This window comes from Paenibacillus wuxiensis, from assembly GCF_040195695.1.
Lineage (GTDB): Bacteria > Bacillota > Bacilli > Paenibacillales > Paenibacillaceae > Paenibacillus_B > Paenibacillus_B suaedae.
In genome coordinates this window covers 346,029-403,699 of the sequence record NZ_JBEFZI010000002.1, presented here as the reverse complement: position 1 = coordinate 403,699, position 57,671 = coordinate 346,029, and the positions used below count along the sequence as shown (strand labels likewise).

At 46.5% G+C, this 57,671-nt stretch carries 36 protein-coding genes (1 of these 36 only partly in view); 29 read left to right on the top strand and 7 right to left on the bottom strand.

The genetic code is table 11. The features are described from left to right. Positions 1 to 59: 59 nt before the first annotated feature. From ABN764_RS05120 to ABN764_RS05090, 7 genes are all read left to right on the top strand, one after another. Entirely contained in the window at positions 60 to 1,022 is a 963-nt protein-coding gene (locus ABN764_RS05120; protein ID WP_446671156.1) for a hypothetical protein, read from the top strand. A gap of 356 nt (positions 1,023 to 1,378) precedes the next feature. Continuing rightward, on the top strand, positions 1,379 to 1,885 hold the full coding sequence (gene sigV, locus ABN764_RS05115) for an RNA polymerase sigma factor SigV (protein ID WP_174809537.1): 507 nt from the start codon (positions 1,379 to 1,381) through the stop codon (positions 1,883 to 1,885). After that, positions 1,882 to 2,751, top strand: a complete 870-nt coding sequence (rsiV, locus tag ABN764_RS05110; RefSeq protein ID WP_446671155.1) for an anti-sigma-V factor RsiV — start codon at positions 1,882 to 1,884, stop codon at positions 2,749 to 2,751. The genes sigV and rsiV overlap by 4 nt, the downstream gene beginning before the upstream one ends. A gap of 327 nt (positions 2,752 to 3,078) precedes the next feature. Next, a complete protein-coding gene (locus ABN764_RS05105) occupies positions 3,079 to 5,463 on the top strand; it encodes a polyprenyl synthetase family protein (protein ID WP_446671154.1) in 2,385 nt (794 codons plus the stop codon). A gap of 232 nt (positions 5,464 to 5,695) precedes the next feature. Continuing rightward, a complete protein-coding gene (locus ABN764_RS05100; protein ID WP_446671153.1) occupies positions 5,696 to 7,876 on the top strand; it encodes an MMPL family transporter in 2,181 nt (726 codons plus the stop codon). Between the two features lie 457 nt (positions 7,877 to 8,333). Continuing rightward, positions 8,334 to 9,269: a sensor histidine kinase gene (locus ABN764_RS05095; protein ID WP_446671152.1), complete on the top strand. Its 936-nt coding sequence runs from the start codon at positions 8,334 to 8,336 to the stop codon at positions 9,267 to 9,269. Then, positions 9,266 to 9,916, top strand: coding sequence for a response regulator (locus ABN764_RS05090; protein WP_072729487.1), 651 nt, complete (start codon positions 9,266 to 9,268; stop codon positions 9,914 to 9,916). The genes ABN764_RS05095 and ABN764_RS05090 overlap by 4 nt, the downstream gene beginning before the upstream one ends. Positions 9,917 to 10,145: 229 nt before the next feature. Here ABN764_RS05090 and ABN764_RS05085 read toward each other — a convergent pair whose 3' ends face one another. Together ABN764_RS05085 and ABN764_RS05080 are read right to left on the bottom strand one after the other, a co-directional pair. After that, a complete protein-coding gene (locus ABN764_RS05085) occupies positions 10,146 to 11,378 on the bottom strand; it encodes a cytochrome P450 (protein WP_446671151.1) in 1,233 nt (410 codons plus the stop codon). Between the two features lie 153 nt (positions 11,379 to 11,531). Beyond that, positions 11,532 to 13,016: a DHA2 family efflux MFS transporter permease subunit gene (locus ABN764_RS05080; RefSeq protein ID WP_446671338.1), complete on the bottom strand. Its 1,485-nt coding sequence runs from the start codon at positions 13,014 to 13,016 to the stop codon at positions 11,532 to 11,534. A gap of 240 nt (positions 13,017 to 13,256) precedes the next feature. On the opposite strand from ABN764_RS05080, the gene ABN764_RS05075 reads away from it, so the two are divergent. From ABN764_RS05075 to ABN764_RS05050, 6 genes are all read left to right on the top strand, one after another. Then, positions 13,257 to 13,847, top strand: a complete 591-nt coding sequence (locus tag ABN764_RS05075; RefSeq protein WP_315745997.1) for a TetR/AcrR family transcriptional regulator — start codon at positions 13,257 to 13,259, stop codon at positions 13,845 to 13,847. A 390-nt stretch (positions 13,848 to 14,237) separates the two neighbouring features. Next, the gene (locus ABN764_RS29540; protein WP_512699552.1) at positions 14,238 to 14,504 is read left to right on the top strand and encodes a hypothetical protein; all 267 of its coding nucleotides are present in this window, start codon (positions 14,238 to 14,240) and stop codon (positions 14,502 to 14,504) included. Positions 14,505 to 14,695: 191 nt separating this feature from the next. Continuing rightward, on the top strand, positions 14,696 to 16,651 hold the full coding sequence (locus tag ABN764_RS05065) for a putative thiazole-containing bacteriocin maturation protein (RefSeq protein ID WP_446671150.1): 1,956 nt from the start codon (positions 14,696 to 14,698) through the stop codon (positions 16,649 to 16,651). Next, complete coding sequence (locus ABN764_RS05060; RefSeq protein ID WP_446671149.1) at positions 16,648 to 18,597, top strand: TOMM precursor leader peptide-binding protein; 1,950 nt, start codon at positions 16,648 to 16,650, stop codon at positions 18,595 to 18,597. The genes ABN764_RS05065 and ABN764_RS05060 overlap by 4 nt, the downstream gene beginning before the upstream one ends. 43 nt (positions 18,598 to 18,640) lie before the next feature. Then, entirely contained in the window at positions 18,641 to 20,233 is a 1,593-nt protein-coding gene (locus tag ABN764_RS05055) for a SagB family peptide dehydrogenase (RefSeq protein ID WP_446671148.1), read from the top strand. A gap of 338 nt (positions 20,234 to 20,571) precedes the next feature. Continuing rightward, the gene (locus ABN764_RS05050) at positions 20,572 to 20,718 is read left to right on the top strand and encodes a hypothetical protein (protein WP_174808331.1); all 147 of its coding nucleotides are present in this window, start codon (positions 20,572 to 20,574) and stop codon (positions 20,716 to 20,718) included. Positions 20,719 to 21,324: 606 nt separating this feature from the next. Here the strand turns inward: ABN764_RS05050 and ABN764_RS05045 are convergent. Further along, positions 21,325 to 23,241 (bottom strand): N-acetylmuramoyl-L-alanine amidase, encoded by a 1,917-nt coding sequence (locus ABN764_RS05045; RefSeq protein ID WP_446671147.1) that lies wholly within the window; start codon positions 23,239 to 23,241, stop codon positions 21,325 to 21,327. A gap of 414 nt (positions 23,242 to 23,655) precedes the next feature. On the opposite strand from ABN764_RS05045, the gene ABN764_RS05040 reads away from it, so the two are divergent. The 11 genes from ABN764_RS05040 to ABN764_RS04990 all read left to right on the top strand — a co-directional run bounded on the left by ABN764_RS05040 (position 23,656) and on the right by ABN764_RS04990 (position 32,444). Further along, positions 23,656 to 24,078: a GntR family transcriptional regulator gene (locus ABN764_RS05040; RefSeq protein WP_446671146.1), complete on the top strand. Its 423-nt coding sequence runs from the start codon at positions 23,656 to 23,658 to the stop codon at positions 24,076 to 24,078. Beyond that, complete coding sequence (locus ABN764_RS05035) at positions 24,071 to 24,760, top strand: ABC transporter ATP-binding protein (RefSeq protein WP_446671145.1); 690 nt, start codon at positions 24,071 to 24,073, stop codon at positions 24,758 to 24,760. Before ABN764_RS05040 ends, ABN764_RS05035 begins: the two co-directional genes overlap by 8 nt. Further along, a complete protein-coding gene (locus tag ABN764_RS05030; RefSeq protein WP_446671144.1) occupies positions 24,757 to 25,575 on the top strand; it encodes a hypothetical protein in 819 nt (272 codons plus the stop codon). The genes ABN764_RS05035 and ABN764_RS05030 overlap by 4 nt, the downstream gene beginning before the upstream one ends. Positions 25,576 to 25,588: 13 nt before the next feature. Beyond that, positions 25,589 to 26,824: a hypothetical protein gene (locus ABN764_RS05025; RefSeq protein WP_446671143.1), complete on the top strand. Its 1,236-nt coding sequence runs from the start codon at positions 25,589 to 25,591 to the stop codon at positions 26,822 to 26,824. 17 nt (positions 26,825 to 26,841) lie between these two features. Further along, complete coding sequence (locus ABN764_RS05020; RefSeq protein ID WP_446671142.1) at positions 26,842 to 27,108, top strand: hypothetical protein; 267 nt, start codon at positions 26,842 to 26,844, stop codon at positions 27,106 to 27,108. Positions 27,109 to 27,324: 216 nt separating this feature from the next. Next, positions 27,325 to 28,899 carry a sigma-70 family RNA polymerase sigma factor gene (locus ABN764_RS05015; protein WP_446671141.1) on the top strand — a complete coding sequence of 525 codons (1,575 nt, stop codon included), beginning with the start codon at positions 27,325 to 27,327 and terminating at the stop codon, positions 28,897 to 28,899. Between the two features lie 392 nt (positions 28,900 to 29,291). Further along, on the top strand, positions 29,292 to 29,675 hold the full coding sequence (locus ABN764_RS05010; RefSeq protein ID WP_072729469.1) for a GntR family transcriptional regulator: 384 nt from the start codon (positions 29,292 to 29,294) through the stop codon (positions 29,673 to 29,675). Beyond that, entirely contained in the window at positions 29,672 to 30,538 is an 867-nt protein-coding gene (locus ABN764_RS05005) for an ABC transporter ATP-binding protein (protein ID WP_174811235.1), read from the top strand. The genes ABN764_RS05010 and ABN764_RS05005 overlap by 4 nt, the downstream gene beginning before the upstream one ends. Continuing rightward, positions 30,531 to 31,157 (top strand): ABC-2 transporter permease, encoded by a 627-nt coding sequence (locus tag ABN764_RS05000; protein WP_174811236.1) that lies wholly within the window; start codon positions 30,531 to 30,533, stop codon positions 31,155 to 31,157. Before ABN764_RS05005 ends, ABN764_RS05000 begins: the two co-directional genes overlap by 8 nt. Positions 31,158 to 31,211: 54 nt before the next feature. Beyond that, on the top strand, positions 31,212 to 31,502 hold the full coding sequence (locus ABN764_RS04995; protein WP_419149782.1) for a YfzA family protein: 291 nt from the start codon (positions 31,212 to 31,214) through the stop codon (positions 31,500 to 31,502). 60 nt (positions 31,503 to 31,562) lie between these two features. Continuing rightward, positions 31,563 to 32,444, top strand: coding sequence for a CPBP family intramembrane glutamic endopeptidase (locus ABN764_RS04990; protein ID WP_446671140.1), 882 nt, complete (start codon positions 31,563 to 31,565; stop codon positions 32,442 to 32,444). A gap of 112 nt (positions 32,445 to 32,556) precedes the next feature. Here ABN764_RS04990 and ABN764_RS04985 read toward each other — a convergent pair whose 3' ends face one another. The 3 genes from ABN764_RS04985 to ABN764_RS04975 all read right to left on the bottom strand — a co-directional run bounded on the left by ABN764_RS04985 (position 32,557) and on the right by ABN764_RS04975 (position 49,380). Then, positions 32,557 to 33,696 carry a hypothetical protein gene (locus tag ABN764_RS04985; RefSeq protein WP_446671139.1) on the bottom strand — a complete coding sequence of 380 codons (1,140 nt, stop codon included), beginning with the start codon at positions 33,694 to 33,696 and terminating at the stop codon, positions 32,557 to 32,559. Positions 33,697 to 33,991: 295 nt separating this feature from the next. Beyond that, a complete protein-coding gene (locus tag ABN764_RS04980) occupies positions 33,992 to 39,433 on the bottom strand; it encodes a non-ribosomal peptide synthetase (protein ID WP_446671138.1) in 5,442 nt (1,813 codons plus the stop codon). Then, a complete protein-coding gene (locus ABN764_RS04975; protein WP_446671137.1) occupies positions 39,430 to 49,380 on the bottom strand; it encodes a non-ribosomal peptide synthetase in 9,951 nt (3,316 codons plus the stop codon). The genes ABN764_RS04980 and ABN764_RS04975 overlap by 4 nt, the downstream gene beginning before the upstream one ends. Before the next feature lie 315 nt (positions 49,381 to 49,695). Between ABN764_RS04975 and ABN764_RS04970 the strand changes: the two genes are divergently transcribed. From ABN764_RS04970 to ABN764_RS04955, 4 genes are all read left to right on the top strand, one after another. After that, a complete protein-coding gene (locus tag ABN764_RS04970; RefSeq protein ID WP_174810809.1) occupies positions 49,696 to 50,379 on the top strand; it encodes a response regulator transcription factor in 684 nt (227 codons plus the stop codon). Further along, entirely contained in the window at positions 50,380 to 51,381 is a 1,002-nt protein-coding gene (locus tag ABN764_RS04965) for a sensor histidine kinase (protein ID WP_446671136.1), read from the top strand. It begins immediately after the preceding gene. 94 nt (positions 51,382 to 51,475) lie between these two features. After that, positions 51,476 to 52,159 (top strand): ABC transporter ATP-binding protein, encoded by a 684-nt coding sequence (locus ABN764_RS04960; RefSeq protein WP_446671135.1) that lies wholly within the window; start codon positions 51,476 to 51,478, stop codon positions 52,157 to 52,159. Then, the gene (locus ABN764_RS04955) at positions 52,156 to 54,747 is read left to right on the top strand and encodes an ABC transporter permease (RefSeq protein WP_446671134.1); all 2,592 of its coding nucleotides are present in this window, start codon (positions 52,156 to 52,158) and stop codon (positions 54,745 to 54,747) included. The genes ABN764_RS04960 and ABN764_RS04955 overlap by 4 nt, the downstream gene beginning before the upstream one ends. An 87-nt stretch (positions 54,748 to 54,834) precedes the next feature. Here the strand turns inward: ABN764_RS04955 and ABN764_RS04950 are convergent, their stop codons facing one another. Beyond that, positions 54,835 to 56,175: a lytic polysaccharide monooxygenase gene (locus ABN764_RS04950; RefSeq protein WP_446671133.1), complete on the bottom strand. Its 1,341-nt coding sequence runs from the start codon at positions 56,173 to 56,175 to the stop codon at positions 54,835 to 54,837. 870 nt (positions 56,176 to 57,045) lie between these two features. Between ABN764_RS04950 and ABN764_RS04945 the strand changes: the two genes are divergently transcribed. After that, positions 57,046 to 57,671: the 5' portion of a lipase family protein gene (locus tag ABN764_RS04945; RefSeq protein ID WP_446671132.1), read on the top strand. It continues 190 nt past the right edge of the window; only the first 626 of its 816 coding nucleotides appear in the window; its start codon is at positions 57,046 to 57,048; its stop codon lies beyond the right edge, outside the window.

Genomic DNA, 57,671 nt, shown 5'->3' with positions numbered 1-57,671 from the left:
TCAGATAGCTTATTCGTCTTTCTTATGTACAGCAAGCAAGAATAAATGGAGGTAACATAATGAAAAACCAACAAGCAAAGAAAATTCCTTTATTAGCGATGGCGGGTCTCATTTGTGCTGTCAGCATCGGAACACCGCAAGTAATATTTGCAAAACAGGCATCCTCAACTCCAAAAGCAGTAACTCAACCGACAAAAAATAATAAGTCATCAAATGTAGAGATTGGCCAAAAATGTAGAATCCCAGAACTAAAACTAAAGGAAAATACGTATGTCCTTGATTATAAGCAATCCGAAATTACTGGGGATAACATTCAAGACAACGTGATATTGGTCGGGACAAAAGAAAAGTTAAATGGAAAACTGGATACTTATGCGAGAGACTTGTCCATTATCATTCAGGACGGAAAAACCAAAAAATACGTGAAATACGATTGGATATTCAAAGGATCGGACGGAAAAATGTATCGAGAAATCGGAAGAGAACCGAATTTGATTATTGGCGACTATACGGGCAATAAAGTGAACGATATTATCGTAACGGCCCCTCAAGGCGGAAATGGCGGATTCGTGGATCATCTTATCTTAACTGGGGAAAACCTTAACCTCAAAGATGTTATGGCGGATAATCAAGCGCTATACGAGAATTCTCAGGCAAAATTCAGCGTTAAACTGCCTGCTTCATGGAATGGACATTACAAGGTAAACCCAATTTCAGGCGCAGAGGCAGATAAAGTCATGCCATTCGCAAAGCATGTCGTGCAGTTCGAATACGTGACGAAAGATAACAAAGATTCGGAAATAATGATGATGATCTCCGTTTTTACCAAGACTGATTGGAGCAGCCTCTCCAATGAAGATGGCCCGCCTGTAGGGAGTGTAATTGCGGAGGCCGACGGTATGGTATATGTATCTACAACGCCACAATCCAATCCATTTGATCCGAAATCCAAAGATGGCAAAATGTTCGATGAACTCTATCAAGATCTAAATTTGAATAAATCTTTCGAGCTGATTAAATAGGTTGTTTAGTTCACACATCTAAGAGATATAGAAAGGTTATCAATACATCTGCAGATTAGAAATAAATATCAATGAACCTGCAGGACACGAAAACTCGATTTTCCTTTTGAAGAGGAGATCGAGTTTTTTTGATTTCATTAACAACGTAAAATGTTGAACGATGATGACAGTACCTATATTTACATCACAGAATGATCTTACTTTTGTGATTAAATAAAAGTTGCCCAATGAGCTCGAAAAAAATGAAAATTTTACATCTACTTTTCACTACTCAAGTACAAACTTTTTGAGTTGCTGTCTTCGTCTTATTCTATAGCAACAAAAAGATATGCGCATATCAAAGGGAGAATCTCTGCATGAATCACAAGTTCGAAAAGTTACTTATTCGTTTCATTACGGAACATAAAGAGGATATATATCGATTGGCTTACAGTTACGTTAAAAATGCTGAAAACGCACTGGATATTATCCAGGATACCATTCATAAAGCACTGTCATCATCAGAATCGTTGAAATCCGAAGGCTCGATAAAGAGCTGGTTTTACAGAATATTAGTCAATACAGCGATCGATTTCCTAAGAAGGCAAAAAAAAATACAGATTGTAGATGATAAGACATTGGAATTACACACCCCAGCAGGAGAAGATGTCTACCACGACATTGATCTCGAAAACGCATTGGATGAATTGCCTCCTGCATACCGGACTGTCATTGTACTTCGATATTTTGAAGATATGAAAATAGAAAAAATTTCAGAAGTCATGAATGAAAACGTCAATACGATAAAAACACGGTTATATCAAGGACTCCGCAAACTCCGAATTAAATTGAGTAATGAATTGTTAGAGGAGGTAAAGAAATGAGCGAGCAACTTGACCATCTAAAAAGAAAATATAAAGATATACCCATCCCTAAAGAATTAGATTCTATTGTAAAGAATGCGATAAAACAAGGGAAAAAGAAACGGAAACGAGTGAACTGGACGAAGAAGCTGATTGGAGCAGGCGCAGCTGCAGCTATTCTGATGATAGCTGGGATCAACACTAGCCCCGCCTTTGCAAAAGCCATATCGAATGTGCCCTTGGTTGGTTCGCTCGTCAATGTGCTCACGTTTACTGAATTTACTGTGAATGAAGAGACCGCCAAAGCCAATATCAAGGTGCCTGCCATCACGAATATGGATAATAAAGCACTAGAAACTGCCATAAACAATAAATATCTCGAAGAAAATAAAAAACTGTACAATGATTTTAAAGATGAAATGGAAGAAGTAAAGAAAAGCGGCGGGGGACATGTAGGTGTAGAAAGCGGCTATGAGGTCAAAACTGACAACAATCAGATACTTGCCATTGGCAGATATGTTGCAAATACGGTCGGTACATCATCTACTACATTTACGTACAATACGATAGACAAACAAAATCAACTATTAATTACTTTACCAAGTTTATTTAAAGATAATAGCTATATACAGCTTATCAGCGAAAATATTAAAGAACAGATGAAACAGCAAATGAAGTCGGATTCCGATAAGACCTATTGGTTAGATGGTGAAATGGGCTTCAAAACCATAACTCATGATCAGAGCTTCTATATAAACAATAATGGAAAACTCGTCATTTCCTTCAATAAATATGATGTCGCACCTGGCTATATGGGCGTGGTTGAATTTATCATACCGACAAAAGTAATTGCAGATGTACTAGTAAGCAATGTTTATGTCAAGTAAGGGATGTTCAAGATGTACTCCAAGCAACATTACGTCTGCTTGTTGTGCTCTCTTTAAGTTTAGGACGTGCTGTATGAGCGCTGTACTATTTGGCTGAACGCGATGATTCGAGAATACATTGCCGTCGTTGTGACTGGCTCGTTAGCAATAACATTCATAAGTTTCCATATAGCTGCCTTCGTCTGGGAAGGCAGCTTCTTCGAGTTAAGAGGTGATTCGCCTAAAATACGTAACCCAAAAAATTCTTGTACGTATAATGATAATAATTGTTGACGAGTTGACGCATGCACAATGAATAATCTTATCGAAGTCGAGGGAAGCCACCTGATGAATGAAGCACTTATCGATCATGCCCATACCGCATACCGGCATGCTGAGCAGCGAGCAGCGCAATATTTTGCAGCGTTGTATGAACAGACAACTAAGAAGACTTACGTGACGAAGTTAACAGAGGATTTTCGATTATGGAAGAAGAGTCATCTTCCTCGTCATTCATGGTTCTCTTTTTTTTCAAAAACTAGGAAAAAGCCATCTACGAAAGAGTACTACAGGTATATTCAATGGCTGAATCAAAGCGGCAAGCTAGATGAATACTTGGATCGAAGCGTATCCTACATGTACATGAGAGATCTGGGCAAGTCCCTAGATTCTCCTGACATACGCGCTCGAGTGAAACGCCTGGCTGCCGATATCAAGCAACAGCTTGTTGCCTCTCAGGAAATAAGGAATCAGAAACAACCTCCAGAATTGATGAGCTTATCGGGATTGTATCGGTGGGCCCAGAAGGAGGGAATTGAAGAGGACGTCATCTGGGTAATCAACAAGCTGAATGCCGTATCCTCTCATATTCCGAAAGAGATGAATGCAGAGCATGCCCAGCGCAAGCTGATTAAGATCATGCTCGGGGTAGTTCTGAATATGAAGGAAGAGATAGATGATAATGCGCCCCCAGCAGAACGTGCCAAGCGGCTCGGTGATGCAATCAGGCTGGGATATAGCTATGGTCTGACCTACCCGTTCATTGACGACCTTCTGGATTCTGGAGCATTAACGGCAGAAGAACAAGTGCAATATTCACATATGATTCGAGAGGCTTTGATTACTGGAATCGTTCCGGAGCTCGGAATGTGGACGGGTAAGCACACCGATATGTTTCACTTTATCCACTCTGAGCTGAGCGAAGCGTTCACCTATATTAAGGGTTACCAAAATCCACGGTCTGAGAACACTTTTTTCGAGCAATCCTATGTGTTTTTTCATTCTCAGGACATTGATCGTGTCAAAGATCTAGCAAATGCAAATTATACGAATGAAGGGCTTTATATCCCAATCATCCTAAAATCATCATCTTCCCGCTTAATCGTCCGTTCGGTTATCCGTGCACCTGAAGATTCCGGGTTCGAACACCGGACATTCTATTACGGAATCTATAATCAGCTGGCGGATGATTTCGCGGATATGTTCGACGATATGCAGGAAGGAGCCGTTACGCCCTATACGTATTATTTGAAGTATCATCAACAACGGCCTGATTTGCTGAATCCGTTCGAGTTGTACTGGTCAGTGATCTCCCATATTATCCATCATGTCCATCATTCTGATGCCGCAACGCGCGAGGTCATATTGGATCGGGCAATCAATGGCTTGAAGCGCTGCAGAGAACGAGTTGGGGAAGCTAAGTATGAAGAAATCATGGATATATTCGACTTCAATGAATCGCCCTTTCTTTCTCTTGTGCAACAGATGGTGCAGAAGGCGGACAACGTGGATTTCTTCGATAAACTGCTTCGCGATCAGCTCGTTATTCAACTCGCGAACAATCGGAAGGAGAAGGAACACTTCCATGATTCGATTGCGACAATTCGACAAGAGATTAACAGCATCCTGCATGTCACCAAGCCTAGCACACTTCCAATTGAAGATTCACTATTTGACGCAGCCAATTACAGTTTGACAGGTGACGGGAAACGATTACGCCCTATATTAACTTGGGTCCTAGGTGTGAATGAATATGGGCTGCAGTCAACTGCCATCGTACCGCTGCTTCGATCATTGGAATATATGCATACAGCATCTTTAATCTTCGACGATCTTCCGTCTCAAGACAATGCCGATACGCGCAGGGGAAAACCTACGCTCCATAATGTATATAATAGCGCCACTGCGGAACTGACAGCTCTATTGCTAATTCAGAGATCGATTCAAGAGCAATCTTCCCTTGATAAGTTCGATGCAGCTACGGTTCTGGACTTAATTCGGTATTCGGCATGCAAGACAGAGGAATTGTGCAGAGGCCAAGCGATGGACTTGCAGGCAAAAGGTATGCCGTTGACGTTAGAGCAATTGAATGCCATCTGCTTCTATAAAACAGGGGCTGCCTTCGAGGCATCCCTGGTTATGCCTGCAATTTTAGCCAAGGCTCCTGAAGCTGAGATAACGATATTGAAGAAGTTCGCCTATCACGCTGGTATTGCCTTTCAAATTAAGGATGATTTGCTTGATCAAGAAGGGAATATGCACGTGCTGGGGAAACCGGTTGGACAAGATAAGGAGAACAATAATTCGAATTTTGTATCTATCCTAGGTGTGAATGAAGCGCGGAAGATGATGTGGGAACACTATTGTCTTGCAACGGAAGCATTGCAGAAATTCCCTCGCAATATTGCATTTTTGAAGCATCTATTGAATTATATCGTTACCCGGGATCGCTAATTCGGACATTGCGTAATCATAATGTATATATAGAAAAAAGGTATAGACATTCTACCGCGTAAACCGCGGTTTTTTTATGCTCTTTTACGCCGTGAGGTTTTCTATTGAGCTTCGATTCACGAATGGGCATGCCCGAAAGTACATTCTGACTCTGCCCGCATGTACGATTTCAAATGTCTGTTTGATCGCTATAATGACAGATATTCATGCTAGTAGAGGATGGTGATTACACATGGCAGCGTTCTTGTATAAGCTTGGTATATCAGCTGCTCGTAACAGAAAGAAAGTCTTGTTTGGAAGTATAGCAGTACTTATCATCGCCGTATCAATTGGTCTTGGAATGGGAATTCATTTAAACGGTGAAATAACCATTCCTGGCACCAAATCCGAGGAAGCAATGAAAGTATTGAAAAAAGAGTTTTCGCAAGGAACTGGCCCTGAAGGCGGTACAATTCAAGTGATTTTCAAAGCCCCAGAAGGTCAAACGCTTGCATCGAAATCCACGCAAAACATAATCGCCAAAACGCTAAAATCTATATCGAAAGACTCCGAGATTGCATCGATCGTCAGCCCATACGAGGCAGGTACGATCAGTTATAAAAAAGAAATCGGATATGCGGTTATTACGTACAAATCTGAGGCTTTGCAAGTCACAGATGCATCTAAAGAGCTCGTATTGAAAAGTGTGGAGCAGGCGCGTAACGAGGGTTTGCAGGCTGAACTCGGCGGAACCGTTGAATTCTCCGAGCTTGAAATTGGCGGGACGTCCGAGATCATTGGCATTATTGCCGCATTTATGATTCTGGCGATTACATTCACATCCTTGCTCGCTGCTGGGTTGCCTATACTGACAGCAATCATTGGTCTCGTGATAGGGGTCATGTCCGTCATTATTGCCTCTAATTTTATTGAAATGGCATCATTTTCTTTGATTCTTGCCATCATGCTTGGATTAGCAGTCGGAATCGACTATGGTTTATTCATTATTTCGAGATTCAGACAAAATCTTGTTGAAGGTAAAGACGTGGAGGAGTCCATTGCGCATGCAAATGCTACCGCAGGCAGCGCTGTTATTTTCGCCGGATTGACAGTTATCATAGCCCTTGCCGGGTTAGCCGTAACGGGTATCCCATTCATTGCGGTCATGGGTGTGGCGGGAGCATTCACGGTACTTGTGGCTGTACTCATTTCCGTCATCGTCGTTCCTGCACTTCTAGGAATGGCAGGTGAGCGGATTCGTCCGAAATCGAAAGCTGCTTCCATTCAGAATCCTTCTAAAGACAACGCGCACTCGAGTCGTTGGGGGCGAATCGTTACGAAATATCCATTACCGATCGCGCTTGCAGGTGTTTTGCTGTTAGGAGCAATAAGCCTGCCTGCACTGCATTTGCAAACCGGTCTACCAGATAAGGGCTCTAAATCGATCGACACAACGGAACGCCGCGGGTATGACTTAATAGCAGAAGGATTTGGGCCAGGTATGAACGGACCGCTCGCTATTATTCTTAATGCAGAGACAACAGACAACTTGCAAGCAACATTCGCGAAGATAGGGAAGGAACTAAGCAAGCTGCCAAATGTGGCAATGGCTATTTTACCTGTTCCGAATGCAACAGGTAAAATAGCCATGGTAACGATTATTCCTGGAACCGAACCGAAAGATGAGAAAACAACTGACTTGGTTCATTTGATCCGCGATAAGGCGGCTGAATTTAAGCAACAGGATCAAGTTGAGGTTATGGTTACAGGTTCAACGGCAGTAAATATTGATATCACCGAAAAATTAAATGAGGCTTTGCCTAAATTTGCTGCTCTGATTGTGGGACTTGCTTTAATTCTTCTCATGATGGTATTCCGATCCATCTTGGTGCCAATTAAAGCCGTGATCGGTTATCTTCTTACGCTTACAGCAACGCTTGGATTCGTCGTATTTGTCGTGCAGGATGGCAATCTGGCTAAGCTGTTCGACATTCCTGTAGCCGGTCCTGTATTGAACTTCCTGCCTATCTTGACTGCAGGGATTTTATTCGGATTAGCTATGGACTATGAAGTATTTCTCGTCAGCCGCATGCGCGAAGAATATAACCATTCAGGAAATGCGAAAAATGCCGTATTGTCCGGTCTTAAAAATAGCGGAAGCGTTGTAACGGCAGCCGGTCTTATCATGATTGCCGTGTTTGCAAGCTTCATCTTCGTTGAAGATACTATGATTAAATCAATGGGCTTAGCTTTAGCGTTCGGCATCTTGTTCGATGCATTTATTGTAAGGCTGACAATCGTACCTGCGGTCATGACACTAATGGGTCGCTCCGCATGGTACCTGCCGAAATGGCTTGGACGCATATTGCCGAATATCGATGTTGAAGGCGAGTCTATTGAGAGAGTATCGGAGCTAAAGAAAGAAATCGTCTAAAAAGATCGAATAGATATATATCTGGTAGTACATCATTGCCCAATCGTACATGAGGGGATCTGCCCTTATGTACGATTTTTTCATGTTTACAATAGGGGTATAATAGAAAATATAATCGAAAATCGGAAAAAGTTGAAATACTGGATAGAACGAAAGGGGAGGACACATGGAAACGGGAAACGAGTTCAAGCAGAGGTCGCACATAAATCGATATAACGAATTACCCGATGCCATGTTTAATGCCAGAGTCCCGAGCTTGACTTGGTTTTTTTTCATTTATTTCATATCTATGTTTGTACAGATATTACACGGTCCCTCGTTTATTTCTTTATCCTTCTTTTCGGGATTGATGCTTCTCCACGCCTCATTAATTTGGCATTTCTCGTCTCTTACGGCAAAATATCCTTGGGTCTACTTCATGATTCAAGGCCTAATTATTATGGGATGTGCGCTTATTATGGATCAGGCCCTTTTTATGGTCTTGCTTGGGATGTATCCCGTGTTGACGGGTCAAAGCGTTGGTGTCTACGATGACAGAAGTAAAATAGTAATGCTGTCTGTTGTGTATTATGTATTATTTCTATCAACTCTCTACATGATGGGGCAATCCGAATCAATGGTTTTAATGACGATCTTGTATGCGATGATGAACGTCATTCTCGTTTCGTTTGCCGATTTATTTTTAGAACAGGTTCATGCTCGGTTCCGTACCCAAGCCTTTCTTGAAGATCTAGAGCGCGCACATCGCAAGGTTGAGGAATTGACACTGGCTAACGAACGTCAACGAATGGCTCGGGATTTGCATGATACGCTGGCCCAAGGTCTTGCGGGTATTATTATGCAGCTGGATGCTGTCGATGCACATTTGACGAAAGGCAACTCCCAAAGAGCACAAGAAATCATTCAACATTCCATGGTTCATGCGAAGAAAACGTTATCGGAAGCCAGGTTGGCGATTGATAATCTTCGTTCCAAAACGTTTGCAACAGTCGACTTCTCGGATGCGATTCACAACGAGGTAGAACGGTTTCAGAATGCCACCGGCATTCAAGTGCTTCTTGATATGAACATAAAGGGAAGCATACCTAAGTTGATGATGGAGCATGGACTTTACATTATAGGCGAATGTTTAACGAACGTTGCCCGGCATGCGGAAGCCAATCATGTGTGGCTATATGTTCGAATAGAGGACGGGAACATGAAGTTGGAAATCAAAGACGACGGGATAGGGATTGCTTTGAGTCAAAAGGATTCCTTAACTGGACATTATGGATTAATCGGCATAAAGGAGCGAGTTCGCATCTTAGGGGGAACACTTGTTATTACGAATAATATTCCTCGCGGAACGCTGATTCGGATAGATACACCTGAGAAAAAAGGAGAGAACTCATGACTTACAACGTACTTATCGTCGACGACCATCTTGTAGTAAGAGAAGGGCTCAAGTTTATGATCGAGACGAACGATAATTTTCAAGTCGTAGGAGAAGCAGCGAACGGAGTGGAGACTCTCCGACTATTGGAATCTCTTACGCCCGATGTCATTTTGATGGACTTAAATATGCCTCAAATGAGCGGATTGGAGACGATGAAGGAACTAAAAGAAAGGAACTTCGATATCCCCGTCGTTATATTGACGACTTATAATGAAGATGAACTGATGATAAGCGGGCTGGAATTGGGGGCAAAAGGATACCTCCTGAAGGATACCGGCAGAGATCATTTATTCCGAACGATCGAATCCGCGGTTCGTGGCGATACGCTTCTGCAGCCTGAAATTATGGAAAGAGTATTCGCGGCAAGGAATAAAGGCAATGATAAGCGAGATACGTCCACAGAACATATGGTACTATCCGAGAAGGAACGAATCGTCCTTCAGGCCATTGCGCGGGGGTATCGCAGCAAAGAAATAGCTAGTGATATGGGTATATCCGAACGTACAGTCAAAGCTCATTTGACGAGCATCTATAACAAGCTAGGAGTGAATTCGCGATCTCAAGCAGTCGCTGTCGCGGTTGAACGGGGCATCGTCCAGTTTTAAGATGCCTGAATAGCCGATTGATGAGCCTCTATAGTAACCCCGCATAACATGTTGAAATTGAGCCGAGCTCGCAGAATCAAAACGCCAATCGATAGGTTCATATCGATTGGCGTTTTTTTGAAATAGGTCTGAAACAATTTAAATTAAGCACTCGCAGTCGAATTCGAGATCAACGGACTGCGCCATTTGGAAGACATCCGATATTCAATCGCTGAATCGGCTAAATAAACTACCAGCGTTTTACACGCATTGGTAAATGAGTCAGCGTCTGCCCGGCAGCAAAAGGCGTCAGATTTTCCTCCAATTTGAATCCGGGAACCGGCTCAATACGTTGGAAATGATCCATAAACAACCTCAGCCCAATGTTTGCCTCCAGCCGTGCGAGTGGAGCTCCAAGGCAGAAGTGAGGGCCGTTTCCAAAGGTTAAATGCTGCTTATTATTGGGACGGTGAATGTTCAGTGTAAACGGATCTGCAAATACCGCCTTGTCCAAATTGGCTGCACTCATCCAGGCGACGACGACATCACCTTTTTTGAGTTCCACGCCAAGCACATCGTTATCCTGTTTCACTGTCCGATCCATCCTGGTAACATGGAAACGGTAGCGAAGCATTTCTTCGACTGTATTCGGAAGAAGTTCGCGATTGGCCTGTACCTCAGCATAGATCTGATCATTATCATACAAAAAGGAATAGAACGTGTTCGCTAGTAAATGCCTTGTCGTTTCAATGCCAGCTCCCAAAATGAACATGGTCATACGTACAATCTCATCATCTGTTAATCGATCGCCGTCGACTTCGGCCCGAATCAAGTCTGAGATGATATCGTCGGTGAGATGAGTTCGTTTGGCAGCTACATGCGGGTAGAGATAGTTGTAATAATTCAGCGCCGCTACTCGCTTCAATTCTTGTACATCCTCAATGTTATCGATCGGGAATGGAAGGAACAGATGATCCACCCATTCCTTGAAGAGGAATCGATCCTCCGATGGGACACCAAGCAAATCTGCAATAACGATCGTCGGAAGCGCGCTCGTAAAGCTCTTGACGATATCAATGATCGGCTCGTCTCCCATATCCTCAATCAGCTTACCGACCACTTGATGGATTCGCGGCTCCCACAAGCTCAAGCTTCTAGGCGTAAATGCCGCGGATAACAGACTACGGCTTTTGCGGTGCAGCGGGGGATCCGAGCTCAAATTGATTCTTTCAGGAGTACTGCCTACCTCATTGTCGGCCCCGACGCTGATTGTCGTCCTGACTCTCTCACTAGAAAAAAACTTGTAATCGCTCAATACTCTTCTGACATCTTCATACCGAAACACGTTCCAAGTATTCGTAGCTTCGTTGTAGTGAATCGGCTCATGTTCCAAATGATGTCTGTACCATTCAAAGGGGCTGAACTCTTCGATAGCTGATCGAAACCGGGTAATTTTAGCTGAAAGGATAATTTCTTTCTGCATGTTACTCCCTCCCAATTTGAATAATAAGGTTTATGTTCAAGTTAATAGAGATTAACTTAACATATAATTGGTAGAAGGCCACGACTAACAGACCTATGCTTTAAGGTTCGCCAGGCAGAAGAGCGATGATGAGCGAGTTATTTAGAATTCTTCTCAGGCCTCTTTTACAACGGCTTTTTTCAAAGCAACTTCAGGAGCATCCTCTTGGGTTCGAGAAGTACGTTTGATAAAGAATGAGAGAATTAAGCCAATAACCCCAATTCCGATTATGACAACGTAAGCATCGTTAATCCCTAAAATAGAGGCTTCTACGATCATATCCTTTTGTGCTGCACCGGTTGTCCCACTTGCGGCCATCATATCCGCAAGATGCGATTTGGTCTGATCCGTCATAACCGTGACGAGAAGAGAAGTCCCTACTGCACCCGCTACTTGTTTAACCGTGTTGGATATTGCGGTACCGTGTGCGTGTAATCTAGAAGGCAGTTGATTCAGACCTGCTGTCTGAATAGGCATCAGCAGCAGCGCCATTCCGATTCTACGGATCGTTGACATCAGAATTAAATAGGTATAACTAGTTGAGTCGGACAACTGGACGAAACCGGAAGTGGCCGCAATCGTTATGATCATCCCCGTTATGGCAAGCCATTTTGCTCCGAATCGATCATATAGCCGCCCAGCAACAGGCATCAGCAGACCCATCGCAAGTGCACCAGGGAGCATGAGCAGACCAGATTCCAGTGCAGAATAACCTCGTGCATTCTGGAGGTACAGCGGAAGCAGCATCATATCTGCGTACATCACCATGGTGATCATGATGTTAATGATGGTTGTGAGCGTGAACATATTGTACTTGAAGGCTCGAAGATCCAGCAGTGGGCTCTGGGAAGTGAGCTGTCTCCATACAAAAAGACCAAGGGTCACGATGCCGACGGCAATAGACAACAGCACCTGGGCACTTTCCCAACCTTGACTTCCTGCAGCACTGAAACCATATAACAGCGTGCCAAATGCAATGGTGGACAGGATAACACTTAGAACATCGATTTTCGTACGGACTTGCTCCGACACATTTTTTAAATAAATATGACCGCAGATGATGACAAGCAAGGCTAGCGGGATCATGCCGTAGAACATTGTTTGCCATTTATAGTTTTGCAAAATATAGCCGGCTAGTGTAGGCCCAATCGCTGGGGCAAATATAATGGCAAGTCCCATCGTTCCCATGGCTGCTCCCCTTTTTTCGGGTGGGAAGAGCACCAAAATAACATTCATAAGCAGCGGCATGATAATGCCAGCACCTGCTGCCTGAATCATCCGCCCCGTTAGGAGAAAGGGAAAGCTTGCTGCAAATGCGGACACAATTGTACCAGCAAGAAAGATTACCATCGAAGCTTGAAACAGCTGCCGAGTAGTAAACCTCAGCATGAGATAAGCCGTAATAGGGATTAGAATTCCGTTTACCAGCATATAGCCGGTTGTCAGCCATTGCGCCGTGGAAGCCGCGATAGTAAAGTCAACCATCAATTCCGGGATGGCTACGCTCATGACTGTCTGATTCAGCGTTGTAAGAAAAGCGCCCAAGATCATGATAAACATAATCGTGCCCTTCTTTATGGAACCGTTGGTTGTTTCCATGCGTTTACTCAACTTACTCCTACCTTTCGTTTCTCTATAGACTTAATTTACAATGTGTAAGATAATTAACATTGTATAAAATAGATTATAGTTATACAGGTTAGGGCGATCAATCAACGCATTTTCACAAAATGTAAATTAGTTATCATTTGGCTTGCAAAGTGTAAAGTAAGCTGGAGATTTACTGCAAATTATTTATAAATTGTTTATTATCTTGTGAATCGGAAAGGAAAGAGCTGAATGCCGGACAATTCCAAATCTCAAACAGACCCAAGAATTCGCCGTACAAGGCAGTTAATAAAGGATGCCTTTGTTGATATGCTGCAGAAGATGGAGATAGAGAAAATGTCCATCAGCGGTATTGCCGAGCGGGCGACCATCAGCCGCGTTACCTTTTATCTTCATTATCGCGATATCCCGGACATGCTGAACAAGATGGCGGACGAGATGATTGAAGATCTTCAGCATGCCATGAATAGCAATCCTGCTCACCCTAATAGTCCTGAAGACAATGATTGGTTGAAGCTAGTAGGGATGCTTGAGCATATTGCTGAAAATGCGCCATTTTATAAGGTTACTTTAGGATCGAGGCGAACGCCTATTTTTACCGATCGGCTATTAAAAATGCTTACTGGGATAATTACGGCAAAGTTCGAGAATAAGGAGACCGACTCTTCGAATAAGCGAACAGCCATTCAAAAGGATATTGCCATTTGGCATGGGTCCTCTGCCTTAATTGGAACCATCGTAGGCTGGCTGCGCAACGACATGCCTTACACGCCAGCTTTCTTAGCAAAACAACTCTACTTACTTCACTCTCAAGATCTATAAGGTTACTAGCAAAAATCACTTTGGCGACGAATAAATTAGCAAAGGCCTAATTTCTCAGTGTTGTAAACGAGAAATTAGGCTATTTTATATGGTTTCCCTTAATCGATGCGAGCGAAGAGGGAATCTAGGAATCACGCCCATTACGAAGAATACGAAGGATTGAAATCCTAAAAGCTCATAGTAGAGTTCGGTTATTAGGGATCTTTACTTAACCCTCTTTCGGTGGGTGGGTGACATAGGAACACTAGCGGAGCCAATTTCATAAATTATCTAGTCGAGATGGATGATGGGCAGCATGCCGGCCGGTTCCAGCTCTGATCATTTTCGTATAACGATTGGACGATTTGTCTCATGTAGGTACAGTGAAATAAATAATAAGGAGGGTATAAAATGAACGATTTTCAGAAGGATCTGCAAAACTTGAATGTCGGGAAGTTCAATTCGACGGGGATGACGTCTGCGTCGGGGCAAAATCAGAACGGAGCAGGGGATTCACGCTTATGTGTTGGCTTTTGCTTTTTTTGTGTAGGGTTTTGTTCATGCAGCAACTGTTTTCGCTGTAGCAACTGCTTCAACTGCGCACGTTGCAGTAACTGCTTCAATTGCGCCCGCTGCAGTAGCTGCGCACGTTGCGGAAGCTGCGCTCGCTGCCGCTGAGTACCAAAAAGCTCCCTTAGCGATACGTAAACGGTATGCCCCTACAGTGTCTCTTCCTGTAGGGGCTGTTCCTTTTTTAGTTTCTGGCATGACGGACAAAATGCTCTACATAACTTATAAATGACGGATAACCGAAGGCCTGCTTACAATGCGGTTTTGCCTCCGGCAAAACCTTAAGGAGGAATAAAAACTTGAATCCTTCTATGCGTCTGAAAGTGAAAGGGGATACGTTCTTTCTTCCAGATTCGAAAGGAGGCGTCTACTTTCGCAACAATACAGGTTCGTTCCGAATGGAAGGCGACATGGTTGATCAGTGGATCGAAAAATTGATGCCCATGTTTAGTGGGGATTATTCCATGTCGGAACTGACGGACGGGCTGCCGGAACCGTACAGGGTACGGGTTTATGAAATCGCGGAAGTACTGCTCAATAACGGCTTTGTCCGAGATTCCAGCCAAGACCTACCGCACGACCTACCCGAAGCGGTAGAACGGAAATATGCCGCACAGATCGAATTTCTGGACAGCTTGGGCGGTTCGGGCGCTCACCGCTTTCAAACCTATCGCCAGGCTAATCCGATTGCGGTCGGTTCCGGTCCGATATTTGTCTCGCTCGTTGCTGCCTTGTTGGAATCCGGATTACCCCGGTTTCGTGTGCTGATCACGAACCAGACGACCACGGATCGGCTGCGGATCTCCGAACTGACGGCGACTGCGCGTCTATCGGACAGTGAGATCGAGGTTGAGGAGATCTTTCCGTCTAATGACGGCTCCCTCGATTGGCAAGAAGTCGTACAGCTGGCGGATTCCGTTCTATATGTCGCTCAGGGTGACGATCCCCGAGAGCTTAGAGCATTGCATGCGGCCTGCAGGGATGCGAAGAAGCCACTGCTGCCCGCCATCTATTTGCCACAGTTGGGCATAGCAGGGCCGTTGGTGCACCCGGATTCGGATGTCTGCTTCGAATCTGCATGGCGCAGGATACACCGAACCGCCCTTGGCGATGCGGATCGGCCGTCCGCCGTCTCTACCACGCCGGAAGCCATGCTAGCGAATGTGCTCGTATTCGAATGGTTTAAGACCGTTACGGGGACGGCTTCGGAATTGAACGGAAAGCTGTTTCTGCTGAATCCGGAAACATTAGTTGGAGAGTGGCATTCGTTACTTCCTCATCCGCTAGTCACAGGTCTTCGTCAGGCCGAGCCAACGGATCCGTTTGACCTTCCAATCGATCCATGTGCGGAGCGGCAGGAATCAGACCGACTCTTCTCCTATTTCTATCGCTTGACTTCGACGGAGACCGGCATTCTTCACCGTTGGGAGGAAGGGGACTCGAAGCAGCTTCCGCTCTCACAGTGTCGCGTCCAGGCAGTCGACCCGCTGTCGGAAGGCCCCGCTGAGCTTCTGCCGCAGATTGTCTGTTCGGGAATGACGCACCATGAAGCAAGGAAGGAAGCAGGCTTGGCAGGCATCGAGGCGTACGTGTCGCGAATGGCCGGTGTTCTGAAGGCTGCCAGTCCTGCCCAGCCGGATTCTGCTAGCCCGCTCGAGTCGCAGTCCCATGAATATGTAGGGGTCGGAGCGGGAGAGACAGTTGCGGAAGCGGTCCTTCGCGGACTGCGGAAGTGTCTATTCGAAGAGCTGAAAAGTCGTTCCGAATCCAGCATACCCTCCGTTAATCCAATCAAGCTAAGCGAGGTTGAAGACGAATATTGCCGCTATTGCTTGCGTGCATTGACTACGATGCAGGACACCCCGGTAATCGGATTGGGACAAGAAGCGGCGGGCTTCCCAGTCTTCTGGGTCGGTACGAACGGTTACTGGTACGGCGGGGTCGGAGTTAACCGCACGATGGCACTGCGAGAAGCGCTCCGACAGGCGCTGATGAAAATACAAAACGATCCGGCGGACATCCAAGGCCAAATCCTAGAACGCTCTTCGGTCATGGTGGAAGATGCCTTGGCGCAGAGTCTGACGATCCCCGGCTTCGATGAATCGGAATACGGCACGATAATGCAGTCCGTACGGCAAATTCTGCACTGGAACCGTAAGCGGATCGCGGTCGTTGATTTGTCGACAGAATCGTTCATGAAAGAAGAACTGGCAGGCGTGTTCGGCGTGTCGTTGCGAGAGGAGGAGACGCATTGAGCGCGATTGTAACGGTCATCGGGGGAGGACAGCTCGCGGATTTGGTAACCAAGCAATTGTCTGCCGATGACCGCTATCGACTAATCCGGCAGAAGAACATAGAGTCTGGAGAAGCAGCAACGGGAGACTTGGCGCTGGTGTTGAACGATGCTTGGGATCCTTCCTCTCATTCTGCGGCAGAAGATCGGTTCAGACAGTCGGGAATGCCTTGGCTGCGCGGATTTGTTGCATTCGGAGAGGGGATTGTCGGTCCACTGGTTCGTCCAGAGGGGCAAGGGTGCTCACAATGTGCGGATACCCGACTCCTGATGGCGGGAAGTGACCGTAGGGAATCGTGGAAACTGCAGCAGAAGCTGGCGTCAAATGGGGGAATCGCCCGGGACGCTTGGGCGTCTCACACGGGATTATTGCAGGTGGCGCGCCTTGTTGCGGCTGAAGCCATGAAGATGCTGATGGGCGGGCAGCCGGAGACGGAAAGCAGGATGTACTTGATCGATATGCGTACGTTGAAAACCTCATTGCACTTCTTCCTGCCCGTTCCGCTATGTCCAATCTGCGGCCGATTGCTGGAAGACGATGAGGAGCTGGCCTGCATTGCGCTGAAGCCAAGCATGAAAATCGGCACCGAAACGTATCGCAGCCGCTCGATGGAGGAACTGAAAGATGTTTTAGCCAAAGAATACTTGGATGCCAGGACCGGATTTTTGAATGGGAAAATGGTGGATCTTGTGTCGCCTTTCGCTGATGCGAGCATCAATTTGCCCTTGTTTGGCGGAGATGAGGCTTGTGCAGGTCGAACCCACTCCTATGCGGTTAGCGAAATGACAGCCATCCTGGAGGGACTGGAGCGTTATTGCGGTCTGTCGCCCCATGGGAAACGATCCGTCGTTCATGACAGTTTCCTCAATGTCCAGCACCATGCGCTCGATCCCTTCCGTGTAGGACTATATGCTAAGGAACAGTATGAACGCTCTGACTTCCCGTTCAAGTCATTCGACCCCGAAAGGCCTATAGATTGGGTATGGGGCTATTCGTTTCTGCAGGAGCGTCCGATTCTCGTACCGGAGCAGCTGGCATATTACAGTTCGGGCTGCGGTCACGGATTCGTCTATGAAACCTCCAATGGCTGCGCGCTGGGCGGAAGTCTGGAGGAAGCGATCTTCTACGGGATGCTGGAAGTGGTGGAGCGCGACTCCTTCCTCATGACTTGGTATGCTCGTCTGCCCCTGCCTCGCCTGGATCTCCGTTCTGTTCAGGATCGGGAATTGAATTGGATGACGGAGCGACTGGAGACAGTGTCGGGCTATGAACTGTATTTGTATAAATCGACAATGGAGCACGGCATACCAAGCGTGTGGGCGCTCGCGAAGAATAAGAAAGAGCAGGGCGTGAACCTCATTTGCGCCGCGGGTGCCCATCCGGATCCGATTCGTGCGGCAAAGAGCGCGATCCACGAGCTGGCAGGCATGCTCCTCACGGTTAGCGAGAAATTCGAGGAAAACCGTGAGCAGTACGAACGGATGCTTCACGATCCGTACCAGGTTGTTCAGATGGAGGATCATTCCATGCTGTACGGGTTGAAACAGGCAGAGGAAAGGCTCGATTTTCTGCTGAATGACGATCGTCCGATGCAAACGTTCGAAGAAGCATTTGAACCGACGAGCTGGAACGCCGATCTGACTGATGATCTGAAGGCCATGCTGCTTGTTTTTCGCCAATTGAATCTTGAAGTGATCGTGGTCGACCAGACGACTCCGGAGACCCTTCGCAACGGACTGCATTGTGTGAAAGTACTCATTCCCGGCATGTTGCCGATGACGTTCGGGCAGCATCTCATCCGGTTGACGGGACTGGATAGAGTGCTCAGGATTCCTGCAGAGCTGTCTTATTCGCCGGAGCCCTTGTCACCCGAGCAGCTTAATCCATATCCGCACCCGTTCCCATAAATACGGCTATGGAACGGCACGGATGAAACCAGGGAGGAAAGCGATGAGTCTAATGAATCTGGACGTTTTTCTTCACCATTTGCAATATGATCCGGATAAGGTCAAGCCCTTGGATTGGGAGACTGATTGGGAGTACGCGCCGCTTCCTTACAAGCTTTATCGTGACTTGCCAATGTTTCCACTATCTAGGGAAGTGCCGATAACGCTCGAAGGAATGGATACACCCGATGTGCCAACCCTTCGCAATATTGGACATTTCCTCTACTATGTATACGGGCTTGCACAATTGACCCAGTCCGTCATGGAACGGGATGCGTCGGAGGAATCGGGAGGCGTCTTGCAGATGTGCCGGCGCTTCGTTCCTTCCGGAGGCGGGCTCTATCCGAGTGAACTGTATCTCTATCTTAAGCTCGATGAGTTGCCTGCAGGCGTATACCATTACGATGCGGCACATCATCGGTTGGCGTTGCTGCGCAAAGGGAATTTCGACGATTATTTGGCGAGGTCGCTCGGTAATCGATGCGACGCGAACGGCTGCTTCGGAGCTGCGTTCGTATCTACGGTATACTGGAAAAATTTTTACAAATACAATAATTTTTCATACCGGCTTCAGGGACTGGACGCCGGTATTTTGATTGGACAGCTGCTCGAAATCGCGAAACGATTCGGATTTTCGTCTGGCGTGCATTTTCAATTTCTCGATCAAGCCATCAATCATCTGCTCGGTCTATCAGAACAAGAGGAGAGCGTGTATGCGGTAATCCCGTTATCGGTGAATCCGGCGATCCGGTGGATGGAAAGTGGGAACGAGGATACGGACATCGTGTCCGCCTCCGAGCTGTGCCGGGAGTTGTCGCCGGTCAATCATGATCACTATATAAAGTCGCGGAGGAGCGCCGATTATCCAATGCTGCTCCGGATGAGCGATGCGTCCCGATTTGATTCGGCGCGATTGTTTCAACAGATCCGGCAGGATGAGCAAGCAATTCCGAATCAAGCGCCCGTACTGCCTCTGCCCCCTGTAGATCGCTTATCATATGATTTGGCGGCGGTTTGCCGCAACCGTTTCTCACCCGAGACGGAATTTATCTGGAAGCCGATCGGTATTTCGCGGTTTGCATCTCTGCTTCGGGAAGCGATGGCTTCCTTCACGTATCGCAACGACCTGGATGACCCGCAGAAGAGGCCGGAACCCCGTGTATGTCTTTATGGCTGCTTCTACGGGGTCGAAGACGTTCCGGATGGCGCTTATCGGTACGATAGCACTGCGCATGCGCTGCAGTCGGTGTGCCTTGGAGATCACCGGCAACGGATGCAGGAGGGAATGTCGCTTCCCAATATCAATTTGTTTCAAGTACCGCTCAGCTTTCATGTGGCAGGGAAGAGGAGTTTCTATCAATCGCAGCTCGGCAAGCGGGGATACCGCATACAGCAAATGGAAGCCGGGATGCTCGTGCACCGATTATTGCTGGCAGCATCCGCCCTCGGGATGGGTGGGCGTCCCCTTCTCGGGTTTGACGCCAATTCCAGCGATGCGCTTTACGGGACGGCTTCCTGGGATGAAACGGGACTGATTTTTATACCAATCGGTCCCTACCGTCAACGATTGCGATTGGTGGGCAGCTTGAGCCGTTAAAAAAAATCATCGCTAATGACATTGACGCGAACGGTCATGTCCTCAGCGATGAAACCACCCTTTCAAGAAAGGGAGACTGGACTTCTCTTAGCAATGATAGTTATCCCACGGATGATGGCAATGCAAGTGGCTATGATCCCATGGATGGAACCAATCATGATGGTAATCGAGCTCGCAACAGTCCCACCCTGAATACTGATAAGGATGAAGGTGGTCATCCATATACGGATTCCATGGATGATGCATGCAGGGATGGATCATCCATGGATAGTGTTCATGCTCCCAGGGGTGAACCATATCGGGGTGCTGCTCATGCTCCAGGGGCTGAAATTTCGTAGGTGAGTGCATATTCTCACAGGGATGAGCCATTACGGCTTGATGCTCGTTACCACAAGGACAACACATCATGGGGTGATATCCGTGATGATAAGGAATATGGCACCAAGGATAGTGTGACGCTTGAAAACCGTCATCGCGAGGTCTAATTTGATTATTAGATTGCTGCTCAAATGCTTGCTCGGACGGATTGGGCACGCCGGCCGGGTTCTGAACGTAAGGTTGATGGTATATCATCGTTTTCCTCCTAATCTTTTGAGGGGCATTGCATCGTGAATCCTCTTCTGGCAAAGCTCGCTTGAAGCTACCGCTAGGCATAATTCACAATATGCTGAGATTGGGGAAAGGGCACTTGCCCCTATAAAATGGGCAGCTACCCAAGAGGAGGAGAAGCAAGGAACGAAATTGGTGTCGAAACGAAGTCCGAGCGTGTGACGGTGATGATAAGGTTGTAGCAAATAAAATTGTGATACCTTGATCCCCAAACTTTCTCAGATGAATCAAGTCATCAGATTATCTATCCGTATTCTGAATAAATGGGTCAGTTTATTTTATGTCCCCAAGTTCTTGTCATTTTTATTTGACAAGAACTTGGGGACGTTCGTTTTTGATAAGAACTTAGAGACATTTTTGAGTAACCTATAATTATACAATATCATTTCAAGCAATATCTGAGAGAAGAGCATTGCACACGTATGGGATATCCTTATCCTTACATGCAATTCAGCCGCCATTCTCTTCTTCGACTACGGATGTTACCGCACCTTCTCGACATCTGAAGCTTTCACAAAGGCGAAGCGGTGATTGAAGAAGATGCGATAGAATGCCTCTTTGCCTTTAATGTGCTTATTCGTCGCATAAGGATCCTTCGTGAATACGGGGGCTTCGTAATAATCGCCATTGACCTTCTCGACGGCAACATACGATTGTCCCTGTGCAATTGTGTACTGCAGCGGTACGAGTTCGTTCGGCTTTACATCGGCAGGGTAAGCTGCCGCTTCTGGATAGGCCGCACCATAAACCGGAATAGAAGCTGTGTCCGCTTTCGGAGTAATGAGCTCTCCTGAACCCGTAACCGCATTGCTTCCTGACGGGTTATAGAACCATGCCTTTTGTCCACCGTACCAGATTGCTGTCCAGTTCCCCAGCTCTCCTGCGAGCGAGAAGGTTTGCCCTGTCGTAGCCTTAGCGCCTATGCTCAGCCCGTCTTTCTTGTTTTGAACGGCAAGGGCAGGGTCATCAATTAAATCCGCATCAAACTGCGGCTCCTTATACAAATATACGAAGTTCGTCGGCTGAAGAGGAGCATCCTGAACTTCAGGTAAATTACTCTTAAAATTAGGCTTGATTGTCACAATGTCTTTGAGGCTATGCATGGTACCAAGTGGCGCTCCAACCAGTTCCATATAATGCTCCCAATCCCAGAATGGACCGGGATCCTGATGCATTGCCGGTGTTCGCTTCGGAGTAAGCCCCGGAATTTCGTTGTGCCCAATGATATGCGCTCGATCCAGTGGAATATCATACTTATCTCCCAAGTACTGAACGAGTGCGGCAGAAGAACGATAAAGCCGTTCGGAGTACCAAGTTGCTCCTTCCATCGCATAGCCCTCATGCTCGATGCCGATGGAGTGCATATTGAAGTAATAGTTGCCTGCATGCCACGGCACGTCTTTGTTGTTGACCATTTGTGTTATATCGCCATCAAATGAGCGAACAACATAGTGAGCGGCCACGCTCTTCTTCGGATTTGCAAAAATACCAATGGTGTCTCGATATGTTTCTTCTGTATCATGAATGACAATAAAACGGATATCTGGCCCGAATTTAGGACGGTCTGCAAGATCATAGTTTGAATAGTCTGACGGGTCATCTCCGTTCTGCTGATAGGCTGCAGGAATAGACCTGCAAGGTAGTAGGGAAGGGCAATCCGCGTTGCTTGATACGGTTGAATGCAGTTGCAGACTCTGTAAAGTGGCTGGGTTTGGCTTTACTTCCTTGGATGCGAGGCGCAGCGCCTGACCTTCCGGAGTTTGCCGTGTGATCCCTTGCTGTATCGTATGGAACACTTGATCGGCGAAATCCTGTGCATAATACAATTCTTGAGATCCGCTATATTTGGCAACAGCACCATACCAATCGGATTCTGATACCGGCAGTTTGCCTGCGATGTCCTTCGCATATTTTGACAGCAGCGCAGCTCCGCCTCGAATGTTCTCTACGGGATCCTTCTTCAGAAAGATGGGATTTACCTTTAGGAGTTGAGATGCTGCAACGAGAGTATAATGGCTCGAATCGTCAAGCGAATCCGATGTGCTGCCTTGGTCAGCGGTTGCATTCTGTTCCTCTGGCTGCTGCTTCGGCATCGGTATGTCGGTCAAATGCATAACGCCGAAGCCACCAGATGTGCTTGGTTCGCCATTATGATGCTCCCACCGTGTCAGGTTGTAGGAGACGGACATCAGAATGTTCACAGGCACTCCGAACTCTTTCGCTGCGGATTCGAAGGCTTGTTGCAGCTGCTTCGAATTCGGCTTGACTTGCTCCGCATAGACAGACGGTACACTGTTGAATGGAGCAGGCAGCGCTGGCGCAAATCCTGCGGCCGCCAATGAGGCGACAGTGAGTGTGAGCGATAGCTTTTTCCATTGGATTGTTTGAAGTCGTTTCAATTATTTCCCTCCCAAAATGATAATCACTAAGACAAGATGACACCGCTTTCAAAACACAATTGGCATCCACATTTGCGCTTCCTTCTTTATCACCACCATTCCATAATATGGGGATTGGTAACTATTATATTATCTTTCGATTAAAATTTTCAATATATTTTTAAAAGACGAAATATTTTTTCAAGTAGAAAAGAACGATTCTCCTATCAATCTTTCAGATGCCATTTATGCAGAAAAAGAGGGGCTCACATTGGGGTAACGAATCGAAAAGGGCGGGGTCGTGCTAACAATTAGGGGAAGGGATAAAATCTAACTATTGACATTCGTTGTGTATTACGGGCATAATACACCCATGAAGTGTATGAACCACATAGTACACACACTTGGCCATAAATGCGAGGGGTGATCATAAAGATGAATGAAGGGTGGACGAGTGTGGTCTTTAATAACCGTGACCCTGTCTATTTGCAAGTCGTAAGGCATTTCAAGGAGCGGATCGCAACAGGCCGATTAAAGGCAGGGCAGGTTATTCCTTCCCGCAGAGAGCTCGGAGCATTGCTCAAAATAAACCCAAATACGGCGCAAAAAGCCTACAAGGAAATGGAGGAGCAGCGGTTGATTATAACGGAAGGGAACTCACCGAGTCGGATTACGGAGGAAGCAGATATTCTGCGGGCAATTCGTTCGGAACTTATAGAAGATGCAGTAGAGGCTTTTGTCGTGTCAGTAGGGAGAATTGATGTGCCTGTCGATGAACTGCTGGATCTTGTCCGAGCGAAGTATGTAGAGGAACGTGCGCGTACGAACCAAGCAGAAGGGGGGAACGCTGATGATTGAGGTTGTTGATTTACATAAGCGTTATCGTGGGCGCAAGGTGCTGAACGGTATATCCTTCACAGCCGAAAAAGGGCAGATTACATGCCTGATCGGAATCAATGGAGCTGGGAAATCCACGATTCTGAAATCAATTATGGGACTTACCCCAGCAAAGAGCGGCACGATTCGCATTGATGGCAAGCCTGTTGGGCCAGCGATGTATGAGAAGGTAGCTTTTGTACCAGATCATCCGACAGTACCTATGGGGATGAAGCTGTCCGACGGGATGCAATTTATGAAAGATTTCTACCAGAATTGGAATGAGGCGCGAGCGAAGGAATTATTGGATTTTTTCAAGTTGGATCGGTCGGAGCGCGTAGGTAACCTGTCTAAAGGGACAACTGCGAAATATTGTCTGCTGCTTGGTTTATCGCAAGATACGGATTATATCTTAATGGATGAACCATTCTCAGGCATTGATATGTTTAGCCGTGAGATCATTGCTGAAGTATTCTCGTCGGATCTTATCGAGGATCGAGGCGTGCTTCTGACGACACATGAAATAGACGATATGGAGCATTTGATCGACAAGGCGATTCTGCTGCAGAAAGGGACGGTTCATCTTGCGTTTGACTGCGAGGACATGCGTACGACGGAAGGGAAATCCGTCATTGACGTAATGAGGGAGGTGTATATGGGGTGAATCGCTATTTGAAATTGGTTCATATGGAAATCCATCGATTCCGATATATTTTGGCATCCTTAATGGTGGTGACGATGGTCTGTCAGTTCAGTTCATTCATTCTGACAATCAAGCATGCATTAGCGTTCAAAGTGAAAAATGGGATGGGATATGATGATATAGGTTTACCTGATATCCTCACCTTCCCATGGGTTATCTCCAAAACAAAGGAATGGTTCATTCTTCCGATTTTGCTCAGCATAACGGTTCTATTGTTATATACCATCCTTATTTGGTATCGGGATTGGTTCGGGCGATCGACGTTCATCTATCGGCTGCTGATGCTTCCATCGAAGAGATGGATGTTATACATATCGAAGCTTACAGCTATTATTATGTTTGTATTTAGTATGATTGCCTTTCAATTGGTCCTGCTCATCGGCGAGAATATGATCTTTAAGGCGATGGTTCCGGCAGAACTGCGGACGGAGTCGACATTCGTCGAAGCGATTTCGAAGAATGATGCATTAAAAATGCTACTGCCCAAACAGTTTGAGCAATTTATATATTACTATGGTTTAGGCATTGTTGCTGTAATCGTGATCTTTACTGCGGTTCTACTCGAGCGAAGCTATCGGAGGATCGGTGTTCTATACGCGATTGCATATTTCGCAGGTTGTGCGGTCTTGGCTGTATATCCAGTATCCTCCTTGCGCATGGATAAATATTGGTACCCGAATGAAATATATGGAATGCAGCTTGGTGTCTGCTTGCTCGTTGCCGTGATCTCCGGCTGTCTCGGATTCTGGCTTCTTCGCAAGAAGATTACGGTGTAAAGGAGGATTTACGATGAAACGTTACTTATTATCGATCATTCTCGGACTTTGTACGTTAGGGATATTGTGTACCTATTATACTTACGGTGCGGCGGATCATCTGCCGGCATACAAGCTTGTAACGGTTCAAGGCGACCCGAAGGAGGGAGCGGGTATCGAACTTTCCGGTAATTACAGAGGAATAGGATCGGAATCCTTATCCATTAATATGGAAGGAAGCAACTATCAGAGTCGGGAGACGTTTCGCGATGAGCTCTTGTCCATACGATCATGGAGGAATTATTCGCAAGGCATGGGGCAGCTCTTTCGGGATTATCGCCAATTTATGAGGGGCAAGATGGATCCTAATGGATTTTATAAGGATAATGAATGGTTGATTTATGCTGACACAAATATAGGATCAGGTCAGTTCCCAAAGAAGAAATTTCAGCTGCATGTAGACCTGTTGAATAGGAAGACGAATGAGGAGAAGCAGTATGTCACCGAAATCCCTACTGACAACACATTTGATAGAATCTATATCGATGATGTACAACGCATCAATGATCAGCTGCATGTACTAATTCAGCAGGGTAAGAGGGATGAATTGTTGCATCAATCTTTTGACTATGTGTTGGACATAAAGAGCGGCGCACTTATTGAGGGTAAGCAAGTAACCCATTGGAAGAACAGCACTGATAAAGATATAATAATTGACGTTCGCTCATTAAGTAATGGCATTGCTTCGAATGAATATATGGTCTATCAAGTTCAAAAGAATAAGGTCACATCGAGAAAAAAATATTCGTATTCTTATGTTCCAATTGCCGTTCATCTCTATGTTTATTCATATCGAACAGGCAAGCTGTCTGCCTTGCCAGACCCAAAGCAGCCAGACCCAACTCAGAAATTTGATCCTTTCCAGTCCTATTATCTAGAGAGCAATTCGTTAGTTTACATAAATCACAATGAAAATGCAATTCAGTTATCACGTTATAACTTAAGCACAGGTCTTGAAGAGCGAGATTACGTTAAGATCGAAGCTTCGAAACTTGGCGTTGATAAGATACAAACGGTCGTTCAAACTAATAATCGTGTCAACATCTTGAGTAAGAAAGGCACAACACATCTCGTAGCTATTATTGATACATCCGATGGGAAAACACGCTACGTGGGTCAAGTAGCCTACGAAGGGCCTGAATCTGAGCGTGATAAAGAGATGGGGTTTTTGCGGTTAAATAGCTTGCAGATTCGAGAGACAGCTTCTTAGAAAAGAGGTACAGCCCGATGAATCGAACGATGAGCTTTGGGCAGAAAGTGCAGGTTTTAAGAGGGGTGGAGACGTACGGATACCAAGCAGCGCATTATCTGCTGCAAGAGGAAGTGCTTGCTTGGGATGCGGCCAAAGCAGCCCTGCTGGAGTTGAGCTCAAATGATGATTTTTTCGCTGAAGACTCTTCATTGCAACGAGCAAGACTCTGCAGAACTGTTATACGTCATGCCCTTCTTTTGAAACAAAAGTGTCTGAGAAAAGAACAAGGTATCATAAGCTGAATTAGATCGTTTTTTTATACCTGGATCATCAGGGTTTGAAATGCTTCGTTTAAAGAAGTTAAAATGACTACGAAAGTCTATAGTTCCCGCCTGTCTGAGGATAGGCGGTTTTTTAATTACGGGACTTCTACTTTTTCGTTCCTCAGAAAATATCATTTGAAGTAACCTTTTGCTATTTACATGGCACTACTATATAGAAAGAAAGGAGTTGGGGGCGTGCACCATTGGATAGAAGCAGCGAAGCAAGGAGACCGCGAGGCGTTCGATCCCATCGTCCGACAGTTCACTTCAATGGCTTATGCTGTAGCCTATGAGCGGCTGCACGACGTTCAGTTGGCGGAGGATGCCGTGCAAGAGGCATTCGCGGAAGCATACATCAACCTCAGTCGCCTGAAAGAAACAGAAGCATTTCCAGGCTGGTTCAAGGTGATTGTCGTTCGCCAAGCGAACCGCATTCTCCGGCGCAAACGTCATCTGTCGGTCCCGTTGGATGATATGACTGGTTTGGCCGAATACGGGAAGAGCATCTCCGACATAGTCGAGCAAAAAGAACTGAGAAGGCTGCTTCATGAATCCGTATCGTCATTATCATCCAATATGCGTGTGGCGGTACAGTTGTTTTATTTTTACGGCTATTCATTGCAGGAAATCTCTGCGTACTTAGGCACATCCGTCCCTGTATTGAAAAAACGGTTATTCGACGCACGACGCAAACTGAAAGGAATCCTGCCAGTTGCTGATTTTGCCCATGTATGCAACGGCTTATATGAAGGGGGAAAACATATGCTGCATATTGTAAACGGGGATCACGTAGCGAACACGTTGCGTAAGGTTATACCTCAGGGGGACATTCTCGTGTGGAGGGAAGTGTATCCGGAAGGGCCGAACTTCACCAATCCCGCTGATGCTTCCAATCGGCAGGTACGGGCTCAGTACTTGGAACAGGCGTTAGGTATTCCCGCAGCAGAATTTACACGTCTCTCAGGAGATCAAGAACAGCAGCTCGCTCGCTTTGCCGAATATGAAGAGGTGGTATTATGGTTCGAGCATGATTTATTCGATCAGACGATGCTCTGCTACTTGCTCCATTGGTTTGCACAGCAATCGCTTGGCCGTACGAAGCTCAGCTTGCTTTGCGTTGGGTCATTCCCAGGAATTGAATTATTCCGTGGACTCGGCCAATTGAATGAAGAACAGCTGGCTTCACTATCAGGCACGTGGCAAACTGTCGGTCGCGAACAGCTCGATCTAGGGTCAGCATTATGGGAGGCTTATACATCTCCTGTTCCTAGCAAGCTCGTACAGCTTCTGCGAGAGGATACGTCGGCATTGCCCTATGCGAATGCAGCATTCCAGCAGCATCTTGCCCATTTCCCATCTGTCCACAATGGGCTCGGCATTGTCGAGCAATTCACTTTGGAGCAGATTGATTGTGGCATTGCTTCTCCGTATGAATTATTTAAGCATGTCTGCAATAAGCTGCATGAACTTGGAATGGGGGATTTGCAATACTGGCATGTGTTGGACAAGCTGACTAGCGGTACCCATCCACTTCTGCACGTTGAGGGAGTAGAGACCTTCCCGAATTTCCAAGGCACACCGCCTTCATTCCGTGAATGTACGGTGTCGTTAACGAAAGAGGGGCAACAAGTTCTGGAAGGGCAAGCAGACCGGGTAGCTCTGAACGGCATTGATACGTGGCTTGGTGGTGTTCACCTGACCGGACAAACTGTACCGTGGCGCTGGGACACAGTAGCGAAAACACTCATCAACGATAACCAAGGAGCGTAGCAAAGCGGAGCAAATTCATCGTAGGGTGACCAATTGCCTGCATTTGAACAACTGAACTCGCAAATTATGCCTTTCATAACAAAAACGGCTGAGCAGTCGAATAATGACGCTCGGCCGTTTTATTATTTCACCACATTCTTTTCTACATAGTTGTTTAATTCCTTCGAGGCATCCAGGGATTAATTAGAGTGGGATATTCTCATCCGTTGTATTAAAAGTATTAAAAATGTAGCTTGTTATTAGATGCTGCACCCGAATCGGTATAGGCACATTGGGTTTAACAGTGTATATAATATATATATACACTAAATACTCTATTGACACTTATCGCAACAGTGTATATATTGTATATGTACACTATATGGATATAAACAGCATTGAGGTGATAGAAGCTGAAAATTATTATTTCCAATGCCTCGAGCGATCCGATATACATGCAAATATTGAACCAAATCAGACAGAGCATTCTGAGCGGGGAATTGCGTGCAGGTGACAGTCTTCCTTCCATTCGGCAGCTGGCTAAGGATTTGCAGGTTAGTGTTATCACAACCAAGCGTGTGTATGAAGAGCTGGAGAAAGAGCAGTTGATCGACTCCGTGGTAGGGAAGGGGTCGTTCGTATCAGGGGCCAATAAAGACTTCATTCGGGAGCAGCGTATGAAACAATTAGAAGAAAAAATGATAGAGATCATTCGTGAAAGCAAGGAATTAAGCATGAGTCAACAAGATGTGATCGATCATATGAAGCTACTGTTCGAGGAGGAGCACACACCATGAATGTAATCGAGATACGTAATTTAACGAAAACATATCCTGAATTTACAGTTGAGAAGGTATCTTTGGATGTGAAGCAGGGCTACATCACCGGGCTTATAGGTCCGAATGGCGTTGGGAAGAGCACCTTAATCAAAATGATGCTCGGCATGATTCGCCCTGACTCCGGGAGCGTAAAGATACTAGGCTGTGATATGCCTGCACAAGAAGTGGACATCAAGCAGCGCATCGGCATCGTGTCGGATGATTGCTTCTATTATGATCACCTTACGATTCGTGACATGAAGAAGGTGATCGCGCCTTTCTATAAGAAATGGAACGATCAGAAGTTTAACAACTATCTGGAACAGTTCGAGCTGTCCCCGAATAAGAAGATTGAACAATTATCCAAGGGGATGAAAGTGAAGTTTGCCCTTGCTGTTGCTTTTTCACATGAGGCAGAGCTCCTCATCATGGATGAGCCAACCTCCGGGCTAGATCCTGTGTTTAGAAGGGAAATGCTCGATATTCTTGCGGACATGATGCAGAATGAGCGAAATTCGATAATTTTCTCAACTCATATCACAACAGACTTGGATCGCATTGCCGACTACATTGCTTTCATCAATCGCGGAAAGCTCGTATTCAATGAAGCGAAAGATGATGTCCTCGATAGATACGTAATCGTGAAAGGTGACTCCCAACTGCTAGATTCCGATGTTCGCAAAAAATTTGTCGGAATTCGTGAGACAGCCGTTGGTTTTGAGGGCTTAGTAGATAATCGGCAGGAGGCCGAGCATTTATTCGGAAATTATGCGATTCTCAACAAACCATCATTAGAAGACATCGTGTATTTCACAACCAAGGGAGGACGCGTACATGCATAACTTGCTTCGGAAAGAATTCATCGCTTTGAAAAGCTCGTTGTGGATACCTCTCATGTATTTTGTTGTTTTCAGTGTTGCTTTTATACCAAAGCATTCATCGTCTGTTCACCTTGTGGGTATTTATACGGCTTTCGCTACACTAAGTCACGTTACGCTGATCGATATAAAAAATCATAACCACAGTTTTCTGGTCACGCTGCCGATTAGCCGTAAAAATATCGTAAAAGCGAAATACATAGCGGGCATTATTATTAGCCTTGTCAGCGTCCTAGCATCTTATGGCATTCACATGTTCGTTACATCTGTATTCCCGGCATTTAACAAGCCAGACTTAACGGTCATGGATATACTAGGACCAGTAGCAATCTTGCTAGTCCTGGCCTCCATTTATTTGCCGCTGTTTTATACGCTTAGTAAGAAAGGAACGTCAATTATTCAAGGGGTGTTCACACTAATCCTAATTGCACTGGCGCAGCCTACGGCAATATTTATGCAAATGATCAACGAGAACAGATTACATAGTGACCCAATCTTGTATTTGATCCTGATCGGCATCATATTTCTGTTCATTGCCTCCTACTTAATAGCTGCTACACTGTTTACGAAAAAGGACTTATAAGAGGCTTTACTGTTGCATGTTCTAAAAATATACGAGAAGGGGAGCTAGGAAAGGATGTATACAAGGAGAAGTCGTCCTATTCAAATAAAAAGCTGGATGATGCCCCTTGGGGGATTTATTCTTGGGCAACTCTTTTTAATCGCCTGTGATCGATTTTCATGGAACCTGTACAGAGAATTCAAGCCAGGAACGATTATGGGTAGAATTTTGAACTCCGAGCTTTTTACAGAATGGTTCACTCCATATAACTTACCGATATCTAATGTAATTACGGCATTTTTGATCGTAACCTTACTCTTGCCCTCATTAATAGGTGTGATTATGAATATCTTTTCCAGAAAATGAATTGAATCATGTTAGGAATGAAAGGACTGTGATGTAATGATAAAGAGAGAAAATCAGAATATGAAATGGATAGGTTTATTGTTCGCAGGATGGTTTACAGTAAGTGCTGCTCTGTTTTTAGCCGGTCTTTCCGGTGATGTTGCTGAACAATTGTTCGGCTCATCAAGGCATGTTCGGAACCTAATTCAGAGTCTTGTGATGAGCGGGCTGGTTGTTCCTATTATTTTGTATTTATATCAGCGCCTCTATCGGATGACTGGTATAAAACCGAAGACACCGGTATATTCCTGGAAAAGAGGATATCACTTTTTTACTGGGGTTCTATTGGCAAGTGGACTGGGTGTATTGGGTTTCGTTATAGCAAGTGTCCAAGGTTGGATTGTCATTGAAAAATGGCATGCCCCCGATCAGTGGTTTGCTGCCCTGCTTATCAATGTATTGTTTGCCGTGTTTTTTGAAGCTTTGCCGGAGGAACTAGGGTTAAGAGGGCTGCTGTATGATGTGTTACGTCATCGATTCCCAGCTTGGTTATCCGTATTCCTTCAAACCATACTATTTGTATGCGTCACGACATCGGTTGCCCTATTTCAAGCGTTCGTTGGACAGACACCTGGATTAACGCTTAATATCTTTTATATCGTAGTCATTTTTTGTTTTGGAATAGGCTTGCAGTTACTCCGTTTATGGACCGGAAGTCTTTGGGCGTCAATCGGTTTTCACCTTACCTACTTAGAAATTATGCGGTTTGTCGTTCTTCCGCATGGCTATGGCGGTGGTGTACCCCCAATTATAAGCTACCAAGAATCAGCGCCCTTACTCGGCTACTCAATCTCTATTAGTATGATTCAAATCGGGGGCATTATCGTATCGCTCGTTATATTAAGTGCGAAGCGTATCATACGGAAGAAGCATACCGCTCGAACTGGTGAACGAAGCAAATGAAATATCTGATATGTATAGATCTAATCCGCTTCCATGATTAATTAGATTTAAATCAAATGCATAGATTGATATAAAAAATAAGTACAGTTGAAGAGAGCGACATACGCTCTCTTCATTTCTTTCTGGGGCTCACATTCCTTATTTTCCATGGAGAAAGAACCGATTCCCTTGCAAATTCAAATCGAATGGCTATGCTCTTTTCCGACATATTCTTCTGTTTCATGAAGACAGGTAGTTCTAACACTGTAGTTAACCGATGCCCGTTGTCTGGATCGGGGATTTCTTTTCTTTTCATCATCCGATATGTCGTTCCGTTCTCCATCTGCTTAAGAAAGTAGTTTACCGTTTCAGAATGTGCACCTTCAGACACTGCAATAAGTAAATTATTATCTCGCTGAGACAATGCTCCAATAAATAGCTCCGAGAGCATCTCGGGCGTTAAGCTTCGTAAAAACGCCTCTCTTTTTCCAGCTGCCGTGTTCACCATCACCTGATGCAATAAGTCTGGGTGAATGGATCGATGCGTACTGCTGCCAAGAAAGTGTACGCAGAAGTGTCCTGAAAATCCATTGTCCGGAATCCCATCGCCGCCATGAGGCATTCCGTTCATAGAAGCAGCGATTTTTCGATTGTCATCAGTAACGACGATTATCGCTTTCCGATTCCAGCTCCAATGATTATCATACATCTGCTTCATCGTCTTCGTATCCTCTTTGGTTAGCGGCTGCACATCGGCATGCCTGCTTCCCGCACGACGCTGAACACGGAATTTCAACCCTTTCTCCAAATCAATAATTGAGAAAGTACTTTTTCTAGGAAGCAAGGCTTTCGCTTCACTCCAAGGAACAATCGTCCCATAATGATGTTTTCTTAGAAAATTTGCATGTACCAGTAACTGCTTGGTCGCTTTAGGTGTAAGGATAAGACGTGTTGATTCAGCCTCGTTCCATAAGGAACCGGATTGATCCATACGGAAATTCTTAGTTCCATTATTTTTTGTAATCGTTACATAAATGTCGGAGAGTACAGGGCGATATTCTATTTGTTCTTCCTTGCTATCCTGATATAAACGAATGGCTTCCTTATTTTTCAAAACCATTTTATGTTCATATGTTGCGTAGGGGCTTGTCCGTACACTTATGTTCATTTCAGCAGATGGCGCCTTGTAGTCAGCATGGACAATCATGCTGCTATCAGAAAAATAGGTAAGGAGGAGAAGGAATATCATGGAGCGGGTCACGAACGAGATCATTTTCAAGCCTCCAAATAACTGTTGTTTGTTAAAATCAATATTTCTGAGCTTCGTCCTGAACGCCTAGAAATTGGATGACGCATGTGTAGAATTCATCTTTTGTACGATTTTTATTCAACATCCTCTATATATGCAGTGGCACGTCGTGTACCGAAGGTTAAAAGTCGCTTGCTTATCGTTGGGACAGAAAACGACTTTTTCTTTCTTCCAATTCTATAGGTGATAAACCAACGAAAAAAAAAGGGGAGTATGCTGGAAAAATCCAGCACCCCCCCCATGTTCCACCATTCATGTTTTACTTGAGTAAAATAGATCCGGTATTGACGCATTCGATTTCTTTTCGAATTGCCGACAATAGTTGCTCCGGATGAGAGTGCAAGAAAAAATGTCCGCCCGGGAGCAGTTTGCTTGAAAAATCGGAATTGGTCAAGCTGCGCCAGGATGTCAGCGATTGTTCGGACAGAAATTCGTCGTCTTGTCCGCCTAATGCAACGATGGGACAAGGTACGGTACCTCGTGTATATTTATAAGTTTCGCATACCGAAAAATCGGCTCTTAGAGAAGGGGACAGGAGTTCCAGCAATTCCTCGTCATCCATCAGCTCTTCTGGAATTCCCCCGTTCAGGCGAAGCCGCTTGCGGAATTCTTCCTCGGGCAAACCATGAATGGGAGATACCGGACTCTGAACAAACGGGGCATTCAATCCCGCGACAATAAGCTTGAGCGGAGGACGATTCAAGCTCCTCGATAATAAGATCGACAATTCATATGCCAATAAGGCGCCCATGCTGTAACCAAACAGAATATACGGTTTGTCCAATAGGGGCCTCATCGCATGTGCGACTGCTTCCAGCAGCGGTGACATGCTTGTGTAGGCTGGTTCGCGCAATCGCGCGCCTCTGCCTGGATATTGAACTGCGCAAACCTCCGCGAACGCTGGCAAATAGTCATGCCATGCGCGGAAAATAGATGCGTTCCCTCCAGCATAAGGTAAACAAAACAGCCGTATTGCGTCTTTCTGATTCACCTTATTGCGAACGAACCATTTGCTGCTTGTATCAAGACCGCTCACATCGTTCATCTTCCGCTCGTTGACAGATGAATGGGATTCTGATTGCTGGCATAATCCAATCATGATTCGAAGCTCTTCCTCAAACCTTTGAGCCAGATTTTCGATCGTTTGTTTACGATGCACATTTTCGCTGTATGACAAACTTATGTGCAGGCGGCCTGACGTCACCAATGCCGCCACGTCGACATAATGGGCCCGTTCGGAATCAGGCGCAAGATCCTGTCCTGCTGTATCCGCAACCAGCGTGAATAGAGCTCCCTTTTCCTTATTCCAATCAGCATTGAATTGCCCCAAGTAATTAAAGCTCATCATTGGTCGTGGAAGCTTGCGAAGCTGATTCGCAATACTGTCATCTTCGGTCATATAGCGCAGTAAGCCATAACCGAGTCCGCGAGTTGGAATAACGTTCAGTCGCTCTTTTACCCCCTGGATGTCCGCATTTATATCCGCGCTATCTGTCACTTCAAGCATGACTGGATACATGTTCGTAAACCAACCTACTGAACGCGAGATATCAAGGTCAGTGAATAATTCTTCTCTGCCGTGCCCCTCCATATGGACATACATTTTCCTTTCTCCCGACCAGCCAGAGACAGCGCGGCCGAGTGCGGCCAACAGAATAGCGTCAATTTGAGCGCCGAATGCTGATGGAGCCTCCTGCAGCAGAATCCGCGTTTCTTCAGAAGACAAATTCGATTCCGCAACCGCCAAAGAGGCCGTCGTATTGGCTCCGTCTGGGAAGTCGAGCGGAATTAGGGGAGGGGGAGGACTGACTTGATGTAACCAGTATTCCAGCTCTGCCCGCAATTGATCCGTAGCGGAGTAGGCAGCAAGGCTGTGCGCCCAATCGCGATATGAAGCAGTTTTCGACGGCAAGCATATGGCTTCACGGTCTACTAATTGCTGACAAGCTGTGCTTAGATCATCCAGCATAATGCGCCATGAAACACCATCTATCGCCAAATGATGAATAACCAATGCCAGCTTTCCTGCCTGTCCGGTGCCATAGTCAAAATAGATGGCGCGCAGCAGCATGCCTTCGCTTAAGTCGAAGCCGGTTTGAGCCTCTGTGATCGCGGCAGCAAAAGCATCTGTCTGCAGGTTTGCAGGCTGATCGCGAAGATCAATGCGCTTCAGAGGCGATTCGTCCGTATAAGCGGCATATGCCTGTTCCCAACCGGATCGGCCCATCGTAAATTGGAGACGCAGCGCATCATGATGTGCCACGAGATGGGCGATCGCTCTCTGCAGGACTTCATAGCTTATTTGGGAATTCACGGACAAAATCATGGACTGATTGAAATGCTCGGGAACGGACATCTCCTCGAATAACCAGCGCTGAATCGGTGTAAGCGGCAGCGAGCCCGTCACTTCTTGCTGCCCTATTTCATTTGGCTCGAGCGGCTTCAGAGCTTCTAACATGGGAGCCAGCTCCGCTATCGATTGATACTGAAACAGATATTTCGGCTTCATTTCCAGACCCAATTGACGTACTTTGCTTGTAATTTGAGTGCTTAAAATGGAGTCGCCGCCTAAGCTGAAATAATTATCATGGATGCTGACGAGTTCAATGCCAAGCACCTGAGACCAAATGTCAGCCAACTTTTTTTCGGTCGGCGTTCGGGGAGGCACATATTCTTCCTCCTTGTCCGTAAAATTCGGTGACGGCAACGCATTGCGATCCACTTTACCATTAGGCGTCAATGGGAGAGCCGCCATAACGACGAAGGCGGCAGGAACCATATAATTCGGAAGCCGGGCCTGCACATGCAGCCGAAGCTCGCTTATATCCAATCCGTGAGTGATATCGGCTGACGGAATCACGTATGCAACCAGCCGCTTGTCTTCCGGCCCAGGCTCCTTTACGGAAACGATCGCCTGCTCAACAGCCGGATGCAGCGTAAGCGCCGCCTCGATTTCGCCGGGTTCAATGCGATATCCCCTTACTTTTATCTGATCGTCGGCACGCCCCATAAATTCAATGGATCCGTCCGGTAAATAACGAGCAAGATCGCCGGTTCGATACAATCGTTCCCCTGGAAGGGAAGGAACGTACCCGAACCGCTCAGCTGTAAGCTCGGGCCTTCTCAGATAACCGCGAGCCAGGCCGTGGCCTGCAATGTATAATTCGCCAACAACGCCGACAGGAACGGGATGGCGATGCCGATCCAGCAAATAAATTCTCATATTGGCGATCGGTCTTCCAATCGTCGGTGCTGTAAGCTCCGCGGAGGATCGTGATTTCACAGGCACGCGGCATGCCGTGGAGACTACTGTTCCTTCGCTCGGCCCGTAATGATTAAACAGGGCAAAAGGCAACGTCTCCGGCGGAAAATAACGCAGTCTGTCACCCCCGGTAAGCATGCACCTCAGCGGGCACTCGTCAGGCCAGGTCAGAGAGAGAACCGCCTCAGCCAGCGGCGTGGGCAAAAAGCTGACGGTAATGCGCTCATTCACGAGCCAATCCCGCAGGCGATCCGGATCCAAGCGGGTATCCTCGTCTGGAATATGAATTGAGGCGCCGCTGGCCAAATAAGGCCACAGCTCCCAGACGGAAGCGTCAAAAGCGGGGCCTGCCAGCCATGTCGCCCGATCGCAGTTGGATATGCGATACGCATTCTGATGCCAGGACACTAAATTGAGCAAGCTATGATGCTCGATTTCGACTCCCTTCGGGCGGCCGGTCGAACCGGAAGTGTAGACGACATAGGCTAAATTGCTAGGCGCAGCGCCGCTGTCGGGAGCCGATTCATCGCCATCTTGCGGATTGGCGCCGATTCCGTCCAACGGAAGAACGGTCAAATTCGTGTGCCGAATCCGCTCTGCATGCCGCTTGTGAGTCAACAGAACATGAATTTGGGCATCTTCGATCATATAAGCGATCCGTTCGTCAGGGTACGCCGGATCGATCGGTACATAAGCCCCGCCGGATTTTAATATGGCGAGTAATCCGATAATTTGCTCGGCTGAACGGTCAGCCAGCAAGCCTACCAGTACTTCTGGACCAATACCGAGCCGCTGTAGATGGCGGGCCATCCGATTCGCGCGAATGTTGACCTCCCGATAGGTGAACTTCTCGAACCCGAATGTCACCGCAATTGCATCTGGGAATAAGGAAGCTTGTTTCTCTACAATTTCATGGATGCACATATTGCCTAAATCTGCGGATTCTGTCCGATTCCATGCCGATAGCAGAAGCTGCCGCTCGCATTCGCCCATAATCTCCAGACTGCTCAAGGACAAGTCAGGATTGAGCACGATGCTCTCCAATAGATGTTGGAGATGATCCAGCATCCTCTCCACGGTCTGTGAATCGAAAAGATCCGTGTTGTACTCCAGCTCGGCAACGATTCCGTGATCCCTAACACGGCTCATCACCAGGGACAGGTCATATTTTGACGTCTTGTTGACAATCGGAAATAGCTTTACCTGCAGCCCGTCCAATTGCACCGTATGCTGAAACGAATCGTCATTCATTGCGAACGTGACTTGAAATAACGGACTATGGCTCGTTGCGCGATCAGGTTGCAGTGCCTGCACCAGTTGATCGAACGGAAGATCCTGATGCTCATATGCGTTAAGAACCTGTTTCTTGGTTTGCTGAATCAGCTCGCGGAACGTCGGGTTAGTAGACAGGTCGCTTCTGATCACGAGCGTATTTACAAAAAAGCCGATCAATCCTTCTATTTCCGACATTCCGCGATTGGCTATCGGAGTGCCAATGCAAAAGTCATGCTGTCCCGAATAGCGATGCAGCAAAGCTTGAAAAGCTGCCAGCAAGGTCATGAACAATGTCGAGCCTTCTCGGCGGCTCAAATGCAGGAGCGGTTGCACGACGGCTTCCGGTATGCACAATTGAGCGGCATCGCCCCGGAAAGTTTGCGTAGCGGATCGAGGACGATCCGTGGGCAGCTCTAATACCGAAGGAGCATGATGCAGGGTGTCCAGCCAATATTGCAGTTGCCTATCCAATTCTTCTTCCGACAACCATTTGCGCTGCCAGATCGCATAATCCGCATACTGGAAGGGGAGATCGGGCAGGGTAGACGGCTTTCCCTGCGAATAGCAGGAATAGAGCGTTAGCAGCTCCTGTTGAAATACGCCCAGAGACCAACCATCAAACACGATATGATGGAAGGCAAACAGGAGAAAATTCTCCTGTTTGCCGGTTGTGATGAGCAAGCTCCGGCACGGATGCCCATGCTCCAAGTCGAACGGCTTGGCTGCCTCTTCATCGATGATGCGGCGAGCTTCCTGGTATTTGTCCTCGACGTGATCATCTGCGGACAAATCGATTTCTTTCATGGGTTGAACGGCGTCGATCGGCTCAATGATTTGTACTGGCTCATTTTCCATCGTTGAAAAACGCGTTCTCAATGATTCGTGGCGGCGGATGATTTCGATCCACGCCCGCTGTATGGCCGTTATGTCCAACTCCCCGATACATTCGAACGCTAACGGAATATGATAATGATTCATGCCCGGTTCAAGCTGATGAAGCAGCCATAATCGTTGTTGAGCAAATGACATAACGGATCCCGCCAGCTTCCTTGACTGCGACTTTATGGGCGGTTTGCGAGGTGCCTTGTCCTTGGCGAGCCGGGCTGCCAACATTCTTTGCTGCTCGGGAGTTAACGAGGCCAAACGATCCCGCAAATCCGTCATACCCATGCATCCTCCTTATGGGGTAGTTCGCGCATAACAGCTTCTCGTTCTTCTTCTGGCAATTTTTCCAGCTCGGTCAGCAGTTCGGACAGGAGAACGGGATCCATTTCTGTTTCCGATTCCATTTCCGTCATTCCCATGTCTTCAAGCTTGGCGGTTAAAGCCGCAACAGTCGGCGCATCGAACAGGGCATGTAAAGGGAGCTCTGCTTGAAACGCTTCCCGAATGCGGGAGAGGAGCCGGGTAGCGAGCAGAGAATGGCCTCCAAGCTCGAAAAAGTTATCTTCCACGCCCACTTCTTTTACTCCGAGCACTTCTTCCCAGATTGCAGCCATTTTCATTTCGGCCGGATTGCGCGGCGCCACATAGGTCGGCTGCAGATCCGTTCTTTCGTAACCAGGCTTCGGAAGCGAATCGCGATCGATTTTCCCGTTATTCGTAAGAGGCATCGATTGCAGCCACATTAAGAGGGAAGGGATCATGTAATCCGGCAGCCTGCTTTCGAGATGCGCTCGCAGCAACGGAATAATATCGCCCGATTGATCCGTTTCCACGTAGGCAATCAGACGCTTGTCTCCATGTGGATCAACGTCCGCAATAACGAGAGCTTCTCTTACGGACGGATGTTCCTTCAGCGCCGCCTCGATTTCCCCCAATTCGATGCGATATCCCCTAATTTTCACCTGATGATCCGCACGTCCTACATATTCGAGTTCGCCGTTATGCCGAATGCGGGCCAGGTCGCCACTTTTGTACATGCGTGCATCAGGATCATTAGCGAACGGATCGAGCACGAAGCGCTCGCTATTTAATTCGACCCGGTTCAAATACCCTTTAGCGACTCCAGGGCCTCCAACGTACATTTCGCCAGGCACGCCGGGAGGCACGGGCTGCATATGACGGTTAAGCACATACACCTTCGTGTCTGGAAACGGAATTCCGATCAAGCTCCCAGTGTCCTGCCCGATATCCTCAGCGGTTATTCGGCGGTAGGTAGAAACTATCGTCGTTTCCGTAATTCCGTACATATTGATAAATTGAGGTGAACGATCACCGTGTCGATCGATCCAAGGCTTTAATGACTGAAAATCCAGCGTCTCTCCGCCAAAATTAATATAACGCAGGCTTAATTTTGACAAGTCTTGTGATTCCTCATATTGAGCCAATGGCCGAAATGCCGACGGCGTCTGGTTGAGGACGGTAACCTTGTGCTGCTCCAGCAAGTGATACAGGTTCTCCGGTGAACGACTCGTCAGATGGGGCACGACCACCAACCGTCCGCCATAAAACCAGGCGCCCCACATTTCCCATACGGAAAAGTCGAAGGAATAGGAGTGAAACAGAGCCCAGACATCGTCTTCATGAAAACCGAAAATGGATTCGGTAGACGTAAACAGCCGGACGACATTCTCATGCGAGATCATTACGCCCTTCGGCTTCCCGGTGGAACCGGAGGTGTAAATCACGTAAGCAAGATTGGTGGAAGGCAGCTCCACGTTCAAATCTTCGCCGGATAGCTTCTCTATCGTATCTCGCTCTTCATCCAGGCACACCGTTGCGATCTCATGCTGCGGCAAGGAGCGCAAGAGATGAGACTGGGTAAGGAGAATGGCCGGAGCCGCGTCTTCCATCACATAACGGATGCGTTCCGCAGGGTATGCGGGGTCAATTGGCACATAAGCAGCGCCCGCTTTGAGCACGCCGAGGATGCCGACGAGCATGTCCAGGGAACGCTCGACCAATATCGCTGCCAGCACGCCCGGCCCGGCCCCCAGCGTCCGCAAATGACGTGCAAGACGATTGGCTCTCACATTTAGTTCGCCGTAGGTTAGTTGTTGATGATCATATACGGCGGCGACGGCATCGGGTTTGTGCCGGGCCTGCGCCTCAAACACTTCATGAAGGCAGCGATGATCGCGCAGGAGATTCGCTGGCTCTGCAGCAAAAAGCAACCGTTCCCGATCTGAATCGTTAAGGAGAGGAAGCAAGGCGATTGGCAACTTTTCGGCAGACGGTTCAATAATGGCCTGCAATATATTTTCGTAATAGGTTAAAAATCGTTCGATCGTATCTTTCCGGAACAGATTCGAATTATAGGTCAGATCCAAAAGAATATTTCGGTTGAATTCCATGACGTTGAAACTGAGCTCATATTTCGTTGCCGTAATCGGAGTAGGGATGGTATCGACTTCAATATTGCCAGCGTCTGGGATATTGACTCTTCGCTCATAGTTAAAAACAACTTCAAGTGGCGCAAGCCGATGAGAGGCATCAGGATTTCGAAATACGCTGCTGAATGAAAACTCGCTGTGCTCCTGGGCCTCCAAAACAGAAGTCTTCACCTGGCTTAGCAAACGAGTAAAATCAGCGTTTTCATCCATTTCGATGGATATCGGCAATAATGTGATCGCATATCCAACATAGCTGGAGCCGCCAGGCAGAGAGCGCTGGGCAAAAGGCACCCCGACGGTCAGATCCGTCTGATTCGTCAAACGATTGAGAAGCAGGGCAAAGGCACTTAAAAACGTTGTAAAAGGAGTGACCTTGTTGCGCTGCGAAAAGCGGTTCACTCGATCGGCAAGTGTAGGATCGACCATATGCCGAACAATGTCGCCATTATAGGTTTTTTTGTGCGGACGCCTCATATCGAGCGGCAAATCCAGGGTCGCATTGCTGCCTGTTTTGTTCAACCAATACAGGTTATTGGCTTGACGCGCCTCACTGCATTCCAGCTCCGCCTTCCAGGCCATGTAGCTTCTTAATTGCAAAGGCTCAGGCAGATGAATGGGCTTGCCTTTCAACAATGAGGAATAGGCGGCGAACATTTCTTCAAGAATAATTCCAATAGCGTATCCGTCTACGAGAACGTGACTTGCAGTAAATACGAGATAATGTCTGTCGGTCGTTAATTTGAGCAGCGTGCAGCGATATAAGCTCCCTGATGCAAGTGGGCGCTCCGTCTCATCGCGAATCCAATCGATTGCAGCAGATTCCGGACTGGAATCAGTTGCGGAGCTCAAATCCACCACCGGTATATCGACGCGAACCGTTCCCCGAATCGGTATCATATTGCCTTGATGATCGAATGTCACCCGCAAGGAATCGTGTCGTGCTACGACACTGTTCATTGCCTCAATCAATAATGAATGGCGGAGCGTCCCTTTAAGGGAAAGCACTACGGTTTCATTGCAGGCGATGGCTGCCTGATCGCCTAGCTGCGAAAGCACCCATAACTCCCTCTGATCCTCGGATACGGGGATAAGTTCCTTATCGGAAGCCTGCTGTCCAGCCGGAATGCGGGCACCCGGAAACATTTGGGCGTCAATAAGCTCTGTCATCGTATCCTTGATTATCCCAATCAACTTACGGATGTCTTCGTCGGAATGCTCTGTCGACAGGAAGCAGTTGCGTCCTTCCCAGATATACACGCCCTTATCCAGCAGGCCATAGAAGAATAGATCCATGTTCACTTGATAGACGAACCGGAAGAGGGAGCCGAAGTGAACCATCTTCATAGGGATATTCGCGGATTCGAAAAAGTCGTTCAATTCGCGCACCAAATAGGCTGTCTTGGCATTGACGTTCTCTTGCAATTGCGGGCCGAACTCCAACAGATGAAGCAGAACGGCATGCGTGCAGGCCATCGTAATAGGATGCTTGCAGAACGTGCCTGCGATTATGGTTGTTTCAGCTTGCGGGTAAGAGCGGTCACCAAAATTCCATTGCCCTCCATCCACGGCATCCAAGAACTTCGCGCTGCCGGCCACTACTCCAATGTGCATGCCTCCGCCAAGGACTTTCCCGTAAACGCACATATCCGGTCGAATCCCCGATATGCCCTGGAACCCGGCAGGATGAACTCGGAAGCCGGTAATCACTTCATCAAATATCAGCGCCGTATTGCTGCTCCGCGTGATTTCGCGAAGCTCTTCCAAAAATGCGATAGGAACGAGGTCAGGACGACGGCTTTGTACAGGCTCGACCAGTACTGCTGCCAGCTCACCCGACATGGATCGTATAATCTCCAGCGATAGTGGATTATTATATTCGAGAATCATGACGTCTTCCGTAATCCCGGCAGGAATGCCTGGCGCCATAGGGGAAGCTCCGTTTGAACCGGGGCGATTGAACATGCTGGCCAGAACACCGTCATACGTGCCGTGATACGATCCTGCGAACATGGCAATCTTATTTTTGCCGGTTACGGCGCGCGCAAGCCTCAGGGCAGCCATTACCGCTTCCGTCCCGGAATTGCAGAAGGTGCTTCTGTCCATGCCGGTAATCTGGTGAATGAGGTCGGCTACTTCCCCTGCGACGCCGGATTGCGGGCCTAGGGCATAGCCGTTTTGAAGCTCTGCTTTAATAGCTTCGTCAATAAACTCAGGCGCGTGACCGAAAAAATTCACGCCGAAGCCCATCGTTAAATCGATATATTCATTTCCGTCCTTATCCAAAAAACGCGAACCTTTTGCATGATCGACAACGGGCAAATAATGAACTTCTTTCGTTGAAAACCGGAAACCAGATGCACCACGATAATCAGCGAACACGGGGCGATGCTTGGCTATCCACTCTTTCGATTTTTTTGTTTTATCGGCCAATCGTGCCACGAGCGATCTTGCATATTGTTCTTGCATACCAGTTACGCTTTCTTCTTTCTGATCCTGCCATCTTTGATAGGGAACCCAGGCTTTTTCAGAGATTGTCGTCAGTGAAGGCGCGGCAGGAGATTCCGGTCGGATCGCCATTGTACTAGGATGAGCAGTCGATCCATTCTGCGAACGGTTGATTGCCGTTGTACTAGGATGAACAGCCGTTCCATTCAGTGGTTGATTGTGGATGAAGGATAATTGATGTTGGATGACACGTTCCATGGAAGCCAGTTGTTCGCTCATGAAACCAAGCAGCCCCGATTCGTTGCGCATCGAATTGGAGAGTGCTAGGGATGGTTGATTGACGACTGTCGAATTGAAGAGTGCCGGGGATGGCGAATCAACGGCTGTCGGGATCGGCAGCTCTTCGGTCAGCGCTGGCGGTTCTTCATGCGGCATAACCGATTCGATGGCTGCGCATAGCTTGGAAATGCTCGTGATTTCGGTGAAAAAATCGCGCGCCGAAAAGGTTACTCCGTATTTATTCTTTACTTTTTGAATCACGTCCATCAGAATGAGCGAGTCAGCGCCCATTTCCAATAAAGGCAGGTTCTCATCGATTCTTGCCACGTCTTGATTCAGCAACTGGGCGAATATTCCCTTGATCTCCATCATAATAGAAGTTCTGATATTGCTATCTTGGGTTGTTTTCACCAACTTTTCCTCCTTTGGTGATTCCGGATTCATATGACCGCCTTGCCAGCATTTTGTATAAGCAAACGGATAGTTCGGCAATTGCGCGCATTCATGAGTGTCCAATTGGTAGAGTGCCTCGAACTGGACTTGTCCGCCGGCGACGTACAGATTGCCTACAGCTTCGAGCAGCGAATATTCGTCATCCCTTCCTTTTAGGAGAGAAGGAATCCATTTATAGGCACCATTATTGAATTCTCGCTGTCCAATCCGTGACAGTACGGCATGAGCACCGATTTCCAAAAAGATATTGCACCCGTCATTTGCCAATGTATATAAAGAGTCTTTGAACCGAACAGCTTCCCGCGTATGCCTGATCCAATACTCGGCGGTAATGGACCCGATGAAATCGCCGGTTACGTTAGAGACAAGCGGAATTTGGGGAGGATTGAATTTTAATCGTTTTATGATATCGTAATAGTCTTGCAGCATTGGCTCGACTAATTGCGAATGAAATCCATAGTTTACCTCAAGCGGTACGGAATTAACGCCTGCCCGTTGCAGGTGGTTCGTAGCTTCAGCCACATCATCCGGGGCGCCTGCAATGACAAAGTTATTGCTGCTATTAATGGCGGAGATTTCTACGTTCGGATGGGCACGAAGAACTCTTTCCAGCTCCTCCGCATCTCCCATGACTGCCGCCATTGCTCCAGGATCGCACTTTTGTGTCATGAGCTTTCCTCGCTCGGCAACTACGGCCAACGCATCTTCAAGAGAAAATACCCCTGCAATGCATGCCGCCACATATTCGCCCACGCTATGTCCGACAACCGCAGCAGGTTCGATTCCAAGCGATAGCCATACTTGTGCTAGAGAGTACTCGATCGCGAAAAGAGCGCACTGCGTGTAGTCTGTACGGTGAAGGAGAGCTGACGCAGAATTATTTTCTATATCATAAATAACATCCAGTAGAGAATGATCCAATCGATCCTTTACTAAATCGGCGCATCGATTCATGTTCGTGCGAAACACTTCTGAGCTTGCATACAAGCCGCGCGCCATATTAACATATTGGCTTCCTTGTCCCGTAAACATAAAGACGATTTTAGGAGAGTGGACGAGACTGCCTGCAATGTCGTTGACCCCGCGAGCGGAGAAGCTCCGGACTTTCTCATGTATCTCTTCAAGTGAGCCGCCAACGAATGATGCCCTGTGTAGAAATGGCGTTCGGCGGGTATTGGCCGTTCCGCATATGGCTCCTAATTGCTCCGAGGATGCATGCTGTAAATAGGAATCGTACGTGGAAGCGAGTCTAACTAATCCGTCTGCGGTAGGGGATGATAATGTCAATAGATGCGCTCTCGATCCCATGGCATTGTTAGCTCGCTTATCGGCACGGGATGGTGCCTCCTGCACAATAACGTGGGCATTCGTTCCGCCAAATCCGAACGAGCTTACCCCGGCTGCTTTTACAGGTTTGATCCAGCTTTCCGTCTCAACAGGGATGCGGAGGCGGGAACGATCGAGACTTATGTATCGATTTAGCTTGGTCATGTGCAAATGTGCAGGAATTTCGCCGTGCTGAATCGCCAGCACCGTTTTGATAAGTCCGGCAATGCCAGCAGCCGCTTCGAGATGTCCGATATTCGTTTTGACGGAACCGAGATAGCAGATGTCGTCGTCATTTATCCCTGCCGACGGACAACCATAAATCTCTTTAATTGCCTCAGCTTCGATGGGATCGCCCAGAGGCGTACCGGTGCCATGAGCCTCTACATAGCCGATGTCCGCAGGTTTCAGCTGAGCCTGCTCGATCGCTTTGCGTATCACTTGTCTTTGCGCGATCCCGTTAGGCGCGGTTAAGCCGTTGCTGCGACCGTCTTGATTAACGGCCGTTCCTTTAATGACGGCATGAATCCGGTCACCGTCTGCAATTGCATCCTTTAAGCGTTTCAGGATAACGACCCCGCAGCCTTCTCCGCGGACGTAACCATTGGCCCTGTCGTCGAACGTCTTGCATGATCCATCCTCAGACAGCATTTTGGCTTCCTGCAATCCTTCCGTGATGCTGGCGGAAAGCAATAGATTTACCCCTCCGGCTACTGCCGCATCGCATTCCCCGTTCAGTAGGCTTTGGCTTGCATAATGAATGGCCACTAATGACGACGAACAAGCAGAATCAATACACATGCTCGGACCTCGGAAATCATAATAATACGAAATCCGATTGGCGATTATGCTCAGCGCTCCGCCCGACACTTGATACGGCTCTGACTCATTCATTTTCCTTGGTTTCGGCAAATAGATATAATCGGTAGCGCTGGCTCCTATAAATACGCCTGTTGCGCTTCCCTTGAGATGAGCGGGATTGATATTGGCATTTTCGAATGCTCTCCATGTCACCTCCAGCAACAGCCGTTGTTGGGGATCCATGCTTGCCGCCTCTCTAGGGGAGATGGCGAAGAATTCACTGTCGAATTGATCGATGCCTTCCAGAAATCCGCCGAACATATGAAAATCGGGATTTATGCCGCATAGCGCTTTCCTTTTGTCGTCGATGTCGGATATTGCGTTTTTTCCGCCCTTCAAAATTTCCCAATATGCCGCGATGCCGTCCGCCCCAGGAAATTTCCCTTCCATGCCGACGATAGCGATTGAATCATCAATCGATCCGCGATCTGCATCAGGCTCTTGGACGGAAGGTTGGCTTGCAATAGAGTCTAGGTATTGCGCAAGCTTATTTGGCGTCGGATAGTCCCAGATCAAGGCCGGGGACAGCGTCATACCTAACCGGTCGGCAACATGATCGATCATTCTGACCGCCTCTAACGAATCCAGGCCGAATCTGACAAAGGATTCATGTTCGTTCAGATTGGTCTTGGCATTGCAATGATGATGCAAATAGGACATGATCATTTCTAGGGTTGAAGATTTTCGCTCCGTGGAAACAGGGGCAGGACTGATGTTGTCGCTTTCCTTCGCCTGCGAAGCGGCATAATTCTGTGCCAACTTGTACCTTTGCACTTTACCGCTTGTCGTTTTCGGCATTTGCCGAATCGGTATTACCTTTGCGATTTTCCAGCCTCCGCGCTGGAATAAATGGTCTTCCAAGCTTTCGGACAGCGAGGCGAAGTGAGCATCATTTTTTTTGCTAACGACAAATACGACGATATCATCCTCGCCTCTCTCTTTGTTGTATACGCCGCAGGCAGCGATCTTACCTAATTCAACGCCCTCGACTTCTTCCGCTGTCCGTTCAATATCATGCGGATAAATATTCTGGCCGTTCACAATAATCATGTCTTTGTAACGCCCTGTCATAACTAGACTTCCATCGATGAAAAAGCCTAAATCTCCCGTTCTGACCCATTGATCCGCCGTAAACATGTCAGCAGTAGTCTCTCGGTTATTATAATAACCGGCAGTTACATTTTTTCCTTGTATTTGAATATGGCCGATTACCTTATCCGGCAGAATGCGATCATGATCATCGCAAATTCGGATCGCACAGTCATCAATTGCATGTCCAACTTCGACAAAGGTAAGAGTATGTTCAGTGGATCTGTCCGAAATGGCAATCTCTTGGCCAATGTTTAATAAGCTGCGATCCAGGTGAATCGGAGCAAACTCAGTTTTGCCATCAGTGAGGGAGACGGCAACAGTTGCCTCGGCTAGGCCATAAGCTGGCCTTATGCTTGTCCGCTGCAATCCATATGGCGCCATCTTATCCAAAAACTCATTGCAAAGCTCTGATGAAATGGGTTCGGCACCATTTACAATAATTCGAAGTCTAGATAAATCCCAATCGGCAGCAATCTCAGGCTTGAACATTTTCAGAAAGTATTTGTAGCCGAAATTTGGGGAAGAAGTGATGGTAATATTGTGGTCGTTTATTTTTTTGAACCAAAGCGTCGGTCTGCGTATAAACACGGATGTCGGCATGATGTATTGATTTACGCCTTTGATGAGCGGGGTGATATGGAAGGAGATCAGCCCCATGTCATGAGTTAACGGCATCCATGACAAAAAGGAGTCGTCATCCCTCGTTTCGAACCGATTATTGATCGCACGCGTGTTGGAGTATACATTTTCATGCGTCACAATGACTCCTTTTGGATTGCCCGTTGAACCGGAAGAGAACTGAATGAAAGCAATCGTACGGGACGAACCTTGATGAATCGTTCCGTGGGCGGGGAAGGAGCACTCCAACGCTTCCAGATACACGGTCTTATCGGCTATCACGTCCATGTCGTGCAATGTTTGTCGGTTATCCGAGGCGTGCGCGCGCAATCTTTCCATTACAGGCGGCGAAGTTGCAAGGTAAGGGTTTTGGAGTGTACCCCAGATTTTAAAAAACTTGTTTTTGTGCTCCGCATTGCTGCCGACCGAGACGGGTACGGCAATGATTCCGCCTAGTATGCAGGCCCAGAACAAAAAAATAAAGTGCTCCGATTCGTCATCGTTCAATTGAAATACAAGCTCGTCGCCAGCACGAATGCCGTGAGCTTGCAAGGTATGCAAATACATAAGGGCATTATCAAAGACTTGCTTGTAACTGTAAAACCGTTCTTGCCGATCTCCTGTAATGAGCGTTACGCCATGTACATGGTTCTCTCGGACATCTCTTACTGCCTGAATAAGCGCAGATTCGGATTCGTTCATTGATTATCCTCCTTTGTGAAAGTGAAAGGGACTTGTGCGACGACGGAAAACTTTATTTCTCAGTAAATAGCATGTAAACCATGAAATGGTTCCCCATTATTTACAACCCTTATTCTAGTTTATGATACAAAAAATGTATATCGATGATTTTGTCGCAATTTGGTTTTTTATGTCATAAATAATATATATTTTTATAATGTATGATAAATCCTGTTGATTACGCATAAAACCTCTTTCCATCAGAAAATGATAGAGTATATAATGTCGACACGAGGAAGAATGAATGAATTCAGTCATAGAGTAGGGGAACTAGTGATGAAGATATTAGTTGTAGAAGACGATAAAACGATCGCGTCCGGATTGGAATATTCACTGCAGCAGGATCAATTTGATACCGTGTTGTGCCATGATGTCGCATCAGCTAAGAAAATGCTCACTGAAAACAATGATCAATTTGCGTTATGTCTGTTTGATTTGTCGCTTCCAGATGGAAGCGGGTATGAACTGTGTAAAATGGTGAAGGAGCGGCAAGATATTCCGGTTATCTTCTTAACCGCGATTGACGATGAGGTCAACGTCGTCATGGGACTGGATATGGGGGCCGATGATTATATTACGAAGCCTTTTCGAGTTCGCGAACTTCTGTCACGGATCAAGTCGGTGTTGCGGAGATACCACAAGCCATCGCAAGCAAAAACAATCATTGATATCGGGACTGTGCGTATCAATACGCTGGAAGGCAAAGTGTACAAAGATCGAGCTGAAATCCTATTGACCGCATTAGAATACCGTTTGCTGCTGATCTTTGCCAATCATATAGGGCAGGTTCTCACGAGAAATCAGTTGTTGGAGCAGATTTGGGATGTTGCCGGCGAATTCGTAAACGATAATACGCTAACTGTGTATATCAAGAGGCTGCGGGAAAAGCTAGAGGATGATCCGCAGCATCCGACCATGATTAAAACGATCCGTGGATTCGGCTACAAGGTGGGTGATTAGATGCTCCGCAATCGAGAAATACAAATCCTATTGACAGTTATGATCACAATCAGTGCAGCAGCGATCACCGTCGCTGCTTTTATATCGTCTGCTGCATTGGCACTTGTTGTTATCTTGTCGCTTCTGCTTATAGGAAGCAGCTTGGCATTTACGAGATGGAGATATCGAGAACTTGAGAAACTTTCAATTTATTTGCGCGAAATCAGCAGCGGCAATGATTCGCTCGACGTACGCGATAACCAAGAAGGCGAGCTCAGCATTTTGAAGAACGATATATACAAAGTGACACTTATGCTATCCGAGCAGCGCTCACTGCTGCAGCGGGACAAAATGCAATTGACGGACGCCATTTCGGATATCTCGCATCAGCTCAAGACGCCGCTTACTTCCATGACGGTAATGGCCGATTTGTTAAGCAGCGCTGATCTGCCGCCAGTCAAAAGAATGGAATTCACCCACAACATTCGAATTCAACTGGAGCGAATCGATTGGCTTGTGTCATCTCTCCTAAAGCTCTCGAAAATGGATGCCAAAACAATTCCATTCAAAAAAGAGCCAGTATTGGTTAAACAGCTTATCCAGCAAGCGCTAGAGCCTGTCCTGATACCGATGGATATTAAGGAACAGACAGTTTCGATCAATGGAGATGACAACGTCTCATTTATAGGTGATTTCAATTGGACAAGTGAAGCGCTCATCAATATTTTGAAAAATGGCGTCGAACATACGCAGGAAGGCGGAGCAATCGCCATTTCGTATACAGAAAATGCGCTATTCACGGAAATTGTCATTGCCGACAACGGCAAGGGCATACCAAAAGAAGATTTGCCTTACATTTTCAAACGGTTTTATAAAGGGAAGCATGCTAGCGAGGGAAGTATCGGCATCGGTCTGGCCATGGCTCACAGTATTATCGCAAGTCAGGGCGGAGTGATCGATGTGAGGAGTGACGGCGAAAACGGAACCGAGTTTCATATTAAATTGTATAAGCAAGTCATTTAACCGAAAGTGACTAAATCGTCACTTTCACTGTCACTGGAGAGTCATGTTCGACAGATAAAATGATATCCATCAGCAAAGCTATGGAGGTTAACACATGGAAATTTTACGAATCGAACATCTGTCTAAACAATACGGGAAAGGTGAATCAGCAGTAACAGCACTGGATGATGTATCTTTTTCCGTGCGAAAAGGGGAATTCGTCGCGATAGTTGGGCCCTCTGGGTCAGGAAAATCAACACTTCTACATATGCTGGGGGGTGTGGATCGGCCGACGAGCGGCAAAGTGTTCGTTCAGGATACGGACATGTATGCCTTGGACGAAACGCAGCTGGCCATCTTTCGACGGAGACAAATCGGCCTGATTTATCAGTTTTTCAATCTCATTCCCGTCCTGACCGTGGAAGAGAATATGACGCTGCCGCTTTTGCTGGATAAACAAAAGGTAGATAAAAAGCAATTGGACGTGCTTGTAGGGACATTGAATTTGAAGCATCGGCTAAACCACCTGCCTAACCAGCTATCTGGCGGGCAGCAGCAAAGGGTCTCGATCGGCAGAGCACTCATTAGCAATCCTGCGATCATGCTTGCAGATGAGCCGACAGGGAATTTAGACAGCAAAAATAGCAGTGAGATCGTTGACTTGTTAAAGATGTTAAATAAGACCTATCAACAGACGCTGATCGTGATAACACATGACGAACGAATCGCCCTACAGGCCGATAGGATCATTTCCATTGAAGATGGAAGGATTGCCAAGGACGAGGTGATCCGTCCGTGAACATCGTCAATACACTTACGATCAGACATTTGATGCAAAATAAACGGCGTACACTGGTCACGATCATAGGCGTCATCATTTCGGTTGCCATGGTGACGGCTGTGGCAACGCTTGGCTTTTCTTTTTTGGATCTCATGAAAAGGCAAACCATCGCAGATGGTGGAGAATGGCATGTCCTTTATCAAAATGTAAGCAAAGAACAGCTTGAAGCCATTCAGAACGATGATGCAACCAAAGTCGTCACGATCACCCAAGATCTCGGCTATGCTCCGTTAGTAGGGAAACAAAACTCTAGTAAGCCCTATTTATTTATCCAGGCGTATAATGCACAGGGTTTCACGCATTTTCCCATTCAGTTGAGCAAGGGACGACTGCCTCAAACAGACAAGGAGGTCGTGATATCGGAAGCCATAGTGAAGAACGAAAAGGTCAACTATAAAATTGGCGACCACTTAACCTTGTCAGTCGGCGAACGATTCGAGAAGGGCAACGAGAAACCGCTGGATCAATTAGAGATGTTGCGACGTGAAAATGGAAAATTGTCTGAATCCTTACAGCTAATCACGAACAAGGAATACACGGTAGTAGGCTTCATCAAACGTCCGGTCATGGAACCGGCATGGGCGCCTGGATATACCATTATAAGCTATATCGATGAAACCAGTATAAAGGCAACAGATCGAGTCAACGCAGCAGTTGTCCTGAAAACCGTTGATCGTTCCTTGTTCGATCATGCGGAACAGTTGGCGAAAAGCAACAACATCGAAAACGTCCAATATAATCACGAGTTGCTTCACTATTATGGCTTGTCGAAAAACAAAGCCTCTAGCAGCATGTTGATTTCTTTATCAGTTATCATTATGGCGGTCATCATCATCGGCTCGATCTCGTTGATCTACAATGCATTTGCGATATCCGTCTCAGAGCGTTCACGTCATCTTGGGATGCTTGCAAGCGTCGGGGCGACCAAGCGGCAGAAGCGGAATTCGGTGTTCTTCGAAGGTATCATCATAGGAGCAATCAGCATTCCCATCGGGATCCTCTGCGGTCTTGCCGGGATAGGGATAACCTTCTTGTTCATCAATCCCATCATTCAAGGGGCACTTGTGACTACGGAAAAATTAACACTCATCATCACGCCAATGTCGCTCCTGATTGCCTGTGTTGTTTCGATGTTGACGATTTTCATTTCGACATTTGTCCCAGCAATAAAAGCTTCCAAAATCTCTGCAATTGACGCAATTCGCCAAACTGCCGATGTGAAGCTTACAAGGAGAGCCGTGAAAACGTCGAAGCTCATGCGCAAGCTATTCGGCATCGAAGCCGAGATCGGATTGAAAAATATAAAACGAAATAAACGAAGATACCATGCCACCGTATTTTCAATCATAATCAGCATCGTCCTGTTTTTAACGGTGTCATTTTATACCGCCAATCTAAAGCAATCTCTAGCACTCTCACTGGAAGGTGTTAATTACGACATTCACATCTGGTACAACAATGGGAATCAAATGGACGATACGACGGTTCAATCGATTGTATCCCTTGACGGTGTGACCGAATACAATGTGACGGAAATGTACAGGGTTAACGCCTGGATCGGAGAAGCTGCAATCGCCAATGAGCTGCAAGAAGCGGTCAAGAAGGATAGGAGTGTACTGAAGAAAGGGAAATACCTTTATGACATAAATATTAATGCCATGAACGATTCGAGCTTGCAAGCCTATGCCAAAGCGGTTGGCGCAAATGTCGAACAGCTGATGAATCCAGATCATCCCGCCGCGATCGTGGTGGATACGATTCAATATAAGGACGAGGCGACCAATCAATTTGTGCAAACGAAGAATATTCATGCAAAAATCGGTCAAAGTCTTCAGTTGAGCTATATAAGCGAAGAAACAAATAAAGAAACAGATTTAAAAGAAGTAACCATCGCTGCGAAGACGGATCAATTGCCTATGGGGATACGTTCATCAGCAGTAGGCGAGTTAGATATTGTCGTATCAAATCGTGTCTTGGAGCGACTCATTGATGAAAAGATTGGGGCATACGGTCAGTCTCAATTATTTTTAAAAAGCAAAGATCCTTTGAAGACACAGCAGGAGATTGAAGAATTCAGAGATTCTAATCTGTCCTTTTTGAATGAATACCAGTCCAGAGCCGTGGAAGAACAAAGAATTTTGATCATGTCTGTATTCTCGTACGGCTTTATCATATTGATTTCAGCTATTTCTATCGCCAACATCTTCAATACAATCTCGACGAGCATATCGCTTCGGAAGCGAGAATTCGCGATGCTGAAATCAGTAGGTATGACGCCTAAAGGCTTTGCGAAAATGATGAACTACGAGAGCATTTTTTATGGAGTGAAATCTCTCTTATACGGCCTTCCTCTAAGCTTCGTCGTCATGTATTTCATTCATAGAACATTGTCGCAACGTTATCTTTTTGAGTTTACTTTTTCTTGGGTTAATATTCTCACTGTCATTGCTGCCGTATTTGTTATTGTCAGTGCGGCTATGCTATATTCAAGTGCTAAGGTAAAGAAAGAGAACATAATTGATGCGTTGAAGCAGGAGAATATATAAGATCCCGAACAACCCAAAAATAGCCGACAGCAACTCGAAATGAGATGCTGTCGGCTATTTGCATAGCTAATTGATAGCGCGCCGATTCTAAGGGATTACTTTCCACACATCAGCGCCTGAAGAACCTGGTGTTTCGCCTTGCGTCCACCATTTTGCTTCATAATTCACACCGTTATGCGTTACTTTATTACCGGCTACATACACTGTCGTTGCGCTCCAAGACGGATATGTAGTAGGGGCGGACGGTGTAGTGACGTTTAGAACGTTGCTTGCTAACGATACGTTGCCAGCAGCATCAATCGCTTTAACGGTAAAGGAATACGAAGTGTTTGCCGTCAAACCCGTAACAAGATATTCCACAGTTGAACCTGAGACAGTCGCTATCAACGTCGTGCCTTGAAATACTTGATAGCCTGTAACTCCGACATTATCCGTAGAAGCGTTCCACATTAATGGAACTGTTGTGGAAGTTGAGCTGCCCATGACATGAAGGCTGCTTGGCGCTGTAGGGGCTACTGTATCCGGACCGGTCACAGGAAGCGTCGTGAAGGTTACCGCATTGCTTGCTGCGGATATATTTCCTGCGGCATCAACAGCTTTTACCGTAATCGTATACGAAGTATTCGAAGTTAAACCTGTCAAGTTGGCAGTTAGCGCTCCGTTTGTCGTTGCGATTTGGTTGGGTCCGTTAAAGATCTGGTAGCCGGTTACGCCAACGTTGTCCGTGGAAGCGCCCCAAGTGATAGTTGCATTTGTCGCCCCAATATTGGATGCCGCTGCACCGGTTGGAGCAGTCGGAGCTACATTATCAACGTTCCCACCAAAATTAACGTCAATTACATTATAGAAGGCATTCAAGGTATCGGAAATTTCCCAAACTGCAAGAATAACTTGATACCCAGTTCGGCTCGGAACGTTGCAAGTGTCGGAATATGTGTTGCCAGGCAATTTACCGTTGTAAGGCACGTTGCAGAAAGGAGTTAAATCGAAGGAGTCGCGAGTAAGCGGTGCATTAGGATTCCAATTTTGCTTTGTGATGTAATATTTCCAGCTTGTCGTTGCGTGGGGTACTTTAATTTTCCAATTAAATGTCGTCGGTCCCGGGCTTATGTTAACCTTAGTCCAACGCGTCGCGGATTGCTCGTCAAGAGGCGCAAATGCTCCATTAGCACTCGCAATTTTACCATCGGCAGGGCCTCCCGCCGGGAATCCCTTATGTGCTTCCAAACTATAAGGTTCATAAATAATCAGACCACAGTTCTTATTAACGCCGTCTGCACAAAGACCTGCACGGCTATTGGTCACGTTACCGTGTGCGAATGCCTTATCCCCGAGTATGAGGGACATCGCGAAGAGAAGCACGAGCACGGTGCCGACAGCAAAAAGAAAGTTAAACCGTTTTGCTCCAGATGAACATAAAGTAGACATCAAGAATTTCCTCCATTTCATTCATTTTATTGGCAATGTATAACCGCTGAAATAATCAAATGACACCTCCTTCATAGGCGGATTATATATAAACTCTCTTAGGAGCTTATATCAGTTCCTAACATAAAGAATAAATCTGTTAACCCAGGGTGATTGAAAAAATGATAGAAAAGAAATGCATCTTGATATTGTCGAATCGTGAGAGATGCATTCTAGAGTAGTAGAAGCGGATTCATGAAGCAGCAGGTGATTCTTGTCTTTGGGTGATTGGGTGTTAATCTGAGGGATTACGAAATCGATTTGCGTTATAGTGAACGTGGACAGTTCGTTCAATCGTTGATCATAGGGTAGGTCTCAAATGGATACGTAACTTGGCAGGAAGTATCCGAGCTAAAGTAGGTAGTACCTTGTGACAACAACATAGCTATACCCATAAATTACTATGCATTAAAAATATATCATTATATGTTTTCTGTGGCAATTAGTTTGTTTCTGGCAGCATAACTTTGTGCATTTTCACCATTTCACCTACTTGCGGACTTAGCATATTTTCTCAGGCCTTACAGACGTATGGCGAAAGTGATAAATAAAAAAGGAGAGCCCGTCAAATGTCGAAGCAGGAGAGTATATAATTGGAAATGCACTCCAAACCAAAAGCTTACATTTGCATGCACGACAGGGTACCAGTGGTGTATACAAAAACTTGTAGGGTAGTGTCGTATGGTCCAACAGGCATATATACGAAGAACACCATATCAATCAGCTGGGCATATACTCAGAATAGAGGAGAATTGAGTTAATTAACCCCATTAACAATTAAGTTCATCATAAGAAATTGATCGCCTTGGACATAAGAGAGGAATTATTGATATGGGATCTTCTTTTCATAGCAAGACTGCAATCTTGCTTGCTGCTATGTGCTATCAGACGTATCCATTATACCTAAATGGAACGCTTGTCCTGCCATCGGAATACAAGCTTATCTATACGATTCATGCACTTGCAAATGTTGAGAATCCTACTGAAATCGTGTTTGGTTATATTGCAGAGTCCCCAGATCAAATCATTATCGCGTTCAGAGGATATGCGGCCTATCCGGCAGATTTGTTAGCAGCCTATGACATCCTTCAAGTACAGTATCCCTTCGTTCCTAATGCCGGGAATACCTCACGTGGATTTACATGTATATATCGCTCAACAAGAACTAATTTAATTCATGAGTTGAATAAGCTCTCAGCCACAAAGCAACTATATATTACCGGCCACAACTACGGTGGGGCTCTGGCCACGCTAGCCGCGCTGGATATTGCGGTCAACACCAAGTTTAAAAATCCTGTTGTATATACGTACGGGAGCCCTCGTATTGGAGACCCGCGCTTCGCTAACCAATTCAACAATGTGATTAGAAATAAAGTTAGGATTGTGAATATCCATGATTCATTTCCTACGTTTCCTGCTCGGCATTATCCGCCTCCGTTTACGAAGCAGGGGATACG

What these genes read in the sequence shown, in the direction of transcription:
- ABN764_RS05120 (WP_446671156.1), top strand. Translation starts at nt 60, where the DNA reads ATGAAAAACCAACAAGCAAAGAAAATTCCTTTATTAGCGATGGCGGGT.
- sigV (WP_174809537.1), top strand. Translation starts at nt 1,379, where the DNA reads ATGAATCACAAGTTCGAAAAGTTACTTATTCGTTTCATTACGGAACAT.
- rsiV (WP_446671155.1), top strand. Translation starts at nt 1,882, where the DNA reads ATGAGCGAGCAACTTGACCATCTAAAAAGAAAATATAAAGATATACCC.
- ABN764_RS05105 (WP_446671154.1), top strand. Translation starts at nt 3,079, where the DNA reads ATGAATGAAGCACTTATCGATCATGCCCATACCGCATACCGGCATGCT.
- ABN764_RS05100 (WP_446671153.1), top strand. Translation starts at nt 5,696, where the DNA reads ATGGCAGCGTTCTTGTATAAGCTTGGTATATCAGCTGCTCGTAACAGA.
- ABN764_RS05095 (WP_446671152.1), top strand. Translation starts at nt 8,334, where the DNA reads ATGGATCAGGCCCTTTTTATGGTCTTGCTTGGGATGTATCCCGTGTTG.
- ABN764_RS05090 (WP_072729487.1), top strand. Translation starts at nt 9,266, where the DNA reads ATGACTTACAACGTACTTATCGTCGACGACCATCTTGTAGTAAGAGAA.
- ABN764_RS05085 (WP_446671151.1), bottom strand. Translation starts at nt 11,378, where the DNA reads ATGCAGAAAGAAATTATCCTTTCAGCTAAAATTACCCGGTTTCGATCA.
- ABN764_RS05080 (WP_446671338.1), bottom strand. Translation starts at nt 13,016, where the DNA reads ATGGAAACAACCAACGGTTCCATAAAGAAGGGCACGATTATGTTTATC.
- ABN764_RS05075 (WP_315745997.1), top strand. Translation starts at nt 13,257, where the DNA reads ATGCCGGACAATTCCAAATCTCAAACAGACCCAAGAATTCGCCGTACA.
- ABN764_RS29540 (WP_512699552.1), top strand. Translation starts at nt 14,238, where the DNA reads ATGAACGATTTTCAGAAGGATCTGCAAAACTTGAATGTCGGGAAGTTC.
- ABN764_RS05055 (WP_446671148.1), top strand. Translation starts at nt 18,641, where the DNA reads ATGAGTCTAATGAATCTGGACGTTTTTCTTCACCATTTGCAATATGAT.
- ABN764_RS05040 (WP_446671146.1), top strand. Translation starts at nt 23,656, where the DNA reads ATGAATGAAGGGTGGACGAGTGTGGTCTTTAATAACCGTGACCCTGTC.
- ABN764_RS05035 (WP_446671145.1), top strand. Translation starts at nt 24,071, where the DNA reads ATGATTGAGGTTGTTGATTTACATAAGCGTTATCGTGGGCGCAAGGTG.
- ABN764_RS05025 (WP_446671143.1), top strand. Translation starts at nt 25,589, where the DNA reads ATGAAACGTTACTTATTATCGATCATTCTCGGACTTTGTACGTTAGGG.
- ABN764_RS05020 (WP_446671142.1), top strand. Translation starts at nt 26,842, where the DNA reads ATGAATCGAACGATGAGCTTTGGGCAGAAAGTGCAGGTTTTAAGAGGG.
- ABN764_RS05005 (WP_174811235.1), top strand. Translation starts at nt 29,672, where the DNA reads ATGAATGTAATCGAGATACGTAATTTAACGAAAACATATCCTGAATTT.
- ABN764_RS05000 (WP_174811236.1), top strand. Translation starts at nt 30,531, where the DNA reads ATGCATAACTTGCTTCGGAAAGAATTCATCGCTTTGAAAAGCTCGTTG.
- ABN764_RS04995 (WP_419149782.1), top strand. Translation starts at nt 31,212, where the DNA reads ATGTATACAAGGAGAAGTCGTCCTATTCAAATAAAAAGCTGGATGATG.
- ABN764_RS04990 (WP_446671140.1), top strand. Translation starts at nt 31,563, where the DNA reads ATGAAATGGATAGGTTTATTGTTCGCAGGATGGTTTACAGTAAGTGCT.
- ABN764_RS04985 (WP_446671139.1), bottom strand. Translation starts at nt 33,696, where the DNA reads ATGATCTCGTTCGTGACCCGCTCCATGATATTCCTTCTCCTCCTTACC.
- ABN764_RS04980 (WP_446671138.1), bottom strand. Translation starts at nt 39,433, where the DNA reads ATGACGGATTTGCGGGATCGTTTGGCCTCGTTAACTCCCGAGCAGCAA.
- ABN764_RS04975 (WP_446671137.1), bottom strand. Translation starts at nt 49,380, where the DNA reads ATGAACGAATCCGAATCTGCGCTTATTCAGGCAGTAAGAGATGTCCGA.
- ABN764_RS04970 (WP_174810809.1), top strand. Translation starts at nt 49,696, where the DNA reads ATGAAGATATTAGTTGTAGAAGACGATAAAACGATCGCGTCCGGATTG.
- ABN764_RS04965 (WP_446671136.1), top strand. Translation starts at nt 50,380, where the DNA reads ATGCTCCGCAATCGAGAAATACAAATCCTATTGACAGTTATGATCACA.
- ABN764_RS04960 (WP_446671135.1), top strand. Translation starts at nt 51,476, where the DNA reads ATGGAAATTTTACGAATCGAACATCTGTCTAAACAATACGGGAAAGGT.
- ABN764_RS04950 (WP_446671133.1), bottom strand. Translation starts at nt 56,175, where the DNA reads ATGTCTACTTTATGTTCATCTGGAGCAAAACGGTTTAACTTTCTTTTT.